Here is a 57,671-nt window from a genome sequence, read left to right on the forward strand (position 1 = left end):
TTAGTTTGTCGAAAAGATCGAAAATACAAGGTAGCAAAGACTGTTATACGGTTTAGAACCCGCGCACATACGTTTTGGCGAAGGCGAACGCAACAACCTGCTAGCAAGCCAACTGTTATCGGACCGCACCTAGAGCCGGGTTGTTCCCCCGAAACCTCATAACGAGCGACTGAAGCGTAGGTACCCATTCCCCATTCTCTCCCATACACAAGCGTATGGGTTTGCACGTCCATGGACCTTGTGGAGTAACTACTTAGATACATCAAAAAAGATGGTTAGAATAGTAGGGAATTTGTGTAGTGAGAGGTGATTTCCTCTTTAATTACAGCCTCTTTCCCTCTCGCTTTCTTGCTGCCTGAGTAGTTACCGTCCGGACACCTTTACCGGACGGTTTTCCTTATTGCCTGGCGAAACCAAAACGAGGAAGCAAAGCCATGCGACAGAGGTTTGAATTTGGGCGGCGGCTATTTGCCGACGGCTTGCCGGATTGCGGCGTTGATTTTGTCAACATCGACGGGGCCTGCGGCTTCGTCGGACAGCTCGTAGCGCTGCTTCAAAGTTAAAATCCGGCTGACGCTGCGATCGATTCTTTCCGCGGCAATGACTCCGGATACGACGGCTTGCTTCAAGGCGTCGAGCACCAGACGCGCGTTTTTGTATTCGTGGGCGACCAGCAGAATATCGCTTCCGGCATTAAAGGACTGCACGGCCGCTTGCCCGAGATTGTAATGCTTCGTTATCGCGCCCATCGTCATATCGTCCGTCATGACGACGCCGTCGAAGCCGAGCTCCTCCCGCAGCAACCCGGTAATAATCTTCGAGGACATGGAGGATGGGACGCCGGGGTCGAGATCGGGCAATAGGATATGGGCGATCATGACGGAATCGGCTTTGGCGCGTACAGCATCGGCAAACGGGACGAGCTCCAGCTTGCGCAGCTGGTCCGCCGTCTTGTCCACAACCGGGAGATCGAGATGGGAGTCGACGGAAGTATCGCCGTGTCCGGGGAAATGCTTGACGACCGGAATCACTTTTTGGTGCTGCAGCCCCTTCATCAGTTCGATCCCATAAGAGCTGACGATTGCGGCCGAGGGGCCGAACGACCGGCTGGCGATGACCGGATTGTTCGGATTGCTGTCCACATCCAGCACCGGGGCATAATTAACGTTGAAGCCGAACGCCCGCAGTTCCTCGCCTATCGCTTCGCCGATGCTGCGAGCACGCTCCGGTTTTCCGGCTCGCGCGATATCCCGGCTGGACGGCAAGGCGGCTAAGGGCGGCGGCAGCCGGCTCACCTTTCCGCCCTCCTGATCGACGCTGAGCAGCAGCGGAATGCGGCTGTTGCGGTTGGCCTGCTTCAGCTCATTCAGAAACGATACGGTTTGTTCGACCGATTCGATATTCGGCTTGTATAAAATAAATCCTCCGACGCGATCCTTTTCGATCAGGCTCCGGGTTTCCGGGTCCAGCTTCGTGCCGTTGACGCCGGCGATGACAAGTTGTCCCAGCTTTTCGTCCAGCGACATCGACTTCAGCCGCTCCTGAATCGGATCGGGTGCGGCGGGCGGAGCGGGAGACGCGGTACCTGTTCCAGTTCCGGTTCCTGTGCCGGTTCCGGGCTCCACAGGCTCCTTTACCGTGCCTGCGCAGCCGGAGACGGCTAAAGCGAGCAGCAGCGGTATGGCGGCGAGCAGCCTTTTCATGGCGGCACCTCCTTAGGTTGTCATATTCTGCACTATTTCCATGGATCTATAGGCGGATACATGCGGATACATAAAATGGACGAGGGAAATCGCTAAAAGTTGCATCTTATTAATCATGAGCACTCCGGAGGATTAGCGGGTTATTGAGATTAGACGGCGATGTGCGGCTTGGGCGGCGGCAGTTGCGGGCTGTTCGTGCTTTCCCTATCGGCCGGGTCGTGTTAGAATGGAGTTATTCTCCATAACTACCCTTGTTAAAGGAAAAAATCTTTTAAACTTACTTATCGCTAGGAGAGAAAACCATGCAAACGATCGTGTATGTTCCGTTGGACGAAAGACCTTGTAACTACCGCTACCCGCAAATTTTGGCGTCGATGACGGATATGACCTTAAAAGCGCCGGAGATCGGCATGTTAGGACGCAAAAAAACGGCTGCAAATACAGATGCGATCCGCGACTGGCTGCCCGGGGCGGTTTCCGGCGCAGACGCTCTGATCGTTTCGATCGATATGCTCGTGCACGGAGGAATCGTGCCGTCCCGTCTGCACCATACGGACGAAGCGGTCTGCAAGGAGCGTCTGGCCGTGCTGGCCGAGCTTAAGCGGGACAATCCGCAGCTTCGCATATATGGATTCAACCTGATTACCCGGGTTCCGGCTTACTCCAGCTCGGAGGAAGAACCGGATTATTACGCCGACTACGGCAACGAAATTTTTACGTACGGCTGGCTGAAGGACAAGGCCGAGCAGGAAAGTTTGGATGAGGAAGAGACGGCTCGTCTGGAGGCGGTTACGGCTGCAATTCCGGAGGCGGTGCTGGAAGATTTCCTGACGCGCCGGAAAACGAATTCGTTTGTGAATGCGGAGACGATGAAGCTTGTCCGTGACGGAATTATCGATTATCTGATTGTCCCGCTCGACGACAATTCCCAATACGGCTTCAGCCCGCTGGAACAGCGGAAGCTGACGCTGCTTGCGGAAGAGCTCGACATCAGCGACCGCGTCATGATTTATCCGGGTGCGGACGAGATCGGCTGCACGCTGTTCGCTAGAGCGTTTTGCGAAGCGAAAGGGTATATTCCGAAAGCGTTCGTCCGCTATTCTTCGGTACATGGCCCGTTCGTCGCGCCGAAGTACGAGGACCGCTCCCTCGGGGAAAGCATCAAATATCATTTGACGGCGGCAGGAGCCGTGTCGCACGACAATTCGGCCGGAACCGACTTTGTCCTGATGACGAATTCTCCGCCGGTCGGGCAGAAGGATATGGCGGAATGCTCCACTCCATACAGCGGGCGCAACCGTGCGTATTTTTCGGAGACGAATCCGAAGGAGTTCGTACAGGCGATCCGCCATTATATCCGGGAAGGCCATATGGTTGCATTGGCCGACGTAGCGGTAAGCAACGGCTCGGATCTGCCGTTTATGAAGCTGGTCGCGCGCAGCGGACTGCTGCACGATATTGCGGCGTATGCGGCTTGGAATACGTCGGGCAATACGCTCGGAACGGTGATCTCCCATGCGATCATCGAGTCGTATTATCGCGGCCGCGGCGACCAGTCGGCGGAACGGCTGAATCGGAGCAGAGCTTACTATTATTTCCGGTTAATCGAGGACTGGGGCTACCAGGCGCTTGTCCGCAAAGACGTTATCCATAACGAGCTGCCTAAGCTTGGAGCCAGCTACTACGAGCTGACTCATGTGCAGGCGGAAGTGTATGCCGTCATCCAGCGGAAGCTCGAGGAATTCGTGGAGCAGTATGTACAGGAAAGCTGCCCGGGACGAATCCGCATCGAGGACGTGCATTTGCCGTGGAGCCGGATGTTCGAGGTTGGGTTTGAGACGGTGTTGGAGCAAGTGTAATCGCTACACGCTCAGGGCATGACCTATTGGTTTGAAAATCGGAGTTGGCCGCCGGCAACGCATTTTATCCCATACAATACGTTCTGAGATTGCAATCGGCAACTCGTGAAGTCCCCGTTTTGTCCTGACCGGACAGGATCGGGGGCTTTTTTTAGGTGGTCGACAGTGCGAGAGTGCGGTCCTCTTCGCGACCCGGCTTGCCACGCCTCATCTTAACTCGTTGCGTCTAAGCGGCTCCGGCGGTCTGGTCATTCGCTGCGTAGAAAGCTTTGTTTTGTTGGCGTGCCCCGTCCTCCGGCCAATGGACACCGCGGCGCGTTTGCGAAACAATGTCATAACGGACACAGCTGCAGCTTAGAGTGGAAAAAGGGGTGGAGTGGATTACGTAACGGACATGGGAGCCGCTTATAGCTGTCTAAGTCCTCCTTTTTACGGATTAATTGAGTAATAAGTGCTTCTATGACCGTTAGAATGAAAAAGTGCTACAAATTGACGGCTAAGCGGCTGTGATGTCCGTTACAGAAATGCGGCGCAAGGATGAACTTGAACGCAGCAACAGTGACAAACGTGACAACTGAGGTAGAAGTGGCAAAAGAGGCAAGCGTGGCAGATGGGACAAAAGTGACAAACCAGGCAAAAAAGGCAATCGAGGCAAACGGGACAGGAAAGGCGAAAGGGGCAATAAAGGCAAAAGAGGCAAGCGTGGCAGATGCGGTAGACGAGGTAAACGGGGGTAAACGAGCGAAGCGAGGCAACCGAGGCAACTGAGGCAGACGAGGTAAGTGAGGCAAGCGAGGCAAACGGGGCAAATGTGGCAGACGAGCCAAAAGAGCCAAGCAAGGCAACTGCGGCAACCAAGGTAAACTAACCAAACTAACAATCGTGCACCGCCGCCCTCTTTGTGCCGGACCGGGTTGGCGTGGAGAAGGGCTGACCGATAAAAAGTGGTTTACGTAACCGTCCGCATCATGTATACCTAGGAGTAACGGAACGTATGGAGGAGTGGGTGTATGGACTTGAAGCCGATTATCGCCGTTACAGCAAGCTGTGACGAGAATACCGCCGTTTTGAAATATGCGTACTCGGACTGGATTATACGCGCGGGAGGTATACCGGTCATCGTCCCGTTCGGGCTCGGAGAGGCGGAAGTCCGCCGGCTGTGCGGCAAGACGGACGGTCTGATGCTTACCGGCGGCGCGGATATCGATCCGGGCTATTACGGGGAGGAGCCGCTGAAGGAACTGGGGCGAATTACGCCCGAGCGCGACCGGCTGGAAGTGCTGCTGATTCGCGAATATGCGTCCGCCGGCAAGCCGATCTTCGCGATATGCCGGGGCGAACAGGTGTTAAACGTGGCGCTGGGCGGCAGCTTGTATCAGGATATTTATTCGCAATGCAAGACGATTCAGCATAGCCAGAAGGCGCCAACCTCCCACCTGTCTCACGCGGTTACAGCCGACGAAGACAGTCTGGTAGCGCGAATTGCCGGGACGACTTCGTTTAAGGTGAACAGCTTCCACCATCAGGCCGTCAAGCAGCCGGCTCCCGGTATGCGGATAACGGCCAGAGCCGGGGACGGGACTGTCGAGGCGATCGAAAGCGAGAGCGGCGACCGGTTCGTCCTCGGGGTGCAGTGGCACCCGGAGGAGACGGCCGGCACGGACGATATCTCGAGGAAGCTGTTCGAAGCGTTTGTCGGGGCTTGTCGGGGACGGTGACGATGACGATGGAAGGCGGCATGCGCAACTATTATTATGACCGGAAGCCGGCGATTCGCGCGGCCGGCTGATGGAAGGCGGGGGAGCGGCATGTGGGTCGGGCAGTCGCAGGTCCAGGGCCTTTATACGAAACTGAATATGACCCCGCAGTTGATTCAGGCGATGAACGTGCTGCAGATGGCGGCGGCCGATCTGGAGTTGTATGTCCGGGATCAGCTGGAGGGAAATCCGTGCATGGAGCCGATGGAAACGGTGGAGTCGGCGGAATATTCGCGCGGCAGCCGGAGCCGGAGCCGGTCCGACAGCGGTGGGCGCGCACGCAATCCCGACCGCGATGAGGAACTGGGGCGAGTGTGCGCCCCGGAGGAGACGCTCGAACTGTCGCTGCTCGGTCAGCTCCGGATGAGCGGCATGGCGGACGATCTGTATCGGATCGCCCGGTATTTGGCGGGCAATCTGGATGAGAGCGGCTACTTGCGGATCGGGGTGGAGGAAGCGGCCGCTTGCTTGCGCGAACCGGTCCGCCGGGTGGAGGAGGCGATCGCGGCTTTGCAGTCGCTGGAGCCGGCCGGAGTGGCTGCGGCAACGCTGCAGCAATGCTTGCGCCTTCAGATCGAGCGGGATTCTTATGCCAACGAGCATGCGATCCCGATCGTGAACGGATATCTTCAGGAGGTGGCGGCCGGCAGCTACCGGCGCATATCCGTTGGGCTGGGCATCGGAATCGCCGAGGTGGAAGCGGCGGTAGCTTATATTCGCACGCTGAACCCGCGCCCGGGTGCGGGGTATTCCAGAGATTCGGGGACGATTATCGTTCCCGATGCGGAAGTCCGCAATGTCGGAGGGGACTATGTTCTGTTTCTTAACGATCGGAGCACCCCTTCCCTTCGCCTTAGTCCGTACTACAAGCAGCTGGCGTACAATAGCGGGGATATGCGGACGAAAGCGTATCTTCGCGATCATCTGCAGGCGGCCCGCTCGCTGATCCGAAGTCTGGAGCAGCGAAAGGCGACGTTGAGCCGGGTTATCGGTGCGATCGTGGAGGAACAGCGCGCGTTTTTGGAGCGGGGCGTAGACGGTTTGAAGCCGATGAGCCTGCGCACGATCGCGGAACGGCTGCAGTTGCACGAGTCGACGGTAAGCCGGGCGGTTCAGCACAAATTCGTGCAGCTGCCGGGCGGCGTTTATGCATTGAAGTTTTTCTTTACAAACGGGTTGCCTACGAGCGGCGGCATCCCGGCCTCGGCGGAAGCCGTAAAGGCGAAAATAAGGCGGCTGATCGACGGAGAGAACAAGGCGACGCCGCTCTCCGACCAGCAGATCGCCGATCTGCTCGCTGCGGACGGCCTGCACATTTCTCGCCGGACGGTGATGAAATACAGGGAGGAGCTGCGATTGAGGTCTTCCCGGCAAAGGGCGAGGCGCTAAACGAATTTCAGGGAAATGATACAGAGAGGGTGCGGACGGTTGAGCAAAACATCGATAGGGAAAACGCCGGGAGAACGGGCGGCCGCACGGCCCTATTCGCATATATGGGAACATTACGCGGACGAGCTTCGTCTCCTGGATTTGAAGCTGCTGCAGCTGTACAGCCGCCGCGGTTTTCCGGAGCAGGACCCGCAAGCGGACGCCTTCCGGGGGATGTACGTGTCCGAGGACGAATTTATGCGTTTGGTCGCGGATGTGGAGGAGGTGACGGATGCGGAGGAAGACGGAGATCCGGAGACAGAGGAACGCGCGGGCAAAATCAACGCCCTCCGGGACGAGATTGCGGGACGCAAGGCGGCGAGCAGGGAGAGCGGCGTCTTTTTGCCGATCGTGCATGTAAGCAGCGTCTTCTCCTTAAACGCCGTGGAGCAAGGGGTCGTTATGCTGGCTCTGGCTGTCGAGCTCGACCGGAAATATGAGCGGATATTCGGATTTATGGCGGACGATTTGACGATTCGTTTGCCGAACGTCGGCCTTGCGCTTCAGCTCGTATGCCGGACGGCTGACGAGATGCGTGCGGCCCGGGTCGCTTTCTCCCCGCGCGGCAAGCTGTCGAAGTATGTGCTGGCGAAGGAGGAGAACGAACCGTTCGGCAGGCCGCTGCTGTCCAGACCGTTTGCGCTCGACCGGAGAGTGACGGCGTTTCTTCTCGATACGGGCGCGCTGGACGAAGAGCTCCAGCCGGTCGTGACGATCCATTATCCGGACGAACTTTTGGAGCCGTTGCTGGTGCATCATGACGTGCAGGCGCAGTTGTCGGCCCGCGCTCCTGTCGGGAGCTCCGCCTCCTCCGGGCGAAGCGGCGAAGCCGCGACGGGAGTCCGGCTGTGGGGTCCTGCAGGCTCCGGCAAAAAGTTTCAGCTTCGTCACGCCGCGGCCAAATGGGGCAAAAACTTGCTGATCGCCGATATGCGGGCGATTGTCGCCGAGGGAGAAGGGTTCCGCAGCCGGCTGGGCAAAGTGCTGAGAGAGGCGCTCCTGCATCAGGCGTGCCTCGCCTTCGAGAACGCGGAAGTACTGGACCCGGACGAGCCGGACGCCGGCGCCAGAGAGCGGCTTCGCCTGTTTCGCGAGGAGTTGGACGATTGCCGGCTTCCCGTCTTTTTACTGTCCGAGTCCAGGTTGAGGGCGGATCTGGGGACGCCGCGCCGAGGTTGGCTGGAGCGGGAGCTGACCGTACCTTCGGAGCAGGAGAGATTGTCGGTCTGGCAGGCATATGCAGCGGTACAGGGGTTTGATGAAGCTGTGGACTGGCCGGGGCTCGCTGCCAAGTTCCGCTTTACTCCCGGGCAGATCCGGAGCGCGCTGCAAGAAGCGGTGCGGTCGGCCGCATGGAACGGCGAGCGCGCGGCGGCCGTCATCGATCAGGCGAGCTACGGGCAGGTGCGGCACAGTCTGGAACGGAAAGCCGTCCGGATTCAGCCGCGCTACGGCTGGGACGATATCGTGCTGCCGGAAGAGCAGAAGGAGCTGCTGCGCAACGCCTGCAATCAGGTGAAGTACAGAAATGTCGTATACGGCGACTGGGGCTTCGAACGCAAGCTTGCTTACGGAAAAGGGCTCTCGATGCTGTTCGCCGGTCCTCCCGGCACCGGGAAGACGATGTCCGCCCAAGTGGTGGCCAAAGATTTGCACATGGAGCTGTATAAGATCGACTTGTCGCAAGTGATTAGCAAATATATCGGGGAGACCGAGAAAAACTTGCACGAGATTTTTCAGGAGGGGCGCAAAAGCGGGGCGATCCTGTTTTTTGACGAGACGGACGCCTTGTTCGGCAAACGGTCGGAGGTCAAGGACGCGCACGACAAATATGCGAATATCGAGACGGCGTACCTGCTGCAGAAAATGGAGGAGTACGACGGGATCTCCGTACTCGCCACCAACCTGCTGAACAATATCGACGAGGCGTTTCTGCGAAGAATCAATTACGTCATCAAGTTTCCGTTCCCGGACGCGGAGTACCGGGAGAAAATATGGCGGGCCACGATTCCTTCGGAAACGCCGCTTTCGGACGACGTAGATTTCAAATGGCTGGCCAAATCGTACGAAATCGCCGGAGGCAATATCAAAAACGTCGTTTTATCGGCGGCGTTTCTGGCTGCGGAGAGAGGGACGGGGATCGGCATGCGGCATCTGGTTCACGCCGTGCGCCACGAATTGCAGAAATCCGGGAAAATCGTCCCGCGAACCGGCTTCGAACATTACTGAGAGAGCTTAAATTGTGGTAAATCTCACCGAAATCGCTATAGCTAAGTACACTATATTACCTATATAATAGAGTAGAGTCGGAAAATGTCACGCATGGCTTGCCTGCAATAGGCAATTCGATGGATACGAAAGAGAGCCGGACATTGCATACACGCATGCATCAGGGTGCCGCCGAATAGGCGGCGCTTGATCGTTGCGCGTGGTTTGGCGGCAGCCTTTCCGAACGATTTACCGTTTGCGGTTGGGAGTGGATACTTATAGGCGAATATTCCGTTATAGCCGATGTCAGCGCTTCCCTCATCAAGCTGCTTCGGGAGCGCATGACGCCCGATCCGATCCCGCAGCCCGAGCTGATCGGCCTCGGTAGCCCGGTGGACAAGGGGGATTTCTACTTGTCGCTGTTTCTGTACAGCGTACGGGAGAGCGGCGACAGCCGGAAAACCCAGATGGTCTCGCGGGGAACGGGCGAAATTCAGTTTCCGCCGATGACGGTGGATCTTCACTACTTGATGACGGTGCATTCTCCGGCCGAGCTGCAATCCCGAGCCTTGGACGAGCAGCGTATTCTCGGTCGTGCGATGCAAGTGCTGTACGATCATTCCGTCCTGCGCGGCCCGGCGTTAATCGGCACGCTTGCCGAGCGGAATGAGGAAGTGCGCGTCGTGATGGAAAGCATGCCCGGCGATGCGCTGCTGAACATGTGGAATTTCGCCGACACGCCTTACCGGTTGTCCGTCAGTTACGTTGCAGGACCTGTTATGATCGACTCGACTCGAATCAAAACGACCAAGCGGGTTACCGAACGAGACGTCTCGATTCAAGGTTAGGGGGAATCCGCATGGAACAACTGCGGATCGTTCGTATGAAAAGCCGGGTGTCCCTGGTCGTGCTGCTGCGCGATAGTTTCCTTGCCGCGCCGCCGTCCGACCGGAAGCTGGAAGTCCGGCTGGCGAATTACCCGAGGAGGCCGGTCGGCAAGCCGGACGGCACGTACATATTTAACGATTTGGAACCGGGCGAGTATGAGCTGGAAATCGATTCTAGTTATTATTTTCGGGAAACGCGGCTGATTTCGGTCGGTACCGGAAATGTAATCGTTCAGCTTCCGCTGCTCCCGCTGCCTTCCTATCCGTACCGGCCGAGCGTCACCCTGATCCGGGCTATGGTTACGGATGCGTCGGGGAATCCGGTGCGCGGAGCGCTCGTCACGGCTGCCCTTTCCTCCGAGGAATGCGTCGTAGGGCGTCTCGCGGAGGAGCAGACGCCGGAAGGGGCCGCGGAGATCGCGGTATCCGGTCTGTCGGTGCCGGCAGGCTGCGGCGATACGTTCGTGCTCGTCGGCCGGGGGGCGAAGGAAACCCGGGAAACGGTGCGAATCCTCGATACGATCGAGTATCAGAAACGATTCCGGCTGGAACGTCCGCTGGAGGCTGCCTATTCGCGCGGATCGATGCTGCTGCCGGTATACCGGACCAGGACGACGGAACGCGGAGAGATCGCGGTCGCCTTCCCAGGAAGCGCTGTCGAAGCGTATCCGGCGTCGCTGAGCGTGCGCGCGCAGGACGGGGAACCGGCGGTTATGGATGTGACGGTCAGGCAGGGCGTCACGGTGAGTCTGGGGACATGGGTGTTGAAGTAGAATGGAACGATGGCCGAAAGCGTCATTCCTCCATTTTGCAACATAAAGCAAAAGCTGAAAGGAGAGAACTGGCATTCGTTTGCCGCAATGTCCCAGGCGAAACCGAGGGACAGGCAAACAGGTCCGGGAAACAATGGCTGAGTATTTATCGCCAGGCGTGTATGTGGAAGAGTTTGACAGCGGCGCTCAACCGCTTGAAGGTGCAAGCACGAGTACAGCCGGCTTTATCGGTCTGGCTCAACGCGGGGAGATCGAGGGGCTTCCGCAGCTCGTCACGAGTGTTGCCGATTTTAACCGTATCTTCGGAGGATATTTGTCCGAAAATGCTTTCGGCGATTACCGGTTTTTGGCTTACGCCGTAGAGCACTTTTTTCTGAACGGAGGGTCCCGCGCGTTCATTATGCGGGTAGCGCCATCCGACGCGAAGCCGGCAAGCAACCAAGCGGGCGGCAGCAAGGAATCGGCCGTTCTGAACATCCAGTCGAAAAATCCGGGAACTTGGGGCAACCAGGTGAGGATTGCCGTCGTACCGTCCAGCAAAGCCAAAACGCAAATCTATGAAATTTTGGGCGAAGCGGGACAAGCCAAGCAATACCGTGTGAAGAACAACGCCGGATTCAACGTAGGCGACGTCGTCGCTTTCGAAGCCGGCGGAGAGAAGCAGTACAACAAGGTCGTCTCTTCCCAGGACAACATTATCGAGCTCGAGTCGGCGCTTGAGGGCGGAGATTCCGTCGTGGATCAAAATCTGCTCCCGGCGAAAGTGCTCACGACCTGCGAATTTACGTTCCATGTCTTCTATGGCGACGAGGCGGAAACGTTCGAGAAAATGTCGTTGAACGTCTCGGCGGCAAACCATATCGAGAAAGTGATGGCACGCTCGAATATCGTCAAAGTGCAGGACATCTCCAGCGGCGATTTCGGCGCGGTCGCACCGTTCGAGGTCGTATCCGGAAGCAGCGAGTCGCAAGGCAAGTTCCAGATCGCCCTGTCCGGAGGCAGCGACGGCTCGCTGGCTAATTTGTCCGCTTCCGACTTCATGGGCCAAGACCGCGGTCCGGGCAAGCGTACCGGTATCCAGGCGTTTATCGACAACGATTTCGCCAGCATTATGGCGGTTCCGGGTGTAACCGACCCGAACGTTCAGCTTGCGCTTGTTGCGCATTGCGAGAATTTGGGCAGCCGTTTTGCGATTCTCGACATTCCGCGCGACAAGACGAAAGTGGCGGACGTCATGACGCACCGCAACATTTTCGACAGCCAGTACGCCGCCATGTACAACCCGTGGCTGCAAGTGTTCGATCCCCTCGACAAACGCAACATCTACATACCTCCTTCAGGTTCGATGGCCGGTATTTATGCCCGTTCGGACAATACGCGCGGCGTGCACAAGGCTCCTGCGAACGAGGTCGTGCGCGGCGTAGTCGGACTCGACTGCCAATACAATAAGGGCGAGCAGGATATTCTCAATCCGCAAGGGGTCAACCTGATCCGTCAGTTTGCCGGACAAGGGATTCGCGTATGGGGCGCCCGCACTTGTTCCTCCAACGGACTGTGGAAATATATCAACGTCAGACGTTTGTTCATTTTTCTGGAAGAATCGATCCGCAACGGCACGAACTGGGTCGTCTTCGAACCGAACGACGAGCAGCTGTGGGCACGCGTACAGCGGACGATCGACGCGTTCCTGACCCGGGTATGGAGAGACGGAGCTCTTACCGGAGGAAGCCCGAGCGAAGCGTTCTACATCAATATCGGCAGAAGCACGATGACGCAGGACGATATCGACAACGGCCGCCTCATCTGCGTAATCGGCGTCGCTCCGGTGAAGCCTGCGGAGTTCGTCATTTTCCGGATTACGCAAAAAACGAGAGAAGAGTAAGCCGCTGGCGGCTTACATGACGCTGTTCATTCTTAAAGTCTGGGGAAGGGGTATAGTATGGCAGGCGAGCGCAAAGATCCATACCGCAATTTTAGGTTCCGTATCGAAGTGGAAGGCATTCAGCAAGCCGGTTTCAGCGAAGTGTCCGGCTTTGACGCCAGTTTATCCGTAATCGAATACCGGGAGGGCAACGAGACGATCACGCCACGCAAACTTCCGGGACTCGCCAAATACGGCAACATTACGTTGAAGTGGGGCGTCACCGACTCTTTGGATATGTACAATTGGATGTCCGAATCCATACAGGGCAAAATCTCGCGCAAGACGGTGACGATCATCGCGATCGACGAGGAAGGCCAGGACGTGGCCACTTGGCAAGTTATCGAAGCATGGCCGTCCAAATATTCGGCTCCCGGCTTCAACGGCTCGGGCAATGAAGTGGCGATCGAGAACTTGGAGCTCGCGCACGAAGGCATGACACGCACGAAGTAAGGAAGCGAAGAAGCGGTAGAACAGCCGGGCGGCATAGCCCGGCTGTTCCCGGGACTTCGATCGGAACGTTACGACTAGGAGGACTTGAACGATGGCTTTTCAAACCGAGTACGAATTTGTGCTTCCCCGCGGCTATGTCGACGAGAACGGAGATCTTCACAAGCGCGGCGTGATGAGGCTGGCTACGGCGGCTGACGAAATTTTGCCGATGCGCGACCAGCGCGTCCAGCAAAACCCGGGCTACCTGAGCATTATTTTGCTTGCGAGAGTCGTCACCAAGCTGGGCGATCTGCGGGCGATCGATACCCGCGTCATCGAAAGGCTGTTTACGGCGGACCTCGCTTATTTGCAAAATCTGTACCGGACGATCAACGAAGCGGAAGTGCCGAAAGTACACTGCACGTGTCCGAAGTGCGAGCATGAATTCGATGTGGACGTTTCTTTTTTGGACGAGACGGCGGAGGCATAACCGGCTATCCCGTCGACAAAATTTATGAAGAGGCCAGCTTTATCGCTTATTACTTTCATTGGCCTCACGAACAGATCATGTCGATGGAGCACCGGGAGCGCCGCCGCTGGTGCGAGGAAATCTCGAAAATTAACCGCAATTTGAACGATGACGGGAAAGAAGCGCCGGACAATCCGTTCGATGTGTTTAACAAGAGGTGAGCCAGATGAAGACCGTACAACGCGTGAACGATGTGAACGGCGCGTTCCGGTTCAAGGTGGAGCTGGACGGGCTTCTGGTCGGCGGGTTCTCCGAGGTGACGGGCATCAAGTCCGAAACCGAGGTGATGGAATATGCCGAAGGCGGGCTGAATACCCACGTGCACATATTCCCGAAGCAGACGAAGTATCCCCGGATCGTGCTGAAGAGGGGCATGACCCAGTCGAGCGAGCTGTGGGATTGGTATGACGGGGTAGCCGCAGGCCAGGTGAAACGGAAAAGCGGCTCCATTATCCTGCACAACCAAGCCGGCAAAGAGATTTGCCGCTGGAATTTTTTTGACGCTTATCCGGTCAAATGGAACGGGCCGGACTTGAACGCATCAACCGGCAGCGTAGCGATAGAATCGATCGAAATTGTGCATACCGGCTTGAAAACGATCTTCAGCAAATAGAGTGGCAGGCAGGGGGATTCGATATGGCTCCGCTACAACCGAATAACGCCCGATCCCGAGCCCGGCTGGCGGCCGGCTCGCGGAGAGCGTCCCTATCGCCCGGCCGCACCTCGATAACGCGTTCCGCTCTCGAAACGAACCGTTTCGCGTCCGGTATCGCCGGCAAGTACGGATTTAATCAAGACGACTATATCGGCCGGCTGTCGCTGGTCTTCAAGCATCAGCGCGAGCTGGTGCAGCATATCATGGGCGGTTCCAGACGCAGCGATCCGATGACGGTGCAATGGCTGACCCGTCTGCAGCTGCTGCAGGCAGCCATGCCGGCGGAGCCGAAGGAACGGAGCGCCTTGACGGCGACGATCGTGCTGCGGGACGAACGAGTCCGCGGCGTAACGACGCCCAAGGCAGAGCGGCAGGATGCGCAGAATTGGGGCAAGCCCCGGCCGGACGTTTCCGGGCAGCCGTCCGAGCACGCTTATCCCGCAACCCGTGCAGCTTCCACTGCACATGAATCAACCCGCGCTCCGGCGCAAGCCGAACCCGTCCAGACGGGGGAAGACGCCCCGGCAGCGAAGGGGACCCGGAGGAAAAGTCCGGGCGGACGAAAGAAAAAAGCTCAAGACGCCGAGCCTCCTATGGAATCCGCGGATTCGGCAGAACCGGCCGTACCTGCCCAAAGTGGAGCAGGAGCCGCGAAGCGCAGACGAAAAGGCGGCAAGCAAGTTAAAGAGACAAACGGACCCGGTCCGGCTGCTCCCGGAGGTACGGGTAAAGGCGTAATCCGATTGAAGCCTTGGACGGTTCCTCTCCATCACCGTTTGGGAGGACAACCGCTGCCGAATGTCGGCAGCTTGGCCCGCACAACCGCTTCACCCGCCGTTTTTCCGGCAGGAAGATACGGTATAGGCTTGCAAAGCGGCGAGCCGGCATCTCTGCTTGTTCGGAGATGGCCGAATCGCAATATGACTGCCGGTCCGATCACACGGCCGGCCAAACCCGGTTTCCCAAACGAAAACGGGACGTATCCGGCAATCGCCACTGGGCGAACCGGCTACTCCGACGGGGCCGCTTCAACGCCCGTTCGCTTAAATAACGACCATGATAGAGGATTCTCCGTGACCGGACAACGACAGAGGATTCGACGAGGCGTTTCGACAGCCGCATTCGCATCGCTTGCAGAGTCGCCCGGTCCGGAGCCGGTCCGTCTTCCATATAAACACGCTGTACCCGTATCGAATCCGGTACAAGCGCTTGTGCGCTCCGGTGCCGTTATCAGGCGGACCGCCGCCAAGCCTAATGTTGCGAGAACCGCAACGAACCCGCCTGTCGGCGGGAGGAGTCTCATGCTCAGCGGCCGGCCATGGCCTGATACGGATGGCGACACCGCCGCCGCGCACAGGCCCGGTCGACAGGCCGATCCGCATCGTTTCGCTTTGCGGATAAGCCGGCGAGCAGCCGTTATGGCCGGCCATTTGCGGCAGGCCCTGGCGAGAGGCGTCCCGGCGACCGCTGAGCTCCCGGATTGGCAGGGGAGGGACGGGGGCAGAAGGGCTGCACAACCTGCTCCCGGTATTTTAAGAAAAACGCCGGCCGATCCAGTAAGCCTGGCTCCGAGTCCGGTCAAGGCGATGAGGAATAGCCGGAGTACGGCACGTTCCGCGGTCGTGAACCGCACGGTTTCCGTTCGTTCCGATCGTCCGGGATCGCCGTACACGGCCATAAACGTACAAGTTGCTGACAACGACGACGGGACGACGGCCGGGAACAGGACGCGAGACAACCGCCCGGCAGACCGGTTATTTGTTCCAATACCCGCTTCGGATTTCGCCAATGAGACCTGGAAGGCAAACCGGCATATCCTGTCGGGGCAGCCATACAGCCCGGAACAGCTGCGTCCAGTTCCGCTTTTTATACAGCGTATATACAAGAGCAATTCGACTCTTGCAACCGAGGGGGCACATGAGCTCTATAGCGAGAAACCGAAGAGTAGACGACAAACGGCCGATTCCGCAGCAGGCTTGAATAAAAGCGCAAAAGGTGCGGTTGCGGTTGAACGAAGCGTATCCCCTGCCGGCTCCGCCGATATCCGGCTTCCGGAATGGACGGTAACTGCAAGGGGCACGCCGATGACCGATGCGGGAACGCGGGGCCGCAGTCCGACAGAGATGTTGGGCCGCCCGGCCGGGCGGAGCGGATTCAAGCCAACCGACGTTTTGCGTCGTTCGGCAGACGAGACGGCCCCTGACCGGGGATCGCGGCCGGATATGTTGCCCGACCCGCTGGCCGGGGCGGATCTCCGCATGGCTACTTCTAAGGTCGCTTCGAACGATCTCGGACGGAGCCGGAGCTCGGCCGGCACGAAAGATGATGCCGGGGAAGCAGAATTATTCGGCACTCGTTCCGCTGCCGCCGATATCCGGCTCGCGGTACCGCCGCCGGCTGCGGCACCCATGCTGTCAACCGCCGGAATGCTGCAACGCCGTCTGGCTGCGATGTTGGGCGGGATCTCGGAGCGGAGCGCGTTTCAGCGAACCCATGTTATGCGCCATTTGGCAGACCGTTCTATGGCTGATCCGATTCAGCGATTGAGAACGGATGGCCGGCGAGCCAGTCGGACGATCGGTTCGCTGCCGACCGGTAACCCGGCAGCAGACCGTGATCAGCTGCGGACAGGCCGGATGCAGAAAGACGGCAGCCGTCCGGAATACCCGGCGGCGGGGCACCGATCCGGCAGTCCGACAGCAGGCAGCCTACTCCAGATGACTGTCCGGATGGACGAGCCGCATGATGATGCGGGAACGAGGCGCGGACCGCTTTCCGTCTCCGGCCTGTCACACGGGCCGAACCGGAAAATCGGTTCCTTGCGCGCACCGGAGCGGTCCACCAGGAGGAGCGGGATAAGGTCTGAAGCTCCGCCTATACGCCCGGATGATCTTTGGAACGATGTACATACGATCAGCAGCCCGGAAGAGCGGCGATTGCAGCAGCGCCCTCGCAAACCGTCTCTTTCCGCTGATCCGACTATTCTCAGAACTGGTTCCGCCGCACCGCCGCTTTCGACGCTCTCCCAGTCAGAGGGCGTACCCGGAAAAGAGCCATTACACGCAGCCGGAGGGATGCGGCCTGCGGCCCGCTCGTTGTCGCTGCTGGCAGACGACAGGACGTTACTGGCGAATCGGCGAGGTTTCGCGGCGATTCGAGGCGGCCCGGCTCGCTCGCCAATAGGCGGGAACGCCGATCGGGCGAGCCGCGAGGCAAACCGGTCCGGCCGGGTGACACCGGCGGATAGGCGGACGAGTCACGAAGGGCCGCGGCCGATCGGTTTCGCATCCGGCAGCGGATGGCGGCTCCAGGCGGAGACGCCGTCGATATGGCTTCGCAGGAAGCCGGGTGCAAGCGGCGGAACCGCAGAGGAGCCGCTGACCGCCCATCGGCGGAGCGGACGAAGTGCTGCGATGGCGGTCAGCCGACCGATGACGACGCTGCAGGAAGCGGGAGAGAACGCTCAACCGCTGCGGCGCAAGGGGATTCAGCCTGCACATGCGTCTTCCCTCGTTGCTGATTCACCCGGATTGTCCGAGAGACAGACGGCAGCCGTCCGATTCGCGCACAAGGATAAAGCGGAACCAGCTGCCAGCCGATATCCCGGAGAACCGACGAACAGGACAAGCGCGGGGAGCCCGTTATCCCGTTATGCGCCTTCCGGTGCGGAGCCGTCTGCAGGCGGAGCGCGTGCAAGCGAAACTGCCGGTTTCGCAGCCGCGGTTCCGACCCGTCTCGCGGCTCCGGGGAGCTTGGACGGGTCTTTCCGGCCCGCCCTTTCGCAAGGCGGCACAAATTTGACCGTCTATCGCAGCTTTAACCAATTCAGCTCCCGAACGAATATATACCGACCCGCGCGATTGCCGGGTCTCCCGGGAATAAGCGCCGTCGCCGGGAGGCGGACGAATGCGGCTGTTGCGGCGGTTCCGGATCGTCAGCCCGCATCGCGCGGACATGACAAGCTCACGATCATCCGCAGCGATCGGCTGACGTTCCGCCCCGCCTCGGGTGTGTATCAAGCGAGACCGGTTATCAGCGGCCTTGGCGGACCGCTGGCGGGGGGACTAACGAAACGGACAAGTCCGGGAGCCGGAGAACAACGGTCCGGCACAGGACAGAGCCCCGCTGCGAGTGGCCCGGCAGTAACGGTCGGACTTCGCGGGATGGGATCGCCGGGAGGCGCCTCGCCCTTATTGGAGCCGATCCGGTTGAATCGCCCGCTCCCGGCTGCGGCTTCGCAGCAGGTGCCGGCAACTGCACTCCCGCCGACCGGGCGCGAGTCGGCGCTTGCGCGGGTTGCGGCTCCGCTGGAGCACAAGCTGGAAGCCGCTGCCGCTTCGCCGCCGCCGGCCAGCTCATGGGCCGAAGATCCGGCCGAGCTGGATTACCGCCGGGCACCCCAGACAACCGCGCCGCCGGCTGCGGAGACCGCCCGTGAAGAAGCGGCTCCGGCGCTCGACTTGGGCGAGCTTCAGGAAATGGTGAAGAAGCTGCCGCAGTTCGATATCAAAAAAATCGCCGACCGCGTCTACCGCGAGATCGAGAAAAAGATCCGCTTCGACAGGCAGACGCGCGGGTTATAGTGCGAGTTCAAAAAGTCCGGTTTTCAGCACCGAGAAGATGGGATGACGGGGTCGAAGCACGTTTGGATTCGCCGGACTAACAGGAAAGGCAGTGAAACCGATTGGCGCTCAAAAAAGCGATGATCATCGTTGACCGGGGCAACAGCAAAGAAAATATCGAGGTGTTGTTTAACCCAAGCGAATACGCGATGGATGCGAGCAATCATTACAAATGGGAACGGGTTCCCGGGCTGTCGATGCCGGTGGGGCAGTTCGTCAGCGGCAATACGACGACGCTCACGATGGATTTATTTTTCGATACATACGAAAAAGGAACGGACGTGCGGGATTACACCAGAAAGATTACGGGCCTGCTCGATGTGGAAAGAGAGCTTCACGCTCCTCCCGTATGCCGGTTCGTGTGGGGGTCCGTCGATTTCAAAGGCGTCGTCGAAAAAGTGGCGCATTCGTTCACGATGTTTCTCGATTCGGGCATACCGGTGCGCGCGAAGCTGAAAGTTACGTTCCGTTCCTGGTATACGAAGGAGGAGCAGCTGCAGCATATCCCCCGGCATTCGTCCGACCGGACGAAACAAAAGATGCTGAGCCAGGGCGAGGAGCTGTGGATGATCGCCGCCCATGAGTACAAAGACCCCGGGATGTGGCGGGAGATCGCCAAAGCGAACCGGATCGACAATCCGGCCAGGCTGCAAACCGGAAGACGAATTACTGTTCCGAGGCTGGACTGAGCGATGGCGGAATTAAAGCTGGAAACCGACTCGTACCCGTTCGCCAGTCTGGAAAAGAAGTACGCTCAATTTTTTGCTCCGGCCGCAGTCGTCAAAGTAAATGGAAGCAAAATCGACGACAGTATTCCGCTCTCCATGGTCCGCGTCGAAACGACGACGGAAGCGACTGCGGATTCGTTCCTGATCCGCGTCACCAATGCGTATGAATGGGATACCGGCAGCTGGAAGTGGCTGGACGTATTCGAGCTGGGCGCTTCCATCGACATCTCGCTCGGTTACCTGGACAAGCTCGAGCTCGTATTCAGCGGATATATTACCTCCGTCACCGTGGAATTTATGGAGAACGACGGCGGCGTTGTGAACGTCAGAGGGATGGATTTAAGCTTCTTCATGATGAAGGGGACCCGGATGCAGACCTGGAACGACAAAAAGTACAGCGATGTGGTCAAAGAAATCGCTTCGAGGCATAAAGCTACGGCGCATGTTGACGATACGACGATCAAGCTGCCGACGATCTCGCAAAATATGATGGACGACTTTCATTATATCCAACATTTGGCCGGGCTGCTCAACTACGACTTTTTCGTGGTCGGCAAACATCTCTATTTTCGTAAACCGCTCACTCAGATGACGCCGGTGACGACGCTGGCGCTGGGCAAAGAACTGCGCTCGCTATCGATCGAGCACAATTTGGCCGAACAGCTGACCGGGGTGAAGATCCGGTTCTGGGACGATAAGGAGCAGAAAGTCGTCCAAAGCGAATCCGGATCGATCACGAAGCTGGGCAGCAATTCGAAAACCGGCAAAGACGTACTCTCCAAGATCGGGGATTATACGGAAACGTTATATATGAACGCCAGCTCGAACGACGAGGCGAAAAACTACGCGGACGCTTACCTCAATCACCGCTCGATGAAGCTGGTGACGGGACACGCCGAGTGCATCGGCATTCCGGAGATACGGGCCGGACGGTACTTGAAGCTGAGCGGGGTGGGCGATACGTACAACCAGACGTATTACATCACTTCCGCCAGCCACGTTCTCGACGATGACGGCTATGTGACGCGATTCCAGTTGGGAGGGAACGCCGTATGATGAATTTTCCCGCAGAACTGTCGCCGAACGTTCTGAATACGCGTATCGACGGCGTCATGATCGGCATCGTAACGAACAATAACGATCCGGACAAGCTGGGCCGGGTCAAGCTCCACCTGCCGCTTCACGACGAGAAGGCTGAGACCGGCTGGGCGCGGATCGCGACGATGATGGCGGGCAAGGAGATGGGCAGCCTGTTCATCCCGGAGGTCGGAGACGAAGTGCTGGTCGCCTTTCACCTCGGCCAGATCCGCTATCCGATCGTCATCGGCACGTTGTGGAACAGCAAGCAGGCGCCGCCTTCTCCTGCGGACAAAAACGACGAGCGGAAAATCGTATCCCGCTCCGGAAACCAGATTTTATTTACCGATAAAGCCGGCGAAGAAACGATTACGATCAAAACGAAAAAAGGGCAAACCGCCGTCTTCGCGGACAAGGACGATTCGCTGACGATCGCCGACAGCAACGGCAACAACCAAATATCGATCCAGGGCGGCTCGGCCAACGAAATTACGATATCCAGCAGTTCCACGGTAATCAAGATCGACGCCAAAGGCAGCGTGAAGATCGAAAGCGCCAAAGAGATCAACATCAAATCGACGCAGGTCAATATCGAAGCTTCCGCTACGATGACGATCAAGTCGGGGGCCGCGCTCGATATCAAGTCGGACGGAATGATCAATATTAAAGGGACGATGGTCAAAATCAACTGATTCGGCGTGCCGGCGGCGGAAAGCTGCGCAGAGGAAGGAGCGCGCGATTACGATGTCAAACGAGTTTTTGGGACGCGGCTGGAAATTCCCGATTCAGGTCGATCCGGCCACGGGGAAAATCCGGATGTCCGAATACGAGGAAGATATATACGAATCGATCCGGATCATACTCGGCACTACGCGGGGAGAGAGGGTCATGCGCCCGGACTTCGGCTGCGAAGTTGCGGAATTCGCCTTCGGACCGACCGACGATACGACGCTTGCGCTGCTGGAGGGCAATGTGCGGGAGGCGATCCGGATCTGGGAGCCGAGGGTGGACGAAGTCGAAGTAACGGCGACGCCCGACCGGGAGATGCTGGGCAAGGTCCACGTCCGGATTCAGTACACGGTCCGCACGACCAACAATTTGTTCAATCAGGTATATCCGTTCTATTTATTCGAAGGCACGCACTAAACGGAAAGAAGGAACCGGCCGCAATGTCCAACCTACATACGGCGAGGGGGTGGAATCGTGAATCCTCCGCAGCTTGATCCCCGTACGATGGCGGATTTATTCGCCCGAATGAAAGAACTGGCGCCGTTTTACACGCCTGAATGGCGGTTTACGCCGGAAGATCCGGATCCCGGTGCCGCCCTGTTCGCCCTGTTTGCGGACATGTACCACGAAAACGTCAAAAGGCTCAACCGGGTGCCTGCCAAAAACTTAGTCGCCTTTTTGAACTTGTTCGACGTATCGCTTCTGCCTGCGCGCCCGTCCGTCAGTTATGCGGCGTTCAAGCTGAATGAAGGCACGAAGGAGCCGGTGCTGATCCAAGCCGGGACGCGGATTCATGCGGCCGGAGCGGACGGAGAAGTTCCGTTTGAGACGGAAAGGTCCGTCTTCTTGACGCCGGCCCGCTGGCACGCCGCCTTTTTGTCGAGTAAAAAACACGATTCGATCGTCCGGGTCCCGGAAGAGCTGCTAACCGATCCGGAGAGGGGGCAAGCTGCATCAACCCCGCTTTTTGTGATCGGGGGCAGGGACAACTTGCAGGCGCATGCGATGTATTTGTCCCATGACGATATGTTCACGGTATTCGAGACGGCTAGAATCGAAGTGGAGATCGGCAATTCGGCCCGCAGGGACGAGGTTCAGATGTGCAGCCAGCTGACCCGGCCGGAATGGGTGCAGTGGCTGTATTCGTCCAAGGACGGCTGGCTTCCGTTCGATGCGGTGTGGGGTGCGGGCAACCGGATCGTGCTGACCAAGTCGACTCCGGGCGAAATTGCCGAGGTTGAAGTGAACGGTACGCGGGGGCGCTGGATTCAATGCCGTCTGCAGCCCCATGAGCCCGGCAAGAAGTCGCTGGCGGAGAGCGGATTGTCGCTCGACCGGATTGCGGTGAAAACGGACTACGAGGACAGCGCCGGTCAGGGCGGACTGCATCCGGACATTATGTTTTTTAACGATATACAAGCGGACCCCGCCGGGTTTTATCCTTTCGGCGACCAGTTCGCCCAGTACGGCACTTTTTACTTGGCGAGCCGGGAAGCGTTCTGCAAGCGGGACGGGATGATCGACCTGTCGTTTTCATTAAAAGCGATCGAAAACCGGTTTATACCGGAGCACGTGCCGGCGATTGACTGGAAATTGGTCATGAAGAAATCGCAGTTCGAGAAGCCCGATCCGCCGAAAGTATCGATCACCGGGGTCATCTGGGAATATTGGAACGGCTCGTCCTGGGTCCGTCTGGACGCAGGCAAAGAAGCGGAGAAGCTGTTCTATCATCCCGGCAGCGAAGCGGTCCGCAAGCGGATCGGCTTCCGGTGCCCGGGCGATCTGGCTCCCGTTTACGTGAACGGGCATTTCAACTACTGGATTCGCGGACGTATTCTTCAGATGGAAAACGCGTACGCTCCGTTCCCCGTGTACCTGTCCCCGTGGGTGGAAGAGGTGAAGCTGGCCTACCGGTATGAGGAGCGGGTGTACGCGCTGGAGCGGTGCCTGACGCTCAACAATACGGTTTATGAAAACCGGACACGGCACAGCCGTTCCGAGAAGGGCGGCTTCGAACCGTTCGTACCGCTGGAAGGCAAGCATCCTACGCTCGTCCTCGGCTTCGACCGCCCGCCGGTGCGCGGACCGGTCTCGATCTACGCCGCCGTCGTGCCGCAGCGGATGAAGGCGGAGGCGGTGCCGTATCTCGAATGGGAATATTTGCGCTCGGCCGCTCCCGGAGTCCGGTCTCAGTGGGCTCCGCTCAAGCTGATCGACGGTACGAAAGGGTTAACCGAAAGCGGGACGCTTCAATTCGTTGGGCCCGCAGATTTCGCCGAAGACGTTGTTTTTGGAGAGCGGGGCTGCTGGATTCGGGCCGTGAACCGGGACGACCGCTACGATCATATCAGCGACAGCGACGATTTTCCGCGGATCAAAGGGTTGTTTTTGAATACGGTAAGAGTCGTTCAGCAGGAAACGGTAGCCGCGGAATATCCGGAAAGCCGGGCGCTCGACGAGGGCGTGTATAAGCTGAGCCGGAAAAATATCGTCTCCGAGGAAGTATGGGTCGACGAGACGGTGCGGATTACGGAAGAAGACCTCGCGGCGTTCGACGAAGCGGGAGAGCCCGAGTACGAAGCGATCCGCGACAGCGACAGGCAGCTTCAGCGCGTCTGGGTCCGGTGGCGAGAGGTCGCCCACTTCGCCGGCTCGACTGCCAAATCCCGCCACTATGCGATCGACCGCACGTTCGGCCAGCTTCGGTTCGGCGACGGGGTTCACGGGCTGGAGCCGCCGAAGGACGGCCTGGAGAAAGTCAGGGTCACCTACCGGGTGACGGCAGGCAGGAAGGGCAATACGCCGGCAGGCACGATTACCGCCCTGCAGAACTCGATCGCCTTTGTCGGCGGCGTTACCAACGTGGAGCCGGCGGCCGGCGGCTGCGATCCGGAGACGATGGATTCGGCCGTCCGGCGCGGACCGCAGCTGTTGAAGCATCACGGCAGGGCGGTCACGGCGGAAGACTTCGAATGGCTGGCCCGGGACGCTTATCCGAATATAGCCAAAGTGAAGTGTATGGCGAACCGGAATGCGAAGATGGAGAAAACGCCCGGGGCAATGACGCTGGTCGTACTGCCCAAGGAAGGCCAGGCGGGATTGCCGGCTTTTCCCGAGCTGAAAAAACGGGTCGAGACGTATGTGCTGCAGCGCGCTTCCTCGCTGGTGGCCTGGTCGGAAAATATCCGGGTCGTCCCCCCGGTATTTCTGGAAATCTCGATTACGGCGGTAGTCGCGGTGGAGCACTTCGACGATGTGCTTCCGGCGGAACTCGAGGCGGTTCAGAAGCTGAACCGGTTTCTCGATCCGCTTGGCGGCAACTTTGACGGACAGGGATGGGAAATCGGGCAAACGGTGCATCCGTCCGTATTTTACGCTTTGTTGAAGACGATCCGTTCGATCTCGTTTGTAGAGAAGCTGTACATGTCCGTCTATATGCTGGAAGACGACCGCCGGGTTGAAATCGACGGTAACCGCCCCCTGCATATTCCTCACGGCGTTATCGTCAGCGGAACCCATAAAGTGTCGGTCCATGCTTTGTAGGATCGGGAGACCAGCAAGGCCTGAAGGCCGGAGAGCGAGGAGATAGACGATGCTGCCGTTGCCCAATTTGGACGATCGCATGTTCGAGCAAATGGTTCGGGAAGCGCGCGAGGCGATACCGAAACTATTTCCCGAGTGGACGGACGAGAACGCCCACGATCCGGGGCTGACGATGCTCGAGCTGATGGCGTGGATGACGGAAATGCAGCAGTATTATTTAAACCGGATTACGGCGAGAAGCGAGCTCAAGTTTTTGAAGCTGCTTGGAGTAAAGCCGCGTCTGGCTGCCTCCGCCTCATGCGAGGTGACCTTTTCCGGTGCGTGTCAGCCTCTCACGATTCCCGGAGGGACGCCGCTGCAAGCGTTCGATCAGTCGTACGAGACGCTTGAGGCGCTCCGGCTGATCCCGGCCGTTCTCGAGAAAGTGATGGTGAGGACCGATACGGCGGCTGGCGATTTTACGGCGAACTTGAAGACGGGCATCGCCTTTTATGCGTTCGGGGCGGAAGCGCGTCAAGGCAGCCGGCTGTTCGTCGGCTTCGACCGCGAGCTGCCTCCGGACACCGATATCGAGCTGTCGGTAAGGCTGTCGGACCGGTACCCGGTAGCGGTCGGGCGAGGCGGTGCGGACCATGAGCCGCCGCCGATCCCGTCCGCTGCGGTATCGTGGAAATACGCGGGCGGTGAGACTGGAGACGGCTGGGTTCCGGTGCAGACGATCGGCGACACGACGGCGAGTCTGTCGCAGTCCGGCAGACTGACGTTCCGGCTGACGTCCCGGATGAGTCCGAGAGCCATGTATCCCGCGGACGATAAGAAGCGGTACTGGCTCGTCTGTGTCCTGGAGCGGGAAGGGTACGAGCTTTCTCCGAAGCTGGAGAGCCTGTGCATCAATGCGGTTCGGGCCGAACAGGTCCGGACCTTCAGCGAGACCGTCCATTTCGACTCGGACGGAGAAGCCGGACAAAGCTGCGAGACCGCCCGGTATTTGGCTTGGACCGGGCGTGTCGTCGTGCAAGTTCGGGAAAAGCAAGGCGACTGGCGGGAATGGAGAACGGTGGAAGATTTGGAGAATTGCCGTGCGGATGACGAGTGCTGCGTCCTGTCGAAAGACTCTTCCGCCGGTTCGCTCCGGATCGATTTCGGAGACGGCCGCCAAGGAGCGGTCCCGCCGGCCGGCCAGAACCGGATTCGTCTGATCGCCTTCGATCCGGCTGCGGAAGACCGGCTGTGGGTCGGAGCGAGCAACGGATTGCCGGATCAGGAGTTCGACATTTCCCGTTCGGGCACGTTCCGAAGTCCAGGCATGCAACTGCAGGTCGCCTCCCGCGATAGTGTCTCGGGACAACTGACGTGGGAGGACTGGAGCCAGGTTGACGACTTTGACAATTCCCGGTCGACGGACCGGCACTACATATACGATCGGGCCGAAGGGCTGATCCGATTCGGCAACAATGAGCAAGGCGCCATCCCGGCCAAGTCGGGCGTACCGAACATCCGGTTTGCCGCTTTGCAGTCCGGCGGCGGGCAGCGGGGGAACGTCAAGAAGGGCATGATCGATTCGTTCGCCGCCCGACATCCGGAATGGGCCGGCATCGAAGTGACCAATCCGGCCGCAGCCTCCGGCGGCACCGAGGAGGAGACGCTGGAGAACGCCAAGCTTCGGGTGATGCATGAGCTGAACAGGCCGACAAGAGCCGTGACGGTTGAAGACTACGAGGCGATCGCCAAAGAAACGCCGGGACTGCGCGTCGCCAGAGTTAAGGCGATTCCGCTGTATAAGCCGGACATGAGAGATTATCCGCGGGAGAAAGCGGCCGCGCATATGACGGTCGTCGTCGTCCCTTACAGCGAGAGCGAGAAGCCGCGGGCCGGCCCGGGGTTTCTGGAGACGGTCCGCCGCCACTTGGACCGGCACCGACTGCTCACGACGGAACTGCATGTCATCCCGGCCGAGTATATTCAGGTCACCGTACATGCGGTCGTCGTGGTCGAGCCTTCCTGCAAAGACAACCCCGCGTTTATCGTAAACGAGCTGGGACGTCTTCTCCGCCCGATGGGGCATGGCGACGGCGAAGGCTGGCGGTTCGGCCGGACGGTGTATAAGGGTGACGTATACGGGGCGGTAAGCAGGCTGAAGGGTGTCGTCTACGTGCAGGATCTGTGGCTTGACGCCGAAGGGACTGCGGTGCGCAAGGACGGAGGGGGCGACATCCATCTTCCTCCATACGGGCTCGTTTATTCAGGAAAGCATGAGATTGAGCTGATCGGCGTGTCGGACTTGTAGAACCGGCGCGCCAGGTGCAGCGGCTTGCTTAAGCTTCAGACAGGGGGGGACCGCATGCGGCGGGCGGCACGGTTTTTCTCATTCAACAAACCGGCGGACTGGCACAACGGCCGGATGGCCAATATGAGCGTTCGCAGCTCGGGAATTTCCATCGAGCGGACGGACAAATATTCGGTGTACAAATCGGTACATTCGTACGAGATCGACGGTGCGGACGAAGTGGCCGATTTCGCCTTAGGTCCGGGCAGCAAGCTGTACGTGCTCGACACCCGGGCGGGAATTTGGGTGCACGACTACGAGAACCGCCATACGGAGCCGTTGTTTTCGCCGGGGCACCAGCTGTTTACGAACCGGTCCTATCTTGCGGCAGAGGGTGACTGCCTGTACATGGCCGACCCCGGCGGAGATAACCGGATCAGCTCCGTAGCGCCGTCCAACGGCCAGCTGTTATGGACGGCCCGGCGCTGGAACGGAATCGAACTGTACCCGCTTGCGGCGGCAGCCGACAAAGGGCGCCATCTGTACACGGTCGTTCCGCTCGATCCCGCAGGCGACGCGCCTGACAGCGCGGAGGTGCCGGCCGGGAGCCGCATCGCCGTCCTGCAGTGGAATTCTTCGGGAGAAGTCGTCCGCGTATTCGAACACGAAACGATGCGGCTGGACAGCGCCGCTTCGGTTCGCGACCTGTGCGGCCGGTTTTCTCTCGCGAGTGCAGGCGAGGGCGAGCCGGTGCTGCTGGATTCGGTCCGCAAGGCGGTCACGCGGTTCGGCCGGTACGGGGAAGACCCCGCGGTTACCCGGACCGTTCAGACCGGTACGCCGGCCGGGGTGGCCGTAGATGCCGAAGGCGCCGTGTATGTAGGAGACGGAAGTCGTGACGGTTCTTCGGAGGACGAGCGGTTTATTTTCCAATACGCGGCTTCCGGGGAATGTACGGCAAAAGTATCCGGTTACCGCTCCCGGGTCGATAAGCTGCTCCATGACCGCAAAAACCGGATCTACGCGCTCGACCGGGAGAAGGGCGTCATCACTCTCCTCGAGCTGCAATCGCGGACGATGACGCTGGCGGATACGGGCTTGCCGGAAGCGTGGTACGTGTCGGGAGAGCTGGACAGTGTGGAGGAAGAGACCGAGTGGCACAAAATCGAGCTGCTGGCCGATATTCCGGAAGAAACGCAAATCCGCTTTTCCTGCTTTGCCACGGACGAGCGGTACGGCGTACTGGAAGGCGAAGTCGTCGATTACAGCGAGTATTTTGGCAATCCGGACATCCCTCTGGCGCGCAAATGGAAAGCTTCGCGCCACTTATGGTCGGAGCCGATCGTCAATCCGCGGGACGCCTTGCTGATGAACGCCAAAGGCAGGTACTTGTGGTACCGTCTCGAGCTCGCCGGCAGCGAACGGACGGCCCCGGTTGTCAGCAAGCTGCGCGTTCATTTTCCGAGACAGTCTCCGATCGTCCACCTGCCGTCCATCTATCAGGAAGATCCGGGCGGTTCCAAGTTTTTGGAACGGTTTCTCGCCTTGTTCGGCACGTTTTTCGCGGAAATGGAAGAGAAGATCGACAAGATCAGCTCCACGTTCGATCCGGACGGAGTCGCCGGTCCGTACTTGACCTGGCTCAGCCGCTGGCTGGCTCTTGATATCGCCGAGAACTGGGACGAACCGAAGCTGCGGACGCTGATGAAGCGGGCGCCCGAGCTGTATAAATTACGCGGAACGAGGCAAGGTTTGTCGCAGATGCTGCATATTTATACGGGAGTGGAGCCTTTCATCGTGGAGCAGCACCAGCTGAAGCATATGCAGGAGTCGTCCGAGCTGCGGCAGATGTTCACCCGGTTGTACGGCGACAATCCGTACTGCTTCTGCGTGATGCTGCCGCCGGAATGCGTGCGCAGCGACAAGCAGCGGATGATGGTCGAGAACATTATCGAGGATCAGCAGCCGGCATACGCGGAAGGCAGACTCGTCATCCTGCAGCCGTGGATGCATGCGGATATGCATACGTACATCGGAATCAACACGGTGCTGTCGGAGCCGACGCTGCTTACGCTCGACCGGCAATCGTCCATGCCGCACGGCACGGTGCTTATCGATGTGGACCGGGATAAGAGGATCGACATCCATACCCGCCTGGAACTGGACTCGGGCTTGGAATAAACCGAAGGGAAGGGACCCCAATGAAAAAATCGCGGTATTACCCGTTCGAAAGGAACCGGTATTTTTACGGCAAGCTTCTGACGGTCCGGGACTTCGAATCGGAGCAAAAATATTTCAACGATAAGCGGCGCATGATGAACCGGCTGTTGTTCGGCAGCGGCGTCATTACGGGGATGCAAGTGATCGCCGTGGACGACAAATCCGTATCGGTTGAGATGGGGGCGGCGATCGATGCGCTCGGGCGGGAGATTGTTGTACCTGCTCCGGTTACACTGAAGCTGTCTATGATGGACGGCTTTACGAATAACGAATACGCCAAAAACGTCTACCTGTGCATCTCTTACGACGAGAAGGGCAAGGAGCCGGTCCATTCGATCGCCAACTCGACGGTTCGTTCCGATGAAGTGAGCGAGTACAACCGGATGCTGGAAAGTTACCGGCTGTTTATCCGGGAGGAGGCTCCGGACCCGTCCGAGCTGCCGATGTCCGGCCTGACGGAACAGACGGTCGTCCTCTATCAGAACTCCCAGGTGCGGGTGCTGCAGATTACGCCGAAATATGTGAACCCTGGGCAGACGTTCCACGCGATGATCCGGATCGAGAAGACGCTGCAAGCCGGTAAGGTTGAGCTGGAATACGAGCTGGCTACGGAAAGGCTCGCCGCTCCCGGCGGCAGCACCGTCCGGTTTGCCGAGCCTTCGGACGCCCAGGAGACCGAATATGAATTTCAAATCGAGCTGTGTGCGGATGCTGTCGGCTCCGGGAAAGCCCAGATCGGCGTTATCCCCGGATCGGCCGTACTGCGCGTAGGTGATAAGCGGATCGACGGGATGTCCAGAGAAACGGGAGTCGTCCATATTATGCACGGCTCGGTCGAAGAGCAGCTGATGGACGATTTCCTGAAGCAGCCGCTGGAAGTGTCGCTGGAATCCTCGTCCGATCCGTGTATTTATTTGGCCAAAATCGGCTTGCTGCAAATGGGACCGACTTATGTGATCGAACGGGTGGAGCAGGTTCCGTTCGGCGAGTTCGTCTATAATCCTTCGGCGGCGTACCGTCTTACCTTGGCGGAAGCAAGACGTAACCGGAGCGTTCCGGCGGGGCCGGACAGCATGCCTGAGCTTTCGCCGGCTCTTGTCCGCGAAGCGATGCGGAGCGCCGAGCGGGATAAGGAAACACCGGAAGCGGCGAAGAAGACGGAGCCGGCCGCTCCGCTGTCCGGCACGGAGGAGCTGCGCAGCGGCTTCGTTGATATCCCGATTTCGCCGTTTGCCAAGTCGGCTCTGTCGTTCGGCAAGGCGGTCAAAAGCTTCGTATCCCAAGAAATCGAGCACGGTTACGGCCCTGGGGATGTGTATATCGTGACGAATATCGAGGAACGGACGTACGACGCGGTATCGGATATGCTGAACAGCGGCCAGCGCGCTTATTTCGGGGCGGCGGACGTATTTACGGGGAGCGAATTCGAAGCCGAACTGCCGGATATCCAGACCGGTATCGTCGCTTACCCGCAGAAGGGAACGTTCCGGATCGGCATCAAGCTTCGCCAAGTAGCCGAGGCGCGGACCGTACGAGTGCGCTGGTGGGCGTACCGCAGCACAACGGGCGAGGGCGAGGGGGCTGCCGAGGCGGAAACGAAGGGCAACCCGGGGATCGTCACGTTGTCCGAGGCGGCCGTCAGCCTGGAGAACAAGCCGGAGTAAGCCGTAGGAACAGGCTGCTCCCACGGCCCGTCCGCGGACCGGGAGGTCCGATAAGACAAGTGAAGAGGCTGTCCCCTCGCGGGAGACAGCCTCTTGCTTGCAGAAACGGGCGGCTTGTTATCGCTTCGCCCGTTCGATCGCCGAAATATCGAGCTGGAACGCAGCGCTCTCGCCTTTGTTGAAGGTGAGCTCATACAAGTAGTCGCCGCGGTAATACCGGTTGACCGTCATTCCGCCAGGAGCGGACGCGCGAAGCTCCAGCACGGTATAGCCTTCTGCATTCGTCTTCTCCGAGCCGTTAAACGTCTCGATTCCCGGCTGGAGCACCGAGAGCGGCTTGCTGCCCCATACCGATACTTCGGAGACAACGGCTTCCTTCGGATTGGACTTGGAGGGAGCGGCAAGAAAAGACATCTGGTAATCCGGATAATGCAGTTGGAACTTGAGACTGGCGGTGTCGGCCGCTGCCGTAGAGACTGCGGCGCCTGCGCCGGCAGCCGCGCTTGCGCGATCCGTACCGGCGGTGCCAGCCGAAGCGTTCCCGGCCGCGGTCATGTCCAGCGGCTGAACCTGATCCAGCAGCGCGACTTCTCCCGGCTTGCCGAGTAGCTCTTCGATCTTTTTGCTGGGCAGGCCGATAAACGATTGGAGGCTGATCCGGCCTTGCTCGAAAAACGACTTCAGCACCGGGGTTCCAGCCGAATCCAGCAGTGTCCCGACACCGTCGTACAGCCCGTCGACAAAATCGCCTTTGTAAAGCGGTTTGCCTGAGGCGTCATACGCTTCGCCCGTTCCCGTCAACAGGCCGCCCCGGAACGTTCCTTTCAGCCGGACAACGCCGTTGTCGTCCGATAGCTCGCCGGAACCGGCGTAAGCTCCGGCGGCGAACTGGCCTTTGTACTTGACCAAGCCTGTGGCCGGGTTGTACTCGGCGCCTTCTCCGGAGTAGCGTCCGCCTTTAAACGCTCCTTCGTAGACGAGCCGCCCTAATTCATCGTACTGCTTGCCGGTTCCGTTGAATTCGCCGGCGGCAAATTCGCCTTCGTAGCGGATCTGGCCGTTCTGTCCGAACAGCTTGCCCGCTCCATGGTACATGTTCTCGAGGAACAGCCCTTCATAGAGCAAAGAGCCGTTATCGGCGTACAATTTGCCCGCGCCGCCGAACTTGCCGTTCTGGAATTCGCCGGTGTACCGGATCTTGCGGTCGACTTGGAACAGCGTCCCGGGACCGTTGTACTGGTCGGCAGCGAACTGGCCTTTGTAGAGCAGCTTTCCTTGCCCGTCGTACAAGGAGCCGCCTCCTTGCTTCAGGCCTTTGTCGAATTCGCCTTCGTACAGCAGGCTTCCCGTCTCGCTGTACAGCTTGCCGCTTCCCATGTAGAGACCGCCTTCGAGGCCGCCCGTATAACGGGGCTGCTTGGCCTGGTCGACAACTTTCGCTTGGCCGGATACCGTCATCGCTTTGGGGCTGTTCTCGATAACGACCGGGACCCGGTTGAACCATTTGTTTACGAGGGCGGGCGGTTTAATAAACAGGAAGTACGAGAGAACCAGTACGATCAGGACTGCGACGACGAGAAGACGTTTTGATACGTAATAAGAACCGACCGCTACGTAGTTTTTCAGAGACGTTTCTCTCGTCCCGATTATTCCTTTGACGGCGGCCTGGAACTTCTTGATCAGGATGCCCGGAAGCTTTTTGGCCTCCCGGAGCGGCCTCAGCACTTTGTAGACCAGCGGATTCAAAATCGGTCTGAACACATTTTCAAGCGTCTTGGTATTTAAAGCCAACGAGTTCACTTCCTAACGCATAATATCATGGTACTTGAATGGTCATCTGACCGGGCTGGACGATCTGAATGACGCCTCCCCAATTGCACATGCACTTGGACGTATTATTCAGCGCCGGCATATTGCCGATCTGCACCGTCGGACAACCGGGCGCCCACGGCGCGGCGGTGACCGGGACGCACGGAACCGGAGTTAACGTTCCGAACTTGGCCGCCGTAGCGGCCGCGACCGCCGGATTCGCCATGGATTGGCACATCCCGAAAGGCAAGATGTTCAGCATCGGTTTGTTGTCCATAATGTTCGCGATCGGCATCGAAGTGATCACCCGATTCGCTGGCAGCACCATCAAAGAACTGGGGGCGGCACCGAAGCTGCACTGCAGCATGGCCCCTCCGCAAACAACGTTTCCCATTATCACATTCTTCCAATCTTGTTCACCTATATAGATGAAGAGATGATATAATTAGTTTCATAGTACTAGAAAAACCATCGGCCAGCAATATATTCCAGGTACAAGAATCGACTTCCGGAGGAACTAAATTTCCGGGAACGGCTTGAAGTACCGGGGTCAGGCCCGGATGGGGGCCAAAAAACGCAGTTGCAGCACGGCAGGGACTTTTTCACTATAGCGGTGAATCGGGATGTATCCAATCAGTAAAAGGAGAGCCTCACTGTGAACATGGCAAGCCGAATGAAGCTCGGACTGGCTCTACTGCTCGCGATCGCCGCTCCGATGGCGGTTTCTCCCGGAGTGGCGGGAGCGGAGCTGAGATCGCTGACGATGACCGAGGCGGTCGACCTGGCGCTTAAGCGCAGTCCGCAGCTCCGCGACGCGCGAAGCGAAGTCAGGCTGAAGGAAGCGGAGCTCGAGCAGGCGCATTACGCGCAAAAAAGCGAAGAGGAGAAAGCTGCCGGCTTGTTTGCGAAGCCGAAAAATATAAGCCAGCAGCTTCAAATCCGGATGAAGGTGCCGCAAGCCCGCATGCAGCTGGAAGTGGGACGCGAGAAGCTGAGGCAGCAGGCGCTCGAGGTGCGATTCGAGACGGAGAGCACGTATCTGCAAGTCTATCAGGACATGCAGGCGGAGCAGAAGGCGCGGCAGCGGTGGGACGAGGCCGGGAAGGCGCTCGAAGCGGTCCAGCAGCGGCTGAGGTACGGGCTGGCCAAGCAGCCGGACAAGGAAACGGCGGAGGATGCACTTGCCCGGGCGGCTTCGGCATATAAGCAGGCGCAGCTTGTAGCCAAGGGCTCCCGGCTGGCGTTCGGAGAGAAGCTCGGGGAACGGACGGAACTGCCCTTTGCGATGACCTTCGAGCCGCTGTATGCGGACCTGTCGCAAAACGCCTTGCCGGGATATATTGCGGAGGCGCTGAAGACGAATATCGGCTTGATTCAGGATATGCACAATCGTCGTCTCGCAGACGAGAAGCTGAGCGCGACACGTCATCTGTACGCTGCCAAATTCGGTGCGGCGCGCATGAAAGTGTTCGACCGGATGTATGCGGGTCAGCCCGTCGATATGGACCTGTTTACGGCCAGCTACGAGTCGCTGCTGGACCAGGTGCGCAGCGATTGGGAAGGGTATGTGTGGATCGTCCTCCCGATTCCGAAGCAGCTGTTTCAGGGCGAATTCGACGGCTTGCGTTATCTGGACGATCTCCGCAACGGCTTGCCGCTGGCGACGATGGAGCAGCAAGCGGCGGAGTTGAAGGAGAAAGAGAGCAGGAGCGCCGTCATAACGGCCGTCAGGCAGTCGTATCTGGATGCGAAGGGCGCGGAAGAATCGTATGCCGAAGCGCTCCGGGCGCGCGATACGGCGTTGGAAGCCCAAGAGAAGACCGAGTCGATGATCCGGCTCGGACTGGCGGCTTCGGAGCAACGGACGGAAGCGAGAGAAGCATTCGAGCAGACGGAAGCGGCTCTCCTGACGTCACAGATCGCCTACCTGAACGCAGTCGGCAAGCTCAACGCCGCTGCCGGGGGAGCGCTGGTGCGGACGTACCGGCCGGGTATTCTCCCTTACGAGACGATCGACGACGGATTAGGAGAGGCTAAGCCGCCTCCGGACAAGCCCTTCTCCGGCAAATGGACTTTAAAGCCGGCGGTCGGCGAGCTGCTGAGCGAATTTACGGTGAGCCCGGACAAAAAGCTGAAAGCTACCGATTATGCGTTGTTCGATTCCAAAGGAAAGCCGATCGCCGGCAGAACCCCGGCCGGCAAACCGGTTCGCGTTCTGAATCTGCATGTCGCCGATCCTGCCCAGGTCAAAATCGTCTTGTTCGCAGGTACGGAGACGATCGGGGAAGCGAGGCTGGAAGGCGGATCTTCACAGGGAACATTTCGGGTCGAGGCAGCCCGGCCGGCCCCGTCTGCGCCTGTCGGCGAAGCCGAATCCGAATCCGCCGCAGCGGCGGTCATTATCGGGACGGTTAAGGTGGCGCTGGACGCGCTTACGCCGGAAATTTACCAGGCGGCGTCTTCTACGGTGAAGCCGTCCGGACAAGGACTGTTTTACAGTCCCGACGGGACAGCCTGGTTCGGCATGGACCGGGTGACCGGCGCGGAATCGCTGAACGATCCGGCAGGGAAAGCGGCTTTATCGCCGGATGAGGTCGACGCCCTACGCGTCACGATGGAGGTGCCCGGCAAGGGCGAACTGAAATCGCTCCTGACCCCGGACGAGCTGGATCAGGAGATCGCCGTTCTCGCCGCGCAGATCAAGCAATTGGAGGCGGAGCAGGAAGCGGCCACTGCCGCAGGCAAGCTGGATATGCTTGCGGGACTGTCGACCCAGCTCGAAGATGCCAAAACAAGATCCGCGATGCTGGAAGCGCTCAAGAAAGGCGAGACGGCGGAAGCTCTGCGTCATCTGTCGCTGGTCAACAATCCCGAGGCGATCATGGCCAAGCTGGCGGCGCCTGAAGCGGAACCGGGAAGCGGCACGGAGCCGCAAAGCCCCGAACTGCTCGAGGCGCAGGCGGAAGACGCGAAAGCCGCCATGCTTGCAGCCGCCGCGGCCGGGGACAAGGACGAAGCGCTGCAAGCGATGAAGACGCTTGTGGAACTGCTTGGCGCTGCGGCCGATCAGTCCGGCGGCATAACAGAGGGTCTCGAGGTGCTAGCGAAGGCCAAGTCGGCCATCATGGCGGACAAGAAGTCGGCGGAAGCAGCCGGCGAGACGGAGCGGCTCGAATCGGCCGTCCGCACGCTGTCTGCGGTCGAAGCTGCGGCGCGGCAATTGGAGAAAGAGCTGCTCTTTGCAAGGATCGATGGCTTGTCCGGGCTGCTCGATGAATGGATGGCCACGGAACAGGCGCCGGACGGCGCAGCCGCGGATATTCAACCGGCGATCGCCGCGGAACTGGGCGGGCTGACGGCAGAGCTGCTTGAACGGATCAAAGCGCTGCAAATCGAATCTTACACGGAAGCGGAGCTGCAGGCTCTCGGAGCCGTGGCGGAACAGATCGCAAGCGAGCCGGGAAGCCGCGCGCTGCCGCTGCCGGTGCAAAACCTGATATCGCCCACGATCCCTTTAAAGCTGGACGTGCCTCCGGTTGTGCTGGACGGCCAGGCGTTCATTCCGCTTCGCGCCGTATCCGAATCGTTAGACGCGGCGGTCGAATGGAACGGCGATACGCAAACCGCTACCGTCAGTACGGAATACGGAACGGCCCAGCTTATGATCGGCAGCGGGACGGCTTATGTGAACGGCGTGCCGGTTGCGCTGGATACGGCCCCGCTTCTGATCGCGGAACGGACGTACGTCCCGCTTCGCCTATTGGCCGAGGCGATCGGACTTGAGGTCGTCTGGAACGCCGCCGCGTTCACGATCGAGCTGCACGAGTAAACCGGTGGATGGAATACGAGAAAACGAGGAGAAGCCCATGAAGAAGTCCGTAGCGGTATTGGTGTTTGCCCTGCTGCTTGCCGCTGCCGCGGCCATGTTCGTGTTCCAGGAGCGGCACCTAATTAAGCAAAATCCGCTGAGCCGCGAACTTCCGTTCGTCAGTCTCTCGAGGGCGATTGCCGATCAGTCGGGCAATCTGTACGTCATTGACAACTCGAAGAAGACGATTCACAAGCTGGACAAGGAAGGCACGCTGCAATACTCGATCCACAGCGAGGCGGGCAGAAACGGAGAGCTGTTCCGGTTCAACGATATGGCCGTCGACGAGTTAAACCGGCTGTACACGGTAAGGACGCTGCTCGATCCTTACGGACTTACGGTCAAATCGGAGCAGATCGTCCGGTACGACGCGGGCGGTAAGCTGGAGCGGGTATTGTTCAATCAGGACTACAACGATCCCAAAAACAAACGGTACCGGATCGGCGGATTGAAGAGCCCGCAAATCAAACAGGGCGAGTTATACTTTTTCAACGACGAAGTGAGTAAAGTGACCGAATACCGGTTCGCCGAAGGAGATGCGGAGCCTAGGGCGGTATACGCGTTTAACTTGCCCGGCAACAAATATTTGGCCGAAATCGACGGGATCACCGCGGGGAGCATTTTTTATTCGGCCCGCAGCGGAGAAATTTATCAGGCGCTGGCGGACGGAACGTCGCGTATGGTTTATCCGCTGCCGGGGCTTGACCGGACGAGGCGCAACTTTCCGGAAAGCCTGAGGCTGGATTCGGCGGGACGGCTCGTCTTCATCGATTACAATTCGCAGGCGATCAGCCGTCTAGATCCGGCACAGCCGTACATCATCGAGGAACTGGTCAACACCGCCAAAACCGAGGCCAGCGGCATCAGTATCCCGTATGAGAAGACGGACATCAGCCTGAGCCCGGACGGCGGCATCATCATCGTGGACGATACGCAGATGAACTTGCGGACGGCGGACGGCACGCTGAAGCCGTCCTTGCAAAACGCGCGTTATTCGGCCGGATACGTGGCGTACCGGTGGATGTTTTGGACGGTTGCGGCGCTCGGCGTGCTGCTGATTCTGTTTGCGTTCAGACTGATCTATATCGATCTGCTCGACAGACGGACATCGCTGCTGTTCAAGCAGGCAATCGTGTTCATCCCGGCGGTCGCGGCCGCTATGGTGCTGCTGTCGACGCTGATCTTCAACAATTTCGTATCCAAGATGGATGAGGAGACGTACCGCGAGCTGTCGCTGCTCGCCGCGAACGGGCAAAATCTGGTCGACGGCGACAAGCTGGAGGCGATCGACTCTCCCATCGAATATCGCGGAGAGACGTTCAACGCGTTCCGTCAGAAGATTAACACCATGTTCGACAACAACTCCGACAGCGCCAACCGCGGCTTCTACAAGGCGGTATACAAGGTGGAGAACGGGCTGATCTACCGTATCCTGGAAGATGACGACGAGATGCATATGTTCAACCCGTTCCCGATGACGGACGAAAACTCCAAGGTGGCGTCCGAAGGGAAAGTGATGACAGGAGGCTGGAAGGACGATACCGGCGTCTGGAACTACGCGATCGCACCGATCTACAACTCGGCGGGGAACATCGTCGGCGTTTTCGAAACGAGCAAAAACATGGAGTCGCTGCTGTCTCACCGGCGGGAACTGCTGCAGACGATCGTCCGCAATATCGTGGGGATCTCGGCGGGACTGCTGGCCGTGCTGCTGCTAATGACCTTCATTCAGCTGTCCTCGCTGCGCAAGCTGCGCCGCACGGTCGGAGACATCGCCCGGGGCAACTGGGACACGGCGGTGAACATCCGCACCCGCGACGAGATCGCCGATCTCGGCGAAAGCGTCAATACGATGGCCGAGCGCATCCGCGAATATATCGGGAAGGTCGAGGCGTTAAGCCAGGCGTATTACCGGTTCGTGCCCCAGCAGTTTTTGCGGTTTTTGAACAAGGACACGATTCTGGACGTCGAACTGGGCGATCAAGTCGAACAAAACATGAGTACGATGATATTCAATATCCGCAGCTTTTACATGCTGTCCAAACGGATGACGCCGGAACAAAACTTTAATTTCGTCAATTCGTTTTTGAAACGGTTCGGGCCGTACGTGCGCAATAATAGCGGGATGATCAACAAATATTCCGGAGCCGGCTTTATGGCGCTGTTTCCCGGCCAGGCGGACGATGCGCTGAAGGCGGCCATCGAGATGCGGCGGGAGGTCGAGCTTTACAATACGCACCGCGCCAACTCGGGCTACCGTCCGGTCGATATCGGAGTCGGCCTGCACAAAGGGCCGCTGCGTCTCGGCATTATCGGCGAGGAGCAGAGACTGGAAAGCAACGTCATCTCGGACAACGTGAACGTATCCACGATTCTGGAACGTTTGACGGAGCCGCTGGGCGCTTCGATTCTGATCACGGATAGCATCGTGCAGTCGCTGGACGGCTCCTCCGGTTTCCAGTACCGGAATCTCGGCCTGATTCAAGTGGGCGGCATGAAGGAGCCGCTGCATCTATACGATGTATATCAGGGTGATCCGGATACGATCCGGACGCTTAAAGACAAGACGAGGGCGCGGTTCGAGGAAGCGGTCACGTATTACCAGGTAGGCCGGTTTTACGATGCGCGGGAAGCGTTTTTGATGGTCATCAAGCAAAACAGGCAGGATAAAGCAGCTCAATTGTACTTCTATATCTGCGATGAATATTTCCAGAAAGGCACGACCGAAGACTGGAACGGAACATTGTCGGTTTCCTGACAAGGGAGAAAGGGAGGAACAGGTGTGAGCGGGGGGCAGCAAGCGGCAAGGAGCAATGAACACGAGTTTCGTATTATGCTAATGGAGAATGAACGCGACGCCGCGCGGATCAGCCAGTTTTTTTTGTCGGAATGGTCGTTTGACGATCAGCGGCACACGCCGGGAGAAATCGAGCATTTTCGCAGCGGGCCGTTCGAGAGCCTGAAGCAGATGCACCATAAGTACTGGTATGTGGAAAATGAAGATGGCGATATTGTAGGCGTTACGAGCTGCAAGGAAAACGAGCACCGGACGGACGGTTACTTATGGGACTATCTGGTCGTCCACCGGAATTACAGACGGTTCGGCATTGCAGGGATGCTGTTTGATGCTCTGGAGCGGTACATCCGCTCCATCAACGGCCGTTACATTTTGACTTATACGTGCGACCTGCCGGAGTATATCCCGATTCAGCGGATGTTCCAGAAGCGCGGCTTCGGCCTGATCGGCCGGTATCCGAATTATTATTACGACGGCGAAGACCGGATCGCATTTTATAAAAAACTGGATCTTTGAATGAAGCAACGGATTCATAGACCAACGGATAGGACTTGATTGCATGCAAGCTGCCTTAAATCGGTGGTTCGGGCTGCGTGGAGAGGATGCCCGGAAGCTGTTCACGATGCTTCCGGTTTTTTATTTCGGGGGAGTAGCGGAGTCGCTGAATTATACGGCATTCATGGCTTTGTTCAATCAGCGGTTCGGCGTACAGTTTCTGCCTTACGTCTACATCGCGGAAGCGGTCATCATGCCGGTCGAAGGCTGGCTGCTTGCGAAGCTCGCCGGACGGACCGCTAAGGACCGGTTTATGCGGATCTTGTACCTGATCATGCTGTTCATCCTGATCGGAAACGGCGCCGTGCTGCTGGCTTTTATGGCCGGCGGCTTCGACTTCCGCTATTATTATCCGATTCTGTTCGTCTCCTCGAACTTCGTCGTCCGCCAGCTGACGCTGCTGCTGTGGAGCACGGCATTCGATCTGTGCCCGACCCAGCAGGCGAAGCGGCTGATGCCGGTGTTCGTCGCTTCGACGACGACGGGAGGCATTACGGCGGGGATCGGCGCTTATCTGATCGGCAAATGGTTCGGGACGGTGGCGGTATATGCGCTTGCGCCGGTGATGCTGCTGATCGGGTACGGATTTTTCCGGAAGTCGCTCGCCCGCTATTTAACGCCGCTGATGATCAAGGAAGCGGCGCGTAAGCAGGAGGCTCCCGAAACGGTCCGGCAGGACGAGAGGACGAACCGGTATTATATGAAACAAATCGTCGCCAGCCCGTTTCTGCTCACGGCGATCGGATTAATGACGCTGATGCCTACGCTGTACTTTATGATGGAGTATCAATACTTCAACGTTGCGGAAGCGCATTTTACAAACGAAGGGGACTTGACCGCATTTTACGGGCTCATCACCGCCTTGCAGTTCACTTTATGTCTGGGCCTGCAGACCGTCTCGGGCAAGCTGATGAACAAGCTCGGCGCCAGCAACGTGCTGCTCGGCATCTCCTTGCTGTTCGCCGGAGGCTTCGGCCTCGTCTCGGTGTCGATGAACGGACCCTACGGGCTCGGCGTCATATCGTTTTCATATGCGGTGTTGTATATTTTGCTTTATTATATCGCCGAGCCGTGCTACCAGCTTTTCTTTAAAATGATGCCGATTTCGGAGCGGGACGGGTTTCGTTATTACGCGCAAGGGCTTGCTGCTTCGGGCGGGATTTTGATCGGGTCGTTTCTGTCGATGACTCATTCGATGAGCTGGCTCGGGCTCGCGCCGCTGGCGTGGATCGGTATCGCGCTCAGCCTGGTCCTCATCGTCGTAGCCTGGTACGGCCGGCATCTGTACATCCGCGAGCTGGTCGGCAGCGTACAGTCGTTATTTGCGGACTTGTCCGAAAACGCCGTCTCGTTTCTGGGGGCGATGAACAGCTCCAAATCGTTATCGGCCATTCTCGGCTACCTGAAGCACCCGAACGATTACGTCCGCGAGCTGGCTCTGGAACTGATCGGCAAGGTGAAGGATTCCACCTTCTTCCCGCATCTGATCGGCCTGACCGGCGACGGCAGCGCGCGTATCCGGTTCGCCGCCTTGCGGGCAATGAATTTGCAGACGGCATCGCTGCAGGAACTCGTGCAGGTCGCCGCCTTTCTCGAAGATCCCGATGAGGAAGTGAGAGCGGAATGCGTCAAGCTGCTAGGGCGGGCCAAGCATATGAAAAGCCAGGCCCACTTCTTCCTGAGAGCCAAGCTGCTGGACGCCCAGCCACGGGTCGTGCACGAAGGGATCAAGGCGCTGTATGCGCTCGAAAGTGAAGAAAGCTATCCCGCCTGCGAGGAGACGCTCGTCTCGATGCTTGACAAGGGCGGAGAATGGGCGATTTACGGCTGCCGCACGGTGGCGGATTTGAAGCTGACCTCGTACGCGCCATGGCTGATGACGCTTCTGGAGGACCCGAAGCCCGCAGTCCGGGCCGCCGCCATCCACGGGCTCGGCAAGCTGGGGTATACGGAAGCGGCCCCTGCTTTGCTGGCGATGATCCCGCTTGCCGATAAAGAAATTCGCAAAGCGATTCTGGATGCGTTTATCGATATCGGCCAGCCTGCCGTACCGGTGTTGCTGGAGCATGCCGCAGGCGGCAACCCGTTCATCTGGAACTTGTCCGTAACCGCGCTGGCGTACATTCTGGATGAAAAGACGATCCGTCAAGATCTGATCGATTTGTGCATTCAGCGGATTACGACATCGAGCCGCGAAGGAGCTTTACCCGAAGCGCTCGACAGACTGGGCAAGCCGGAGCTGTCCGAGCTTGCGGCCCAGCGGGTCGTCGAGATACATCTTTCGCTTCTGGAAGGGGTGTGGGCGGTGCTCGCCCAGCTGTCGGACGAACGCGTCGTCCTGTCGCTTCAGGATACGATAAGGGACGATAACGAGGAAGTGCGCGAGAACGGCATGGAAGTGTTGGCGGAAGGCATCGGCGACCGGCGGTTGTCGGGTGCGCTTCTCGATTTTTTGAAACGGATGGAACATGCGGACGACAGCGGGTCCGGTCATCCGAGAGCGCTGATCGAAGACGCCCGGACATGGCCGGACGAATGGCTGAGCCGGATTGCGGCGCATGCGGTAGAGGAAGGGGAGCGGTCCGCCGTGAAGGAAGAGCGGAAAATGCTGTCGATGCTCGACAAAGTGATTTTTTTAAAGCAAGTCTCGTTGTTTTCCGATCTGTCGGTCGACGAGCTTGGGCATCTGGCCGGCATCTCGCAGGAAGAGGTGCATCCGGAGGGAGCGATTCTGCTTCGCCGGGGAGAGCCGTCGCCGAGCTTGTATATCGTCATCGAAGGAACCGTAGAGCTGAGCAACGGCTTGGAGGGGGTTAGCGGCGGAACGATCGGCGTCATCAGCTCCAAGCAGTCGTTAGGGGAGACGTCGGCGCTGGACGGGGCGGCCTCTTCGGTTACGGCGCAGGTGATCTTCGACGATGCTCTCCTGCTGGCGATGCATGGCGCTCAATTATCCAGACTGATCCGGCTGTATCCCGAGATCGGCATCGGACTGCTGCACGCCACAAGCGCGCGCGTCCGGCTGCTCGAGAATATGCTGATGAAGATGGCATAATCGTGCGGTAAACTATATGGCGTGGAAGGGGCAGGGGGATGAAAACCACAAGCATAAGCTTGCGAAACGAACTGCCGGAGCTGGAGCGGCTCCGCCTCTTTCTGAATGAAACGGCCGAAGCGCTCGGCATGGATAATCGCGCGTTGTACCGGGTGAACCTGATCTGCGACGAGCTGGTCACGAACATCATCTCATACGGGTACGGAGAAGGGCAGGAAGGCAGCCGGCGGATCGAGATCGGACTTGCCTTGAACGGTGAAGTTCTGGATATTTCGATCTCGGACGACGGCATCGCCTTTAATCCGCTGAACCGGCCGGAGCCGGATGTGGAAGCCGGTCTGGAGGATCGGAAGATCGGCGGGCTGGGCATTCATTTCGCCAAATCGTTAACCGAGAGCAAGACTTATGCCCGTGTAGAGGGACGCAATGAGCTGCGCTTGACGATGCGTCTGCGTCAGCACGAGGAGGAGGAAGAGACGGATGAACATTGCTGAACGAACAGACGACGGAATTACGGTGTTTGCCATAAGCGGAAGACTGGATGCGAACACATCGGGCCAACTGGAGGCAAGTTTTCTGCAATCTGTGGAAGCGGGGGCCAGTCGTTTTGTCTTTAATCTGGGCGGTCTGGAGTATGTCAGCAGCGCCGGGCTTCGCAGCCTGCTGCTTGCCGCCAAAAAAGTGAAGGCGATCCAGGGCCGTCTCGCCCTGGCCCATCTGAGCGAGCAAGTTAGAGAAGTGTTCGACATGTCCGGGTTCAGCAGCATCTTCAAGCTATGCGTTACCGAGGACGAAGCGCTCCAGGTAACACGCGAGTAGCGCTTGCTTCCCGTTCGATACATGCGGCGGGCGCGGTCAGGCTGCATAGAAGCGGCTGACATTACTTACAGATAGACGGGGGAGATGACGCCATGGAGACGCTCCCTTTCTTGCTGCCGGCCGTCCTGGCGTTTGCGGGATGGATATGGGGGGAACGAAGGCGCCGGGCTTCGGAGACGGAGCTTAGGCGGACCATGCAGCTGTTCGAAGTGAGTCTGGAAATGAATTCGACGATCCGCAAGCAGGATCTGCTCCGCAAAATTATGGAGACGAGCGCCCGTGTCCTCCATGCGGAAGCGTCCTCGGTCATTCTCGTAGACCGTGAGAAGGGGGAGCTGTACTTCGAGCTGGCCACCGGTTCGAAGGGCGAGGAAGTGCGCGAAATCCGCCTCAAGATGGGGGAGGGCGTGGCGGGCTGGGTAGCGGAGAACGGACAGCCGGTAAAAATCGACGACGCTTCGCAAGATCCGCGCTGGTCGTCCAAGGTGGCGAACCGGGTCGACTATGCGACGCGCAATCTGCTCTGTGTCCCGATTTTCAGCAAAGGCGCGGTGATCGGCGTCCTGCAGGTGCTGAACAAACGAGACGGCAAGGCGTTCACCGACCGCGACGTCAAGCTGCTCGAATCGATCGCATCGCCGACGGCGGTCTCTCTGGAGAACGCGATGTTATACGACGCCCTGGAAAAATCGATGGCGGCGCTGAAGGAGACGGTTGCGGCCAAAGAGCGGATGGAGAGCGAGCTGCGGATCGCCCAGCGGATCCAGATGAGCTTTCTTCCGAAGGAGCTGTCGTGGAAAAAGGCGGCATCGGCGCTCTGGCAGGAGCCTGACGTATCGGCGGCGCTTGCCGGAGATCAGGTAGGGACGGACGATCATCGGCCGGCTGACCGGTTTGCTGCCGAAGTCCATGCGCTGCTCCGTCCCGCGCGTGAGGTCGGCGGCGATTTTTACGATTATTTCCGGCTGGGGGAGCGGGAACTGTTTTTCGCGCTGGGCGACGTCTCGGATAAAGGGATTCCGGCGGCATTGTTTATGGCCATGATTATGACGCTTATCAAAGGTCGGATGTCGGAGGGGATGTCTCCGGGGGAGCTGCTGACGGAAGTGAACCGGGAGCTGTACAAAGACGATTCAACGATGTTTGCGACCATTTTTTGCGGTGTACTGAACGCCGAAAGCGGGACGCTGACTTACAGCGAAGGGGGCCACTGCACCCCGTATGTGCTCCGGCGCGACGGCGGTCTCGCTCCGTTGGCGGCGCGAAAACATTTGCCATTGGGTGTTATGGACGACACCGTGTATTCCGATCACGAGACCATGATCGAAAGCGGAGACCGGATCGTGCTGTACACCGACGGCATTACGGAAGCGGAGGACCGCTCGGGCCGGCAGTACGGCTCGCACAAGCTGCAAACGCTGCTGGAGCTGCTTCGCGGGGCGGACGGTCCCGGGGTGCTTGAGGCCATGCTTGGTGACGTTGACCGGTTTGCAGACGGAGCGAAACAATTCGACGATATTGCGATTATGACATTGGAGAAAAAATAGGACCGATATACAATTTGTCCCATCGGGTCGGCTGGAATTGTGGTATAGTTGAATTATTCGATAATCGGCTTATCATCATCGGAACGAATCCGTAACATGAATCCGATCCATCTAAATAGGAGGTCGTACAGATGTCCATGCATAGCGGCGTACATAAACGTCCGGACGGCGATCTGGCGAGACAATCGAAACAAACCCATAAACCGGCGGGGGCGGCCGCCGATCATCCGATGATGCAGCTGCAGCGAACGATCGGCAACAAGGCGATCGGCAGCATGCTGACCGGTGCCGGTCCCAGCGCTGCCCCGCTGCCGGAGGGAGTTCAGGCCAAGCTGACCGTGGGACCTGCCGGCGATGCTTATGAGCAGGAAGCGGATCAGGTCGGCAAGCTGGTGGCGGACCGGATCTCCTCAGCGTCTGCCGATACGGCGTCCGTTCAGCGCGAATCCGAAGGTCCGGAGCTGGAGGAAGAGGAGCTTCAGATGAAACGCTCGGCGGAAGGAATTCAGCGCGAATTCGAAGGTCCGGAGCTGGAGGAAGAGGAGCTTCAGATGAAACGCTCGGCGGAAGGCATCCAGCGCGAATTCGAAGGCCCGGAGCTGGAGGAAGAGGAGCTCCAGATGAAGCGCTCGGCGGAAGGAATTCAGCGTGAATCCGAAGGCCCGGAGCTGGAAGAAGAGGAGCTTCAGATGAAGCGCTCGGCGGAAGCGATTCAGCGAGCAAGCTCGGGCGAAGGCTTCGATGCCGGCGAGTCCTTGGAGCAAGAGATCGAGCAGAAGCGGGGCGGCGGCAGCCCGATGGATATGCAGGTTCAAGCGAAGATGGAGTCTGCCTTCGGTTCCGGCTTCTCGGATGTGAACATCCATACCGATACGAGCGCGGACCGGATGGCCGAATCGATCGGGGCGACGGCGTTTACGACCGGCAGCGATATCTTTTTCCGTCAAGGCCAGTACAACCCGGACAGCCGCCAAGGCCAAGAACTGCTGGGTCATGAGCTGACCCATGTCGTGCAGCAGCGCGGTGGTGCGGTCCCGACCGAGCAGCAGGGCTAGAGTCAGTCAGGATAGATCGCTTTTCCGCACCGTGCGCAGCTCCAAGCGCACGGTGCTTTGGCGTCACATAGTGGTGGTCAAGCACATGGCAGTAGGCGAATGGAAGTGCCAGTGAATTTGTCTTCGGACCGGGCTGCCACAGCGGCACGGGTCCCGGATCGCTACGGCCGGCCGGATCTTGGCCGATTGACGCTGTTGCGCGCGTGCTGTGCTTCATCTATGCTCCGTCCGTACATCCTCCAGGATGCATTTTTTCACCTCCCGGCTTTGAATCGTCTCATTCTTGGGTACAATGGCAACTATGGAGGGACGAAGATGGGAATGACCTTGCATCCGGTACATTTGCGATTGGCGGAATTGTGGACGTTTTCGGTGAAAAGGAAATTAACTCCGTCGGAACAAACGGAGCTTGAACAATGCATGCAAGTGAATGCCAAGATATGTTGGGAAATGGCTTATTTGGAAAATGCTTCGCTCATGGCCTCGATGACCCGCGATACGGATTGGCAGCACGAAATATGCAGACAAATCGACGAATATCCGTACCGGGCGAAGCAGCCGGGTAACGGCGACGCCGGAACGAATGAAGCGCAGTAAAAGGGCACGGGACTTCGCGCGAAGAGGTCTCGTGCTCTTTTTTGCACAATAGAGGGGATGTTCAAGCCCGCTGTGGCGACAGGCGAACCGAGACACGGTAAACGATGAAAGTTGAAAAGCTGCGACTTATGCAGGGGCCTTAGAAGTGGAACAGCTTCGTATCGAAGTTATTCCTAATGGTTCAAATGTACAAGCCGACTGAGGCGTTAGAGCGAACAGGGACATTGCCAACGTAGAATAGACACCGCTTATACAGGACCATTCATCCTCGTGGCAGCTCGGATTCGCATCCCTGCTTTGGACAGACCAATTGATGGAAATAAGGGGTGCAAACCGCCTTTATTTTCATCGATTTTTCGATAAGGCCGAAAATAGAGGGTGCCAGAAACTGTTATTTTGTTCCGGAGCCGTTTAAGTTTGCGACTTTCAACAAAGCTGGATAGGTTAGCATTTTTCTGGATAGGTTAGCTTTCTTTCAGGGGTAACTAGCTAAGTTCGATGGATTTCGATGAGTCTAAGGTCCTATTATTTCTTGGGAAATAAATCAGTTGCTTCGGATCATCTAGATCTTTCGGCGGTCTTTCACCTTAGCGTCCTGATGTTGGGCAAACTTGCCCGAATATTCGACCAGCCCGATTTGGCAGCCGAGACCGATCGATATGTGATTTCCACGGACTATGTCGGCCTTCGTGTACTCCAATTGGATATCGTCGCCCTCAATTGTCTCGGCGGTTAATTGTTCATTATTAAAAGTCAGCGCTTTGACCAGCTTCGCGATCGGGTTGGCTTTCCTGCTTTTACGGACAAAGATGCGATCCCCGCCGATTTCCCGAGCCCGGCATTCGGAATGCAGTTCGATATCGATGGTCCCGGCATTGAGTAAACCTTGTATGCGGAAGCTCCCCCGGGATTCGAACGATTCGGCGCTGCAATTTCTTTTCACCGACAGAAAACCGTTTAATCCGATCTGTTCACAGGTCAATTGACTTCCGACTTTGGCGTATCCGTCGATTCGGAACTCTCCGGCGCATTGGACAACTCCTGCAAAATCAGATCTGCCGTTAATCCGCATTTTGCCGGTATCTACGTTTCGGAACGATGAAGAGCCGTTTACGACGATATGCTCCGCTTGGACGAATCCGCGTATCGATGCTTTCCCGTTGCATACGAATCCGACGCAGTCGATATCCCCTTCGATCTCGCCGAGTCCGTTGATGGAAACGATATTGAATATGCCGCCTTCCGATCCGCCCAATACGCCGGATAGTTCAAATCTCTGCGCACAGGTAAACAGCTCAGCCCGAGACAATCCATGTCGCCGTTGAACTGGGCTTCACCGTTTATTTTAATGTTTTTGTACATGCCCCCGCCGGAGCCGCCGGTCCTGTTTACGCTGTGACATTCGACGTTATAAGCAGGGAGGAACCGGATAGGAGCGGTTTGAAGCTTTTTATTGGGTCCGCAACTCGCTCGACCGGGGAAATAAGAGCGGTTTGGGGATGTTAAAACCTGCAATTAGGGCGAGGACCCCGTCAGATGGAAGAAATAAGGGCCACAAATGAGGCTGTCGATTCATTGTGTAGAAGTATTAGCAGGCCGTCCCAAGTAAAAAATTACCTTCTTCTGCTCAAACAGCTTGTCCTGAATCCCTTGTGCCAGCGAATTTCGCCTTCAGCGAAGCGGAGCGCATCATGCCCGTTAGTAAACCTCCTCTTCCGGCAAGGCCTACCTCGCGGAATGGCTGCATTTTGCGGTCACCGTTCAGGCGTTTTTCGAACTACAAGGTTCCTTGAAAATAGTAAGAGGCCGAACCGGAAGGAGCGTCTTCCATGCCGCTCAGCTTCTCCGGCAAATACGTCATCAGCTCGTTGGCCGCGGTGAGCTCCATCCAGCACACTTCCACAATATCGCCGTCAGGGTCCATAATCTCCAGTTCACCGCCGGTGATGGTCGCATAAAAGGTGAAGATGACGACATGATGGCCGCTTGTCTCAAAAAACATCTCCCTGACCGAGTGCAGGCTGCCGATCCGCACGTCGTATCCGCATTCTTCCTTCGTCTCGCGGATGGCCGCCTGTTCAAGCGTTTCGCCCGGTTCGACGGCTCCGCCCGGCGTCGTCCAGTTAAACTTGCCGTCCTTCTGACTTCGGACCATGACGATTTTTTGGCGGGTCTCGTCCAGAAGTATCGTTGAAGCTACATCAATCCTTTTCAATCAACAACGGCCCCCTCCATTTCTATTCCGAACGCTGCTGCAAAATATGCCGGGTAATGGCCACCCCGTGGTGGCGTCCGGTCTCGATGAAAATCTCATTCGCATCGGCTCCTGCCGCAATGACGCCTGCGAGGTAAAGTCCCGGAACGTTCGTCTCCATCGTCTCCGGATCGAACAACGGCTTCTCCGGATCGCCCTCCATGCGGATGCCGGCCGATTGCAGAAACTCGCGGTCCGGCCGAAAGCCGGTTAGAGCGAGCACGAAGTCGTTCTCCAGCTCGACCGTGTCGTCGCCGCTTTCCACGACAATTTGCGTTTCCTCAATCGCGACTACCCGCGACCGGAATAGCATGCGGATGCGTCCCTTGGTCACCATGCTGTCGAACAGCGGACGGACCCAAGGCTTCACGCTCGGCGAGATCGCGTCTCTGCGGTAGACGACCGTCACTTCCGCACCGACCCGGATCAGCTCCATCGCTGCATCGACGGCCGAATTGTTGCCTCCGATAATCGCCACCTTCATACCCGTGTAAGGGTGCGCCTCCCGGAAAAAGTGGCTGACCTTGGGCAACTGCTCGCCGGGAATGCCGATCATATTTGGATGATCGAAATATCCGGTCGCCAAAATGACATGTTTCGCTTCGTAGCTGCCGGCGCGTCCCGCTTTGTCCAAGCTGGTTACGCGGAACCCGTCGTCTGTCCGGACGATCCCGGTTACCTGCTCGTAGGAGCGGATTCGGATATTCGCGCGAAGCGCCACGTTGCGGTAATAGTTCAGCGCTTCCGCTCTCGTAGGCTTCTCGTTCGGTGTCGAGAACGGGATGCCGCCGATCTCCAGCAGCTCCGGCGTACTGAAAAAATGCATATAGGTCGGATATAAATAGATCGAATGAACGACCGATTGCTTCTCGATAAGGAGCGGATCGAAGCCGGCCCGCTGCAGCTCCAGTGCTGCCGATAAGCCGCAAGGCCCCGCGCCGACGATAATAACTTGTTCCATAATGTGCTGCGCCTCCCGCTGTGTGCTGAACTCGTTGTAACAAAACAAGTTTATTGTACCACAACCGGCGGGGCGACACGACGATCGCGTCGGGGGGAGGCAGCATCGGCCGGCGGGGCCCTCCGGCAAAAGCCCGCGAAGCCGGAAACACGCCGCAGACTACCGGAGCACGAGTACCAAGCAGAGCTACAGATGCGGCTTGAAAAGGGGAGTTAAGCGTCGGCAGCGTCGTTTCAGCCGATAAGATAAGCTCTGAACATGTATTTGCTAAAAGGGGATGGAATGCATGCTGTTTGCCGCCGTTTTTTTGTACTGGCCCGGGCTGGAACCGTGCATCGATTTGAAAAACCGGTTAAACGAATAGGGATTGCCGTAGCCAACCCGGTTGCCGATCTCCTTGATGGTCAAATCCGTCGTAGCGAGTAAATATTGCGCTTTCCTCAGTCTTTGCTGCGAGATGTACTGCATCGGGGGCAAACCGAAAGCTTCCTGAAATTCTTTGTAAAAATGAGAATTCGATAGATACATCAGCTCGGCCAGACGGGATACTTTAATATTCCCGGCAAGATGGCGTTCGATATGGGATAAAACAGGACGAAACCGTTCGAACTTGCCGATTTCTTCGACAGTGGCAAAATTGACGTCGGGGAAAGACATAATCAATTCAAGCAGGGAATAGATCCGGCGTTTGAGCTGTAACATGGCGATCAGGGAAGCGCGGCCCACGGTATGCTCCCGGTTCATTAAAGCGGTAATCTCCCCGTGTAGACGGCCGATCTTGTTTCCGGCGGAAACGGTCGTGACATAGGGAGTTTTGATGGTATGGAGTAAATCGAGGTGATCGAACAAGATCAGGTTCATATTCAGCCAATGCGTAACGTATTCCCTTCCAAGCGGCTTGATTCTATACCGGGTATGCGCAGGTATGATCAACGCTTGCCCCGGCTCGACGCTGTATCTTGCTTCGTCCGTCTCGATATACAGCGGACAACCCGTAACCCGGGTAATCACCCAGAAGGGCTGATTAAACGTTAAGGAAAGCCACTCCTGATTTTGAATCGCATCGATTTTGGTAGTGTTTCCGTTCAAATACGAGAAGTTAAGCGCATTCAAAATATAAAGATAAGCCTGCTTGTTCGAGTCGCTCATCGTGAACGCCGCTCCTGTCTTTCGAAAGAGATACGTTTATTGTAAAGGATGGCGCCTATTTAAGGCTAGCATCCCAAACCGTTTTCCCAACAATCGGTGTATACAATCAGACAACGCGTTATTTTTTCCCCGGAAGAAGAATGGCATTATGAAATTGCACACTAACAGAAGCGAAGGAGATTGTCCAATGAGGGAACGGGTCCGCATTTTATATTCCGGGGTTCAGGAAGCGGCGATTCCGCTTGCCAGGCTGATGCGAAGGAAGATCGCCGAGAAGTCGGGCGATATGCCCATTGTCATTACGGATTTCGCAGCGAATCAGGGAGGGGAGGATGGCCTTGTCATCCGCCTCGAGATCCGGCCCGGAGTCGGGGAAGAAGGCTATTCGATCGAGGACCGGGAAGGCGGGGTGAACGTAACCGGGCACGATGCAAGAGGACTGTTGTACGGAATCGGAAAGCTGCTTCGAGATGCGCAGTATGCGGAAGGAGCGTTTAGGCCGGGAAGCTGGCGGGGAAGCTCGGTGCCGGACGCGAAAGTCCGCGGCATTTATTTTGCAACCCACTTCCATAATTACTATCACGATGCCCCGCTCGATGAGCTGATCATTTATCTGGAGGATGTAGCGTTGTGGGGATACAACACGGTGTCGGTCTGGTTCGATATGCATCATTATTCGTCTCTGTATGATCCGTCAGCGGCGGAGATCATCGATCGGCTTCGGGCGCTCTTGAAGGCGGCCAAGCAACTCGGCCTGATGACCTGCCTGGGGACGCTCGGCAATGAAGCGTATGCGGGCAGTCCTCCGGAGCTGCGGGCGGACTGGACGAAGCAGGAGGGGTACCGCAGGGGGCTCGGCAGCCACTATCACGTGGAATTATGTCCGAGCCGGCCGGGAGCCATCGAACGAATGGTGGAATGGAAAAGGGAGCTGTTTCACGCTTTTGCCGACATTGGCCTCGATATCGTATGGTTTTTTCCGTACGACCAAGGGGGATGTACGTGCTCCGCTTGCAGGCCTTGGGGAGCCGGAGGTTTTCTGAAAGTATCCAAGGCGTCTGCGGCAGCCGCCAGGGAATGTTTGCCGGGCGTACAGATCGTGCTCTCCACCTGGCTGTTCGATTATTTTACAGAAGGCGAATGGAAAGGGAAGGAATGGGCCGGGCTCGCCGAAGCCGTCGCCGAGGACGCATCGTGGATCGATTACCTCTTGTGGGATTACAACACGACCTGCGATACGGGGACCGGGTTCATCCTCGACCCTTATTTGAGACAGCATGGCGTTCCGGGCAATCTGCCCTTGATCGGGTTTCCGGAGATCAGCATGTTTGCAACGCATCCTTACGGGGGATGGGGCGCCAATCCTCAGCCGGATTATATTCAATCGATATGGGATCAGTCGGGGGAGCTTTTTCAGGGCGGATTTCCGTATTCGGAAGGGCTCTACGAAGATATGAACAAGATCATCTGCTGCCGGCTGTACTGGGATCGGCATACAACGGCTGACGATGCGGTCAAGGAGTACATTGCTTATGAATATTCGCCATTGTTCGTCGAACCGATCTTTCAAGCGGTCAAGCTGATGCAGTCGACGTATGTAAGAACCGTCAGCGGTGCGGCGAAAGACTGCCCTGCCGGAGACGAAGCCCGTTACGTGATCCAGCGGACCGAAGGGATTGGGGAAGCTTACGAATTGTTGACGCAAGTCGAGAACCAGCTGGAGCCTAGAGCCCGGAATTCATGGAGATGGCGAATTCTCTATTTGCGCAGCGTCATTGACTTCGAACTGCTTCATCACGATTTTCGCATAAGCGAACGCTGCGAGGCAGCTTTGGAGGAGCTGGAGACGCTGTATTATGCCGATCAAGCCGCAACCTCAGTTGCCCCGATGACGCGGAGAGCGAGAGCCGTATATCGGCCTCAGTAGAAGGTTACGCCGGAGATGCAAATACAGGTGGATACGATCAGAAAATCAGCCATTGGAACAACCGTTTGGGCGAGATAGGAGTAGCGACCACGAGTAAGCCAAAATGAATGGGGGGCGCGTCTATGGCGATCAGGAAAAGAACGATGTTGTCTTTGTTGGCGCTATTGATGATGACATCGGCATGCACCGGGAACGAGGCCGAGCCGGGTGCAGCAGAAGTCCCGGAACAGGGCGGCGAAAAAACGGCAAGTCTGAACGTCGACAAGCCGGTAGAGCTTACGGTTTATTACATGTTCTCGGGGCTCGGCCGGGAAGGTTTTATGAACGAGATCGGAAATCTGATTGTAAAGAAGCAGCCGAACATTTCGTTTAAGTTTTTGGAGAACGAGCAAGGCGGGAATTTGGCAGGTTTGCAATATTTGCTGACTACGAAGCAAGAGGTGGATCTCATCCTGGGTACACCCCCGGTTTTCAGCGATATTAGCGAGGCCGGGCTCGATGCTAACATTGACGATCTGGTCCGGAACTATCGTTATGATCTGGGTGCACTCGACAGCGAAGTGCTGAGCGTGCTGTACGCGGCCGGGAACGGCAAGCTGCCGGGACTGCCTTTGAAAACAATTCCTCTGACGATTTTGTATAACCGCGATATCTTCGATAAATTCGGCGTCGACTATTTGAAGGACGGGATGACCTGGGACGAGTATTACAACGTGGTCCGAAGGATTACGAGAGAAGACGGAGGGGTGACCTACAAAGGATTCGCCAATCATCAGATGGGCGGGTATACGTCCAACAATCAATTGTCGCTTCCCTTGATCGATCCGAAAACGAACAAGGCGGCATTGGATACGGGCGGGTGGAAAACGTATCTTGAAAATATACTGAGGTTTTATCAAATTCCCGGAATCGCCACAAACGCCGATGATTTGAAAGCGTCTTCGGGAGCGGGCGCCTATACGAAGTTTACGAAAGAACAGTCGGTGGCCTCCATTCTGACGTATGCTTCCAATTATCCGAAGAAAAGCGCCGGAATCGAGATGAACTGGGATGCCGTCCAGTATCCCCAATTTCCGCAAGCGCCGGATACGGGCTCGATGCCGCACATGGTTTTTATGGCTCTTTCTGCGACGAGCAAACATAAAGAGGAAGCTTTCAAGGCCATGGCCGCGATGACAAGCGAGGAGGTTCAACTGTCGCTAGCCCGGATCGGCGTAATCCCTGTATTGAAGAATCAGCAGAAAGTGCTCGAGGTGTTCGGAACGGGAACGGAAGACTTGAAAGGCCGTAATGTAAAAGGATTAATCCCTCGGAAATATGCAGCCGCGGTACCCTACAGCAAACATACCCAGATGGCGAACGGAGTTCTGGGCGGCAAACTGGACAGCGTCATTCTGGGGAGCATAGATTTAAATACGGCGCTCCGCGAAGCTGCGGAACAAGTCAATCAGGAAATCGTCAAGTTAAGCCAGTAGCCATCTACGATCAAGGACGGACGTATCGCTCCGATCCGTCAGGAGAGGCTGCCCGCTATCCGGTCCGCAGCACCGGCCGTGTCCCTCACCTGAGCTCCTCCCCGGAAACATCCGATTCTGACCAATGAGAGTTAATTCAGAGGACGGATTGTATACTCACGATAAAGACAATTCGTCCCAACCGTGGTAGCATGAAGAGGATAATTGGAAAATGTGGAGCTTTCGCACAGAAAGCGTGGAGGAGGAGCTTTAGGCATGCAGAAAAGCGACGGCATGAACTACGCCCCGCAAGGAAAACCGAAACCGGTAGTCGAACCCGGGCAATTCGTCTTTGCCGCCGTGGCGCTCGATCATGGGCATATCTACGGCATGTGCAACGGCTTGACCGAGGCGGGCGCTACACTGAAGTGGGTCTACGATCCGGACCCGGCCAAGGTTCAGGCGTTTTGCGCCAGATTTCCCAAGGTGAACGTTGCGGAATCGGAGCGTCAAGTGCTGGAAGATCCGGAAGTCAAGCTGATTGCGGCCGCTGCGGTACCTTCCGAGCGGTGTGCGCTTGGACTTCGCGCGATGGAGCACGGCAAAGATTATTTTACCGACAAAACGCCGTTCACCACGCTGGAGCAGCTAGCCGCCGCCAAAGAGATGACGAGCCGCACCGGGCTTAAATATATGGTTTATTACAGCGAGCGGCTGCATGTCGAGAGCGCGATCTATGCCGGACAGCTTATTAAGGAAGGCGCGATCGGGCGCGTCGTGCAAGTAATCGGCACCGGTCCGCACCGGCTGAACGCTCCGTCCCGGCCCGACTGGTTTTTCCAGAAAGAAAAGTACGGCGGCATTTTGTGCGATATCGGCAGCCATCAGATCGAGCAGTTTTTGTTTTTCTCCGGCTGCCAAGACGCCAAGGTCGTACATAGCAAAGTGGCGAACTACAAATGCAAGCAATATCCCGAGCTGGAAGATTTCGGGGACGCGACGCTTGTCGGAGATAACGGAGCGACGAACTATTTCCGCGTCGACTGGTTGACGCCGGACGGTCTCGGCACTTGGGGAGACGGGCGGACGATTATTATGGGAACGGAAGGGTATATCGAGCTGCGTAAATATATCGACATCGCCCGCACGAAGGAAGGCAACCATTTGTACCTCGTAAACGGCGAAGGCGAGAAGCATTTCGCGGTCAGCGGCCAGATCGGCTATCCGTTCTTCGGCGAGCTGATCCTGGACTGCCTGAACCGGACCGAGATCGCGATGACCCAGGCGCACGCGTTCAAGGCGGCGGAGCTTTGTCTGATCGCCCAGCGCGATGCGATCGTAGTCGAATAAATAGTGGTTTATTGAAAAACCGGTGTAGCCGACGAAAACGGCTCCCCGGTTTTTTCCTGTTGCGGCGGGATATATTTCTCCAATCCGGTTAATTCGGCGCAATTCCGGTTTAATAAATTTAAGCCGCAACTATTGGATTTGCGGTTTACAGATAGGAGACGTTGACGTAGAATGGTTTACGCAACCCCGAATATTGAATGAATTTGGCCGCAACAGGGGATGAATCCATGGCAATCAAGTCGAAACAGTGGGACTACTTTCATCGCACTACCGATCAGAAGGAACAGATGAACGTGCTCATCGATGCGTCTCATTCCGGACAAACGCCGCTTCCCGGATTTTCCCGTCTGCTCTCGATCGTCATTAATCTGTATGCGATCGCGACGGACAAGGAGGAGCGGGATACTGCGCAAGGAAAGCTGGGCATTCTGGAGAGACGTCTGGAACATATATTTTCCGACTCCCTGCAAGCTGTGTATATCGGCCGCATCAATACCGAATCCCGGCTGGAGTTTTATTATTATGCGAAGCCGGGAGGTACGCCCCACCGCCAATTGGCGGAGAAGGTGATGGCGGAATATCCGAAGTACCGGTGGATCGCTTCCGAGCGCGAAGACGCGGACTGGTCGTTCTACGAATACTTGAAACCGAATCAGGTCGAGAAACTGTATTCGAAAAATAATGTGCTGCTCCAATCGCTGGCGGAGAAGGGGGATCGGTTCGGCATCCCCCGGGAAGTGTATCACTGGCTCCGCTTCGCAAGCGGTGACGATCTGCGCAAAGCGGCGGACGAGGCGAAGCAGCTCGGCTACACAGTCGTGAATTCGGACATGGACGCGAACAAGGCGACATATCCGCATACGCTCATCCTGAGCAAGATCCATCCGATCGCCGTCAAAGCGATGAACGATTCGGTCCGCGAGCTGTACAACCTCACTCATTCGTTCTCGGGCAAATACGAGGGCTGGGGAACCGACATCCGGCAGAAGCTGTGGCGCAGGCTGACGGATAAGATCGGAGGCAGAAGGCTGCTGCTGCTGGCGGGCGCCCTGCTGCTCTTGTCGACGGCGGCGATGCTGTTCGCCCGGCTCTGATGCGATGAATAAGATGAGTCCCGTATCCGGCGTACCGGATACGGGACTCGTCTTATTCCGGGACTTTGGCGCCAATCGTTGTTACACAGCCATTCTGGCTCGTCTCGGGTTCAGCAGCCGGGCTAGCGGATGGGTTTGGCCGCGAATGTGATCCTTCAGCATGTTGGCGGCGATCATGCCGTATACGGTTCCGTTTCCGCCGCAGCCGAGTGCATGGAACAGTCCGGGCTGCTCGGAGTCTTCCCCCAGGAAGGGGAGATCGTCCTCCGATTCCCCGAACGTTCCGCACCAGGCGTGCTCCGCCTCCCACGCCGTTTCCGGAAACAGCTGCGTCAGCTTGGACAGCAGCAGGTTTGTGCCCGATTCGAGGCTTGCGGAG

The 57,671-nt window shown here is 57.8% G+C and carries 42 protein-coding genes (1 of these 42 running past the window's edge); 34 read left to right on the forward strand and 8 right to left on the reverse strand.

Going from position 1 to position 57,671, the window contains the following annotated elements:
• Positions 1–464 precede the first annotated feature (464 nt).
• Entirely contained in the window at positions 465–1,703 is a 1,239-nt protein-coding gene (nagZ, locus tag PV433_RS29035) for a beta-N-acetylhexosaminidase (RefSeq protein ID WP_332075496.1), read from the reverse strand.
• A 302-nt stretch (positions 1,704–2,005) separates the two neighbouring features.
• Here nagZ and PV433_RS29040 point away from each other — a divergent pair, with 302 nt between their 5' ends.
• From PV433_RS29040 to PV433_RS29140, 21 genes are all read left to right on the forward strand, one after another.
• Entirely contained in the window at positions 2,006–3,562 is a 1,557-nt protein-coding gene (locus PV433_RS29040) for a DUF4127 family protein (protein ID WP_332075497.1), read from the forward strand.
• Positions 3,563–4,099: 537 nt separating this feature from the next.
• Positions 4,100–4,330, forward strand: coding sequence for a hypothetical protein (locus PV433_RS29045; protein WP_332075498.1), 231 nt, complete (start codon positions 4,100–4,102; stop codon positions 4,328–4,330).
• Between the two features lie 242 nt (positions 4,331–4,572).
• Positions 4,573–5,280 (forward strand): gamma-glutamyl-gamma-aminobutyrate hydrolase family protein, encoded by a 708-nt coding sequence (locus tag PV433_RS29050; protein ID WP_332075499.1) that lies wholly within the window; start codon positions 4,573–4,575, stop codon positions 5,278–5,280.
• A gap of 90 nt (positions 5,281–5,370) precedes the next feature.
• A complete protein-coding gene (gene rpoN / locus PV433_RS29055; RefSeq protein ID WP_332075500.1) occupies positions 5,371–6,708 on the forward strand; it encodes an RNA polymerase factor sigma-54 in 1,338 nt (445 codons plus the stop codon).
• Positions 6,709–6,747: 39 nt separating this feature from the next.
• Positions 6,748–8,976, forward strand: coding sequence for an ATP-binding protein (locus PV433_RS29060; protein WP_332075501.1), 2,229 nt, complete (start codon positions 6,748–6,750; stop codon positions 8,974–8,976).
• 275 nt (positions 8,977–9,251) lie between these two features.
• Positions 9,252–9,803: a DUF4255 domain-containing protein gene (locus tag PV433_RS29065; RefSeq protein WP_332075652.1), complete on the forward strand. Its 552-nt coding sequence runs from the start codon at positions 9,252–9,254 to the stop codon at positions 9,801–9,803.
• An 11-nt stretch (positions 9,804–9,814) separates the two neighbouring features.
• Complete coding sequence (locus PV433_RS29070; protein WP_332075502.1) at positions 9,815–10,615, forward strand: hypothetical protein; 801 nt, start codon at positions 9,815–9,817, stop codon at positions 10,613–10,615.
• 133 nt (positions 10,616–10,748) lie between these two features.
• Positions 10,749–12,497 carry a phage tail sheath family protein gene (locus tag PV433_RS29075; protein WP_190930633.1) on the forward strand — a complete coding sequence of 583 codons (1,749 nt, stop codon included), beginning with the start codon at positions 10,749–10,751 and terminating at the stop codon, positions 12,495–12,497.
• Between the two features lie 57 nt (positions 12,498–12,554).
• Positions 12,555–12,989 (forward strand): phage tail protein, encoded by a 435-nt coding sequence (locus PV433_RS29080; RefSeq protein ID WP_190930632.1) that lies wholly within the window; start codon positions 12,555–12,557, stop codon positions 12,987–12,989.
• 91 nt (positions 12,990–13,080) lie between these two features.
• Positions 13,081–13,458, forward strand: a complete 378-nt coding sequence (locus PV433_RS29085) for a phage tail assembly protein (RefSeq protein ID WP_190930631.1) — start codon at positions 13,081–13,083, stop codon at positions 13,456–13,458.
• A gap of 20 nt (positions 13,459–13,478) precedes the next feature.
• Positions 13,479–13,658, forward strand: coding sequence for a DUF6760 family protein (locus tag PV433_RS29090; protein ID WP_332075653.1), 180 nt, complete (start codon positions 13,479–13,481; stop codon positions 13,656–13,658).
• 5 nt (positions 13,659–13,663) lie between these two features.
• The gene (locus tag PV433_RS29095) at positions 13,664–14,110 is read left to right on the forward strand and encodes a phage tail protein (RefSeq protein WP_332075503.1); all 447 of its coding nucleotides are present in this window, start codon (positions 13,664–13,666) and stop codon (positions 14,108–14,110) included.
• 23 nt (positions 14,111–14,133) lie between these two features.
• Positions 14,134–18,735, forward strand: a complete 4,602-nt coding sequence (locus PV433_RS29100) for a hypothetical protein (protein ID WP_332075504.1) — start codon at positions 14,134–14,136, stop codon at positions 18,733–18,735.
• A gap of 101 nt (positions 18,736–18,836) precedes the next feature.
• Positions 18,837–19,463, forward strand: coding sequence for a CIS tube protein (locus PV433_RS29105; RefSeq protein ID WP_332075505.1), 627 nt, complete (start codon positions 18,837–18,839; stop codon positions 19,461–19,463).
• A 3-nt stretch (positions 19,464–19,466) separates the two neighbouring features.
• A complete protein-coding gene (locus PV433_RS29110; protein ID WP_332075506.1) occupies positions 19,467–20,558 on the forward strand; it encodes a phage late control D family protein in 1,092 nt (363 codons plus the stop codon).
• Positions 20,555–21,271 carry a phage baseplate assembly protein V gene (locus PV433_RS29115; protein WP_332075507.1) on the forward strand — a complete coding sequence of 239 codons (717 nt, stop codon included), beginning with the start codon at positions 20,555–20,557 and terminating at the stop codon, positions 21,269–21,271. The genes PV433_RS29110 and PV433_RS29115 overlap by 4 nt, the downstream gene beginning before the upstream one ends.
• Before the next feature lie 52 nt (positions 21,272–21,323).
• On the forward strand, positions 21,324–21,725 hold the full coding sequence (locus PV433_RS29120; protein WP_190930626.1) for a GPW/gp25 family protein: 402 nt from the start codon (positions 21,324–21,326) through the stop codon (positions 21,723–21,725).
• Positions 21,726–21,782: 57 nt separating this feature from the next.
• Positions 21,783–24,851: a baseplate J/gp47 family protein gene (locus tag PV433_RS29125; protein ID WP_332075508.1), complete on the forward strand. Its 3,069-nt coding sequence runs from the start codon at positions 21,783–21,785 to the stop codon at positions 24,849–24,851.
• 49 nt (positions 24,852–24,900) lie between these two features.
• The gene (locus PV433_RS29130; protein ID WP_332075509.1) at positions 24,901–27,138 is read left to right on the forward strand and encodes a putative baseplate assembly protein; all 2,238 of its coding nucleotides are present in this window, start codon (positions 24,901–24,903) and stop codon (positions 27,136–27,138) included.
• Positions 27,139–27,192: 54 nt separating this feature from the next.
• A complete protein-coding gene (locus tag PV433_RS29135) occupies positions 27,193–29,298 on the forward strand; it encodes a phage tail protein (RefSeq protein WP_332075510.1) in 2,106 nt (701 codons plus the stop codon).
• A 20-nt stretch (positions 29,299–29,318) separates the two neighbouring features.
• On the forward strand, positions 29,319–31,001 hold the full coding sequence (locus PV433_RS29140; protein WP_332075511.1) for a hypothetical protein: 1,683 nt from the start codon (positions 29,319–29,321) through the stop codon (positions 30,999–31,001).
• Positions 31,002–31,118: 117 nt separating this feature from the next.
• On the opposite strand, the gene PV433_RS29145 is transcribed toward PV433_RS29140, so the two are convergent.
• Both PV433_RS29145 and PV433_RS29150 read right to left on the reverse strand, forming a co-directional pair.
• Positions 31,119–32,792: a hypothetical protein gene (locus tag PV433_RS29145; protein WP_332075512.1), complete on the reverse strand. Its 1,674-nt coding sequence runs from the start codon at positions 32,790–32,792 to the stop codon at positions 31,119–31,121.
• Between the two features lie 25 nt (positions 32,793–32,817).
• Positions 32,818–33,204, reverse strand: coding sequence for a DUF4280 domain-containing protein (locus PV433_RS29150; protein ID WP_190930620.1), 387 nt, complete (start codon positions 33,202–33,204; stop codon positions 32,818–32,820).
• A 267-nt stretch (positions 33,205–33,471) separates the two neighbouring features.
• Between PV433_RS29150 and PV433_RS29155 the strand changes: the two genes are divergently transcribed.
• The 9 genes from PV433_RS29155 (at position 33,472) to PV433_RS29195 (ending at position 47,103) form a co-directional block, all read left to right on the forward strand.
• The gene (locus PV433_RS29155) at positions 33,472–36,639 is read left to right on the forward strand and encodes a stalk domain-containing protein (protein ID WP_332075654.1); all 3,168 of its coding nucleotides are present in this window, start codon (positions 33,472–33,474) and stop codon (positions 36,637–36,639) included.
• Positions 36,640–36,676: 37 nt separating this feature from the next.
• Complete coding sequence (locus tag PV433_RS29160; RefSeq protein WP_332075513.1) at positions 36,677–39,436, forward strand: adenylate/guanylate cyclase domain-containing protein; 2,760 nt, start codon at positions 36,677–36,679, stop codon at positions 39,434–39,436.
• 24 nt (positions 39,437–39,460) lie between these two features.
• Positions 39,461–39,991, forward strand: a complete 531-nt coding sequence (locus PV433_RS29165; RefSeq protein WP_332075514.1) for a GNAT family N-acetyltransferase — start codon at positions 39,461–39,463, stop codon at positions 39,989–39,991.
• A 43-nt stretch (positions 39,992–40,034) separates the two neighbouring features.
• Positions 40,035–43,085: a HEAT repeat domain-containing protein gene (locus PV433_RS29170; protein ID WP_332075515.1), complete on the forward strand. Its 3,051-nt coding sequence runs from the start codon at positions 40,035–40,037 to the stop codon at positions 43,083–43,085.
• Between the two features lie 38 nt (positions 43,086–43,123).
• A complete protein-coding gene (locus PV433_RS29175; RefSeq protein WP_332075516.1) occupies positions 43,124–43,579 on the forward strand; it encodes an ATP-binding protein in 456 nt (151 codons plus the stop codon).
• Complete coding sequence (locus PV433_RS29180) at positions 43,566–43,904, forward strand: STAS domain-containing protein (protein WP_332075517.1); 339 nt, start codon at positions 43,566–43,568, stop codon at positions 43,902–43,904. The genes PV433_RS29175 and PV433_RS29180 overlap by 14 nt, the downstream gene beginning before the upstream one ends.
• Before the next feature lie 92 nt (positions 43,905–43,996).
• Positions 43,997–45,451: a PP2C family protein-serine/threonine phosphatase gene (locus tag PV433_RS29185; RefSeq protein ID WP_332075518.1), complete on the forward strand. Its 1,455-nt coding sequence runs from the start codon at positions 43,997–43,999 to the stop codon at positions 45,449–45,451.
• Between the two features lie 131 nt (positions 45,452–45,582).
• Positions 45,583–46,506: an eCIS core domain-containing protein gene (locus PV433_RS29190; protein WP_332075519.1), complete on the forward strand. Its 924-nt coding sequence runs from the start codon at positions 45,583–45,585 to the stop codon at positions 46,504–46,506.
• A gap of 315 nt (positions 46,507–46,821) precedes the next feature.
• Entirely contained in the window at positions 46,822–47,103 is a 282-nt protein-coding gene (locus PV433_RS29195; protein WP_317891274.1) for a DUF7667 family protein, read from the forward strand.
• A gap of 562 nt (positions 47,104–47,665) precedes the next feature.
• Here PV433_RS29195 and PV433_RS29200 read toward each other — a convergent pair.
• The 4 genes from PV433_RS29200 to PV433_RS29215 all read right to left on the reverse strand — a co-directional run bounded on the left by PV433_RS29200 (position 47,666) and on the right by PV433_RS29215 (position 51,467).
• A complete protein-coding gene (locus tag PV433_RS29200; protein WP_332075520.1) occupies positions 47,666–48,412 on the reverse strand; it encodes a hypothetical protein in 747 nt (248 codons plus the stop codon).
• Between the two features lie 468 nt (positions 48,413–48,880).
• Positions 48,881–49,318: an NUDIX hydrolase gene (locus PV433_RS29205; RefSeq protein WP_332075521.1), complete on the reverse strand. Its 438-nt coding sequence runs from the start codon at positions 49,316–49,318 to the stop codon at positions 48,881–48,883.
• Between the two features lie 22 nt (positions 49,319–49,340).
• Positions 49,341–50,318 carry a YpdA family putative bacillithiol disulfide reductase gene (locus PV433_RS29210; RefSeq protein WP_332075522.1) on the reverse strand — a complete coding sequence of 326 codons (978 nt, stop codon included), beginning with the start codon at positions 50,316–50,318 and terminating at the stop codon, positions 49,341–49,343.
• Positions 50,319–50,585: 267 nt separating this feature from the next.
• A complete protein-coding gene (locus PV433_RS29215) occupies positions 50,586–51,467 on the reverse strand; it encodes a helix-turn-helix domain-containing protein (RefSeq protein ID WP_332075523.1) in 882 nt (293 codons plus the stop codon).
• A gap of 187 nt (positions 51,468–51,654) precedes the next feature.
• On the opposite strand from PV433_RS29215, the gene PV433_RS29220 reads away from it, so the two are divergent.
• From PV433_RS29220 to PV433_RS29235, 4 genes are all read left to right on the forward strand, one after another.
• Positions 51,655–53,394, forward strand: coding sequence for a hypothetical protein (locus PV433_RS29220; RefSeq protein WP_332075524.1), 1,740 nt, complete (start codon positions 51,655–51,657; stop codon positions 53,392–53,394).
• A 122-nt stretch (positions 53,395–53,516) separates the two neighbouring features.
• Positions 53,517–54,869 carry an ABC transporter substrate-binding protein gene (locus PV433_RS29225; RefSeq protein ID WP_332075525.1) on the forward strand — a complete coding sequence of 451 codons (1,353 nt, stop codon included), beginning with the start codon at positions 53,517–53,519 and terminating at the stop codon, positions 54,867–54,869.
• A gap of 255 nt (positions 54,870–55,124) precedes the next feature.
• The gene (locus PV433_RS29230) at positions 55,125–56,198 is read left to right on the forward strand and encodes a Gfo/Idh/MocA family protein (RefSeq protein WP_190930605.1); all 1,074 of its coding nucleotides are present in this window, start codon (positions 55,125–55,127) and stop codon (positions 56,196–56,198) included.
• 227 nt (positions 56,199–56,425) lie between these two features.
• Entirely contained in the window at positions 56,426–57,292 is an 867-nt protein-coding gene (locus PV433_RS29235) for a DUF695 domain-containing protein (RefSeq protein ID WP_332075526.1), read from the forward strand.
• An 81-nt stretch (positions 57,293–57,373) separates the two neighbouring features.
• Here PV433_RS29235 and PV433_RS29240 read toward each other — a convergent pair whose 3' ends face one another.
• Positions 57,374–57,671 carry the 3' end of an NAD(P)/FAD-dependent oxidoreductase gene (locus PV433_RS29240; protein ID WP_332075527.1) on the reverse strand. It continues 947 nt past the right edge of the window, so 298 of the gene's 1,245 nt are visible here — the last part of the coding sequence; its start codon lies off the right edge, out of view — the gene reads right to left on this strand; its stop codon occupies positions 57,374–57,376.

Origin of the sequence: Paenibacillus sp. GYB004 (assembly GCF_036577605.1) — a bacterium.
Lineage (GTDB): Bacteria > Bacillota > Bacilli > Paenibacillales > NBRC-103111 > Paenibacillus_AB > Paenibacillus_AB oceani.

Bases quoted from the DNA above. Each gene is read 5' to 3' on its own strand.
- PV433_RS29110 (WP_332075506.1), top strand. From the start codon at position 19,467: ATGGCGGAATTAAAGCTGGAAACCGACTCGTACCCGTTCGCCAGTCTG.
- PV433_RS29075 (WP_190930633.1), top strand. From the start codon at position 10,749: ATGGCTGAGTATTTATCGCCAGGCGTGTATGTGGAAGAGTTTGACAGC.
- PV433_RS29120 (WP_190930626.1), top strand. From the start codon at position 21,324: ATGTCAAACGAGTTTTTGGGACGCGGCTGGAAATTCCCGATTCAGGTC.
- PV433_RS29155 (WP_332075654.1), top strand. From the start codon at position 33,472: ATGGCAAGCCGAATGAAGCTCGGACTGGCTCTACTGCTCGCGATCGCC.
- PV433_RS29235 (WP_332075526.1), top strand. From the start codon at position 56,426: ATGGCAATCAAGTCGAAACAGTGGGACTACTTTCATCGCACTACCGAT.
- rpoN (WP_332075500.1), top strand. From the start codon at position 5,371: ATGTGGGTCGGGCAGTCGCAGGTCCAGGGCCTTTATACGAAACTGAAT.
- PV433_RS29040 (WP_332075497.1), top strand. From the start codon at position 2,006: ATGCAAACGATCGTGTATGTTCCGTTGGACGAAAGACCTTGTAACTAC.
- PV433_RS29150 (WP_190930620.1), bottom strand. From the start codon at position 33,204: ATGGGAAACGTTGTTTGCGGAGGGGCCATGCTGCAGTGCAGCTTCGGT.
- PV433_RS29050 (WP_332075499.1), top strand. From the start codon at position 4,573: ATGGACTTGAAGCCGATTATCGCCGTTACAGCAAGCTGTGACGAGAAT.
- PV433_RS29190 (WP_332075519.1), top strand. From the start codon at position 45,583: ATGTCCATGCATAGCGGCGTACATAAACGTCCGGACGGCGATCTGGCG.
- nagZ (WP_332075496.1), bottom strand. From the start codon at position 1,703: ATGAAAAGGCTGCTCGCCGCCATACCGCTGCTGCTCGCTTTAGCCGTC.
- PV433_RS29180 (WP_332075517.1), top strand. From the start codon at position 43,566: ATGAACATTGCTGAACGAACAGACGACGGAATTACGGTGTTTGCCATA.
- PV433_RS29100 (WP_332075504.1), top strand. From the start codon at position 14,134: ATGGCTCCGCTACAACCGAATAACGCCCGATCCCGAGCCCGGCTGGCG.
- PV433_RS29085 (WP_190930631.1), top strand. From the start codon at position 13,081: ATGGCTTTTCAAACCGAGTACGAATTTGTGCTTCCCCGCGGCTATGTC.
- PV433_RS29115 (WP_332075507.1), top strand. From the start codon at position 20,555: ATGATGAATTTTCCCGCAGAACTGTCGCCGAACGTTCTGAATACGCGT.
- PV433_RS29220 (WP_332075524.1), top strand. From the start codon at position 51,655: ATGAGGGAACGGGTCCGCATTTTATATTCCGGGGTTCAGGAAGCGGCG.
- PV433_RS29160 (WP_332075513.1), top strand. From the start codon at position 36,677: ATGAAGAAGTCCGTAGCGGTATTGGTGTTTGCCCTGCTGCTTGCCGCT.
- PV433_RS29215 (WP_332075523.1), bottom strand. From the start codon at position 51,467: ATGAGCGACTCGAACAAGCAGGCTTATCTTTATATTTTGAATGCGCTT.
- PV433_RS29095 (WP_332075503.1), top strand. From the start codon at position 13,664: ATGAAGACCGTACAACGCGTGAACGATGTGAACGGCGCGTTCCGGTTC.
- PV433_RS29170 (WP_332075515.1), top strand. From the start codon at position 40,035: ATGCAAGCTGCCTTAAATCGGTGGTTCGGGCTGCGTGGAGAGGATGCC.
- PV433_RS29135 (WP_332075510.1), top strand. From the start codon at position 27,193: ATGCGGCGGGCGGCACGGTTTTTCTCATTCAACAAACCGGCGGACTGG.
- PV433_RS29230 (WP_190930605.1), top strand. From the start codon at position 55,125: ATGCAGAAAAGCGACGGCATGAACTACGCCCCGCAAGGAAAACCGAAA.
- PV433_RS29185 (WP_332075518.1), top strand. From the start codon at position 43,997: ATGGAGACGCTCCCTTTCTTGCTGCCGGCCGTCCTGGCGTTTGCGGGA.
- PV433_RS29080 (WP_190930632.1), top strand. From the start codon at position 12,555: ATGGCAGGCGAGCGCAAAGATCCATACCGCAATTTTAGGTTCCGTATC.
- PV433_RS29130 (WP_332075509.1), top strand. From the start codon at position 24,901: ATGCTGCCGTTGCCCAATTTGGACGATCGCATGTTCGAGCAAATGGTT.
- PV433_RS29195 (WP_317891274.1), top strand. From the start codon at position 46,822: ATGGGAATGACCTTGCATCCGGTACATTTGCGATTGGCGGAATTGTGG.
- PV433_RS29140 (WP_332075511.1), top strand. From the start codon at position 29,319: ATGAAAAAATCGCGGTATTACCCGTTCGAAAGGAACCGGTATTTTTAC.
- PV433_RS29225 (WP_332075525.1), top strand. From the start codon at position 53,517: ATGGCGATCAGGAAAAGAACGATGTTGTCTTTGTTGGCGCTATTGATG.
- PV433_RS29045 (WP_332075498.1), top strand. From the start codon at position 4,100: ATGAACTTGAACGCAGCAACAGTGACAAACGTGACAACTGAGGTAGAA.
- PV433_RS29210 (WP_332075522.1), bottom strand. From the start codon at position 50,318: ATGGAACAAGTTATTATCGTCGGCGCGGGGCCTTGCGGCTTATCGGCA.
- PV433_RS29070 (WP_332075502.1), top strand. From the start codon at position 9,815: ATGGAACAACTGCGGATCGTTCGTATGAAAAGCCGGGTGTCCCTGGTC.
- PV433_RS29175 (WP_332075516.1), top strand. From the start codon at position 43,124: ATGAAAACCACAAGCATAAGCTTGCGAAACGAACTGCCGGAGCTGGAG.